The organism is Cellulomonas sp. P4_H12, from assembly GCF_056400905.1.
On sequence record NZ_JBFUKJ010000014.1, the window covers coordinates 1 to 57,671 of the forward strand.

At 71.5% G+C, this 57,671-nt stretch carries 44 protein-coding genes (1 of these 44 running past the window's edge); 24 read left to right on the forward strand and 20 right to left on the reverse strand.

Annotation, left to right across the window (positions count from 1 at the left end; genetic code table 11):
• Nucleotides 1-64: 64 nt before the first annotated feature.
• Nucleotides 65-1,552 (reverse strand): amino acid permease, encoded by a 1,488-nt coding sequence (locus tag AC1DQC_RS09555; protein WP_477051000.1) that lies wholly within the window; start codon nt 1,550-1,552, stop codon nt 65-67.
• Between the two features lie 116 nt (nt 1,553-1,668).
• Between AC1DQC_RS09555 and recC the strand changes: the two genes are divergently transcribed.
• From recC to AC1DQC_RS09575, 4 genes are all read left to right on the forward strand, one after another.
• Nucleotides 1,669-4,983: an exodeoxyribonuclease V subunit gamma gene (recC, locus tag AC1DQC_RS09560; protein WP_477051001.1), complete on the forward strand. Its 3,315-nt coding sequence runs from the start codon at nt 1,669-1,671 to the stop codon at nt 4,981-4,983.
• Between the two features lies 1 nt (nt 4,984).
• Nucleotides 4,985-8,266: a UvrD-helicase domain-containing protein gene (locus tag AC1DQC_RS09565; RefSeq protein ID WP_477051002.1), complete on the forward strand. Its 3,282-nt coding sequence runs from the start codon at nt 4,985-4,987 to the stop codon at nt 8,264-8,266.
• On the forward strand, nt 8,263-9,966 hold the full coding sequence (recD, locus tag AC1DQC_RS09570) for an exodeoxyribonuclease V subunit alpha (RefSeq protein WP_477051003.1): 1,704 nt from the start codon (nt 8,263-8,265) through the stop codon (nt 9,964-9,966). The genes AC1DQC_RS09565 and recD overlap by 4 nt, the downstream gene beginning before the upstream one ends.
• 211 nt (nt 9,967-10,177) lie before the next feature.
• Nucleotides 10,178-12,919 (forward strand): beta-glucosidase, encoded by a 2,742-nt coding sequence (locus tag AC1DQC_RS09575; RefSeq protein ID WP_477051004.1) that lies wholly within the window; start codon nt 10,178-10,180, stop codon nt 12,917-12,919.
• 125 nt (nt 12,920-13,044) lie between these two features.
• Here AC1DQC_RS09575 and AC1DQC_RS09580 read toward each other — a convergent pair whose 3' ends face one another.
• Nucleotides 13,045-14,472: a glycoside hydrolase family 18 protein gene (locus AC1DQC_RS09580; RefSeq protein WP_477051005.1), complete on the reverse strand. Its 1,428-nt coding sequence runs from the start codon at nt 14,470-14,472 to the stop codon at nt 13,045-13,047.
• A 215-nt stretch (nt 14,473-14,687) separates the two neighbouring features.
• Here AC1DQC_RS09580 and AC1DQC_RS09585 point away from each other — a divergent pair, with 215 nt between their 5' ends.
• From AC1DQC_RS09585 to AC1DQC_RS09635, 11 genes are all read left to right on the forward strand, one after another.
• Nucleotides 14,688-16,289 carry a phospholipase D family protein gene (locus tag AC1DQC_RS09585; protein ID WP_477051006.1) on the forward strand — a complete coding sequence of 534 codons (1,602 nt, stop codon included), beginning with the start codon at nt 14,688-14,690 and terminating at the stop codon, nt 16,287-16,289.
• A gap of 45 nt (nt 16,290-16,334) precedes the next feature.
• A complete protein-coding gene (locus AC1DQC_RS09590) occupies nt 16,335-16,799 on the forward strand; it encodes a phage tail protein (protein ID WP_477051007.1) in 465 nt (154 codons plus the stop codon).
• A 126-nt stretch (nt 16,800-16,925) separates the two neighbouring features.
• Entirely contained in the window at nt 16,926-18,020 is a 1,095-nt protein-coding gene (locus tag AC1DQC_RS09595; RefSeq protein ID WP_477051008.1) for a ScyD/ScyE family protein, read from the forward strand.
• A 52-nt stretch (nt 18,021-18,072) separates the two neighbouring features.
• Nucleotides 18,073-18,603: an RNA polymerase sigma factor gene (locus tag AC1DQC_RS09600; RefSeq protein WP_477051009.1), complete on the forward strand. Its 531-nt coding sequence runs from the start codon at nt 18,073-18,075 to the stop codon at nt 18,601-18,603.
• Nucleotides 18,600-19,448 carry a zf-HC2 domain-containing protein gene (locus tag AC1DQC_RS09605; RefSeq protein WP_477051010.1) on the forward strand — a complete coding sequence of 283 codons (849 nt, stop codon included), beginning with the start codon at nt 18,600-18,602 and terminating at the stop codon, nt 19,446-19,448. Before AC1DQC_RS09600 ends, AC1DQC_RS09605 begins: the two co-directional genes overlap by 4 nt.
• Nucleotides 19,445-20,332, forward strand: a complete 888-nt coding sequence (locus AC1DQC_RS09610) for an ATP-binding cassette domain-containing protein (RefSeq protein ID WP_477051011.1) — start codon at nt 19,445-19,447, stop codon at nt 20,330-20,332. Before AC1DQC_RS09605 ends, AC1DQC_RS09610 begins: the two co-directional genes overlap by 4 nt.
• On the forward strand, nt 20,323-21,288 hold the full coding sequence (locus AC1DQC_RS09615; RefSeq protein WP_477051012.1) for a hypothetical protein: 966 nt from the start codon (nt 20,323-20,325) through the stop codon (nt 21,286-21,288). Before AC1DQC_RS09610 ends, AC1DQC_RS09615 begins: the two co-directional genes overlap by 10 nt.
• Before the next feature lie 11 nt (nt 21,289-21,299).
• Complete coding sequence (locus AC1DQC_RS09620; RefSeq protein WP_477051013.1) at nt 21,300-21,905, forward strand: hypothetical protein; 606 nt, start codon at nt 21,300-21,302, stop codon at nt 21,903-21,905.
• 9 nt (nt 21,906-21,914) lie between these two features.
• The gene (locus tag AC1DQC_RS09625; protein ID WP_477051014.1) at nt 21,915-22,604 is read left to right on the forward strand and encodes an MSMEG_4193 family putative phosphomutase; all 690 of its coding nucleotides are present in this window, start codon (nt 21,915-21,917) and stop codon (nt 22,602-22,604) included.
• 10 nt (nt 22,605-22,614) lie between these two features.
• Complete coding sequence (locus tag AC1DQC_RS09630; protein WP_477051015.1) at nt 22,615-23,154, forward strand: DUF3090 domain-containing protein; 540 nt, start codon at nt 22,615-22,617, stop codon at nt 23,152-23,154.
• A complete protein-coding gene (locus AC1DQC_RS09635; RefSeq protein ID WP_477051016.1) occupies nt 23,151-23,912 on the forward strand; it encodes an SCO1664 family protein in 762 nt (253 codons plus the stop codon). Before AC1DQC_RS09630 ends, AC1DQC_RS09635 begins: the two co-directional genes overlap by 4 nt.
• Before the next feature lie 3 nt (nt 23,913-23,915).
• On the opposite strand, the gene AC1DQC_RS09640 is transcribed toward AC1DQC_RS09635, so the two are convergent.
• Genes AC1DQC_RS09640 through AC1DQC_RS09665 form a run of 6 tightly spaced genes read right to left on the reverse strand, consistent with a single transcriptional unit; the run spans nt 23,916 to nt 29,486 of the window.
• On the reverse strand, nt 23,916-25,904 hold the full coding sequence (locus tag AC1DQC_RS09640) for a hypothetical protein (RefSeq protein WP_477051017.1): 1,989 nt from the start codon (nt 25,902-25,904) through the stop codon (nt 23,916-23,918).
• Nucleotides 25,897-27,282, reverse strand: a complete 1,386-nt coding sequence (locus AC1DQC_RS09645) for a MoxR family ATPase (RefSeq protein WP_477051018.1) — start codon at nt 27,280-27,282, stop codon at nt 25,897-25,899. Before AC1DQC_RS09645 ends, AC1DQC_RS09640 begins: the two co-directional genes overlap by 8 nt.
• Nucleotides 27,283-27,327: 45 nt before the next feature.
• Nucleotides 27,328-28,473, reverse strand: a complete 1,146-nt coding sequence (locus tag AC1DQC_RS09650; protein ID WP_477051019.1) for a class I SAM-dependent methyltransferase — start codon at nt 28,471-28,473, stop codon at nt 27,328-27,330.
• Between the two features lie 10 nt (nt 28,474-28,483).
• Entirely contained in the window at nt 28,484-28,945 is a 462-nt protein-coding gene (locus AC1DQC_RS09655; RefSeq protein WP_477051020.1) for a GNAT family N-acetyltransferase, read from the reverse strand.
• Nucleotides 28,942-29,343 (reverse strand): nuclear transport factor 2 family protein, encoded by a 402-nt coding sequence (locus AC1DQC_RS09660; protein WP_477051021.1) that lies wholly within the window; start codon nt 29,341-29,343, stop codon nt 28,942-28,944. The genes AC1DQC_RS09655 and AC1DQC_RS09660 overlap by 4 nt, the downstream gene beginning before the upstream one ends.
• Entirely contained in the window at nt 29,340-29,486 is a 147-nt protein-coding gene (locus AC1DQC_RS09665; protein WP_477051022.1) for a hypothetical protein, read from the reverse strand. Before AC1DQC_RS09665 ends, AC1DQC_RS09660 begins: the two co-directional genes overlap by 4 nt.
• A 160-nt stretch (nt 29,487-29,646) precedes the next feature.
• Here AC1DQC_RS09665 and AC1DQC_RS09670 point away from each other — a divergent pair, with 160 nt between their 5' ends.
• From AC1DQC_RS09670 to AC1DQC_RS09680, 3 genes are all read left to right on the forward strand, one after another.
• Entirely contained in the window at nt 29,647-30,558 is a 912-nt protein-coding gene (locus AC1DQC_RS09670) for a DMT family transporter (RefSeq protein ID WP_477051023.1), read from the forward strand.
• On the forward strand, nt 30,555-30,905 hold the full coding sequence (locus tag AC1DQC_RS09675; RefSeq protein ID WP_477051024.1) for a group I truncated hemoglobin: 351 nt from the start codon (nt 30,555-30,557) through the stop codon (nt 30,903-30,905). Before AC1DQC_RS09670 ends, AC1DQC_RS09675 begins: the two co-directional genes overlap by 4 nt.
• A gap of 101 nt (nt 30,906-31,006) precedes the next feature.
• Nucleotides 31,007-31,696: a DUF998 domain-containing protein gene (locus AC1DQC_RS09680; protein ID WP_477051025.1), complete on the forward strand. Its 690-nt coding sequence runs from the start codon at nt 31,007-31,009 to the stop codon at nt 31,694-31,696.
• On the opposite strand, the gene AC1DQC_RS09685 is transcribed toward AC1DQC_RS09680, so the two are convergent.
• The 3 genes from AC1DQC_RS09685 to AC1DQC_RS09695 are packed head-to-tail and all read right to left on the reverse strand — an operon-like array spanning nt 31,671 to nt 38,094.
• Complete coding sequence (locus AC1DQC_RS09685; RefSeq protein WP_477051026.1) at nt 31,671-34,547, reverse strand: AfsR/SARP family transcriptional regulator; 2,877 nt, start codon at nt 34,545-34,547, stop codon at nt 31,671-31,673. The genes AC1DQC_RS09680 and AC1DQC_RS09685 overlap by 26 nt on opposite strands.
• Before the next feature lie 44 nt (nt 34,548-34,591).
• Nucleotides 34,592-34,996 (reverse strand): SRPBCC family protein, encoded by a 405-nt coding sequence (locus tag AC1DQC_RS09690; protein ID WP_477051027.1) that lies wholly within the window; start codon nt 34,994-34,996, stop codon nt 34,592-34,594.
• The gene (locus AC1DQC_RS09695) at nt 34,993-38,094 is read right to left on the reverse strand and encodes an ATP-binding protein (RefSeq protein WP_477051028.1); all 3,102 of its coding nucleotides are present in this window, start codon (nt 38,092-38,094) and stop codon (nt 34,993-34,995) included. The genes AC1DQC_RS09690 and AC1DQC_RS09695 overlap by 4 nt, the downstream gene beginning before the upstream one ends.
• Nucleotides 38,095-38,195: 101 nt before the next feature.
• Here AC1DQC_RS09695 and AC1DQC_RS09700 point away from each other — a divergent pair, with 101 nt between their 5' ends.
• From AC1DQC_RS09700 to AC1DQC_RS09710, 3 genes are all read left to right on the forward strand, one after another.
• Nucleotides 38,196-39,263, forward strand: coding sequence for a class I SAM-dependent methyltransferase (locus AC1DQC_RS09700; RefSeq protein ID WP_477051029.1), 1,068 nt, complete (start codon nt 38,196-38,198; stop codon nt 39,261-39,263).
• 40 nt (nt 39,264-39,303) lie between these two features.
• On the forward strand, nt 39,304-39,663 hold the full coding sequence (locus AC1DQC_RS09705; RefSeq protein ID WP_477051030.1) for a nuclear transport factor 2 family protein: 360 nt from the start codon (nt 39,304-39,306) through the stop codon (nt 39,661-39,663).
• Nucleotides 39,664-39,968: 305 nt separating this feature from the next.
• Nucleotides 39,969-40,418, forward strand: coding sequence for a group II truncated hemoglobin (locus AC1DQC_RS09710; RefSeq protein WP_477051031.1), 450 nt, complete (start codon nt 39,969-39,971; stop codon nt 40,416-40,418).
• Nucleotides 40,419-40,488: 70 nt separating this feature from the next.
• On the opposite strand, the gene AC1DQC_RS09715 is transcribed toward AC1DQC_RS09710, so the two are convergent.
• Complete coding sequence (locus AC1DQC_RS09715) at nt 40,489-41,532, reverse strand: hypothetical protein (protein ID WP_477051032.1); 1,044 nt, start codon at nt 41,530-41,532, stop codon at nt 40,489-40,491.
• A 332-nt stretch (nt 41,533-41,864) separates the two neighbouring features.
• A complete protein-coding gene (locus AC1DQC_RS09720; protein WP_477051033.1) occupies nt 41,865-42,083 on the reverse strand; it encodes a hypothetical protein in 219 nt (72 codons plus the stop codon).
• Between the two features lie 27 nt (nt 42,084-42,110).
• Here AC1DQC_RS09720 and AC1DQC_RS09725 point away from each other — a divergent pair, with 27 nt between their 5' ends.
• Nucleotides 42,111-42,650, forward strand: a complete 540-nt coding sequence (locus tag AC1DQC_RS09725) for a phosphatase PAP2 family protein (protein ID WP_477051034.1) — start codon at nt 42,111-42,113, stop codon at nt 42,648-42,650.
• A 231-nt stretch (nt 42,651-42,881) separates the two neighbouring features.
• On the forward strand, nt 42,882-43,439 hold the full coding sequence (locus AC1DQC_RS09730; protein ID WP_477051035.1) for a potassium channel family protein: 558 nt from the start codon (nt 42,882-42,884) through the stop codon (nt 43,437-43,439).
• Between the two features lie 142 nt (nt 43,440-43,581).
• Here the strand turns inward: AC1DQC_RS09730 and AC1DQC_RS09735 are convergent, their stop codons facing one another.
• Both AC1DQC_RS09735 and AC1DQC_RS09740 read right to left on the reverse strand, forming a co-directional pair.
• On the reverse strand, nt 43,582-44,511 hold the full coding sequence (locus AC1DQC_RS09735) for an FUSC family protein (protein ID WP_477051036.1): 930 nt from the start codon (nt 44,509-44,511) through the stop codon (nt 43,582-43,584).
• Nucleotides 44,512-45,105: 594 nt separating this feature from the next.
• On the reverse strand, nt 45,106-46,110 hold the full coding sequence (locus AC1DQC_RS09740; RefSeq protein WP_477051037.1) for a hypothetical protein: 1,005 nt from the start codon (nt 46,108-46,110) through the stop codon (nt 45,106-45,108).
• Nucleotides 46,111-46,776: 666 nt separating this feature from the next.
• Between AC1DQC_RS09740 and AC1DQC_RS09745 the strand changes: the two genes are divergently transcribed.
• Nucleotides 46,777-47,463: a hypothetical protein gene (locus AC1DQC_RS09745; protein ID WP_477051038.1), complete on the forward strand. Its 687-nt coding sequence runs from the start codon at nt 46,777-46,779 to the stop codon at nt 47,461-47,463.
• A gap of 99 nt (nt 47,464-47,562) precedes the next feature.
• On the opposite strand, the gene AC1DQC_RS09750 is transcribed toward AC1DQC_RS09745, so the two are convergent.
• The 5 genes from AC1DQC_RS09750 to AC1DQC_RS09770 all read right to left on the reverse strand — a co-directional run.
• Nucleotides 47,563-49,443: a hypothetical protein gene (locus tag AC1DQC_RS09750; protein ID WP_477051039.1), complete on the reverse strand. Its 1,881-nt coding sequence runs from the start codon at nt 49,441-49,443 to the stop codon at nt 47,563-47,565.
• A gap of 285 nt (nt 49,444-49,728) precedes the next feature.
• Nucleotides 49,729-50,472, reverse strand: coding sequence for a hypothetical protein (locus AC1DQC_RS09755; protein ID WP_477051040.1), 744 nt, complete (start codon nt 50,470-50,472; stop codon nt 49,729-49,731).
• A 224-nt stretch (nt 50,473-50,696) separates the two neighbouring features.
• Nucleotides 50,697-55,745 carry an AAA domain-containing protein gene (locus AC1DQC_RS09760; RefSeq protein ID WP_477051041.1) on the reverse strand — a complete coding sequence of 1,683 codons (5,049 nt, stop codon included), beginning with the start codon at nt 55,743-55,745 and terminating at the stop codon, nt 50,697-50,699.
• A 296-nt stretch (nt 55,746-56,041) separates the two neighbouring features.
• Nucleotides 56,042-56,230: a hypothetical protein gene (locus AC1DQC_RS09765; RefSeq protein ID WP_477051042.1), complete on the reverse strand. Its 189-nt coding sequence runs from the start codon at nt 56,228-56,230 to the stop codon at nt 56,042-56,044.
• A gap of 145 nt (nt 56,231-56,375) precedes the next feature.
• Nucleotides 56,376-57,671 carry the 3' portion of a DUF4268 domain-containing protein gene (locus tag AC1DQC_RS09770; protein ID WP_477051043.1) on the reverse strand. It continues 1,227 nt past the right edge of the window, so the window shows 1,296 of its 2,523 coding nt (coding positions 1,228-2,523); the start codon falls outside the window, past its right edge; its stop codon occupies nt 56,376-56,378.

Below are 57,671 nucleotides of genomic sequence, written 5' to 3' on the forward strand. Positions count from 1 at the left end.
CCGCAGCCGAGCTCGCGCGCCGGGGCCAGGGCCGCGCGGCGGTGGCGTTGTGCGGCGGAGGAGGTCAGGGCGAAGCGTTGCTCCTCTGGAGCTGAGGCGGCTGCCCGGCGGCCAGCCGGGACCGGCGCATCGAGTAGCCGAAGTACACGACGAAGCCCAGCACCAGCCACACGACGAACCGCAGCCACGTCTCGACCGACAGGTTGAGCATCAGGTACAGGCAGACGGCCGCGGACACGATCGGCAGCACCGGCATCCACGGCACGCGGAACGAGCGGGGCAGGTCGGGACGCTTGCGGCGCAGCACCAGCACGCCCACGCTGACCAGCACGAAGGCGCTCAGGGTGCCGATGTTGACCATCTCCTCGAGCACGCCGACGGGGGTCAAACCGGCGACGAGCGCGACCACGACCGTGACGACGGCGGTAATCACCCACGGCGTGCGGAACGTCGGGTGCACCGTGGCCAGGACCGGCGGCAGGAGGTGGTCGCGGCTCATCGCGAAGATCACGCGGCTGCCGCCGATCATCAGCGTGAGCACGACGGTGGTGAGGCCCGCCACCGCGCCCGCGGAGATGACGGTCGCCATCCAGTCCTCGCCGTGCGCGGTGAAGGCGTTGGCCAGGGCGGCCTCGGGGTCGAGCTTGTCGTAGCTGACCATGCCCGTCACCACGATCGAGACGGCGCAGTAGAGGATCGTGCAGATGATCAGGGAGCCGAGGATCCCGATGGGCAGGTCGCGCTGCGGGTTCCGCGTCTCCTCGGCCGTCGTCGCGACGACGTCGAACCCGATGAACGCGAAGAACACGAGCGCCGCGCCGGCCGCGACGCCGCCCCAGCCGAACGCGGCCGGCTCGAGACCCGCGAGCGCCTGCAGCAGCGGCTGACTGAGGCCGCTGGTCGTCTCGGTGGCCTGCGAGGGCGGGATGAAGGGCCGGTAGTTCTCCGTCGAGATGAACTGGATGCCGGCGATGATGACGAACAGGACGACGAACAGCTTGAGGGCGACGAGCACGAGGTTGACCCGCAGCGACTCCTTGATCCCGAGCGTGATGAGCACCCCGAGCAGGAGGACGAGGATGATCRCCGGCAGGTCGACGACGCCGCCGTACCCGATCTCGTCGGGGATGGCGAAGCCCAGGTTCTCGAGCAGCACGCCGAGGTAGGCGCTCCACCCCTGCGCGACGACGCTGGCGCCCAGGAACATCTCGAGGATGAGGTCCCACCCGATGATCCACGCGAAGATCTCGCCCAGGCTCGAGTAGCTGAAGGTGTACGCCGACCCCGAGACGGGGACCGTCGAGGCGAACTCGGCGTAGCACATCGCCGCGAGCCCGCAGCAGATGGCCGCGATGACGAACGACAGGACGATCCCCGGACCGGCGACCTCGTGCGCCGCCCGCCCGGTGAGCGTGAAGATGCCCGCGCCGATGACCACACCGACGCCGAACACGACGAGGTCGAGCGCGCTCAGCGAGCGCTTGAGCTTGAACTCCGGCTCCTCGGAGTCCGCCATGGACTGCTCGACGGACTTGGTGCGCAACAGGCTCATCGACCGACTCCCCTCAGTCGCCCCCTCGGATGGTCAGCCAGTCTGTCGGAACCCGTCCGGTCCCGCGCGCCCACAGGGCCGCCGCCGACCGCAGGACCCGTGGCTAGAGTGCGCGTGTGAGCTCGGACGCTTCGACGACGACGGGCTCGGGCCTGCGCGTCCACGTCGCCGAGCGCACCGACGTCCTCGTCGACTCGCTCGCAGACGTGCTCGCCACGACCCCGGCCGACCCGTTCGCGCCGGACATCGTCGCGGTGCCGACGCGCGGCGTCGAGCGGTGGGTGGCCCAGCGCCTGTCGCACCGGCTGGGCGCCGGCGCCGGGGCGGACGGCATCTGCGCCAACGTGCTGTTCCCGTCGCCCCGCCGGCTGGTCGGCGACGTCCTTGCCGGCACGCTCGGCCTCGACGGCGACGACGACCCGTGGGGCCGCGACCGGCTGGCGTGGCACGTCCTGGCGACCATCGACGCACACCTCGGCGCGGACTGGCTCCGCACGGTGAGCCGCTACCTGGGCGCGGACGAGACGGACGACGTGCGGCGCAGCCGCCGGTTCCGGCTCGCGCAGCGGGTGGCGCGCCTGTTCGCCGGCTACGACGCGCAGCGGCCGGCGCTGCTGCGGGCGTGGGCGGCGGGTCGCGACGAGGACGGCGCCGGGGCGCCGCTGCCCGACGACCTGCGCTGGCAAGCGCACCTGTGGCGCGCCGTGCGCGAGGCCGTCGGCGTGCMGGCGCCCGCGGAGCGCCTGGCGGAGGCCGTGGCGCGGCTGGCCGCCGACCCGTCGACGGTCGACCTGCCCGGCCGGCTGTCGGTGTTCGGGGCGACCGCGCTGCCCGAGGCGCACCTGCAGGTGCTGGACGCGCTCGCGGAGCACCGCGAGGTCCACCTGTGGCTGCCGCAGCCGTCGACGGTGCTCTGGGGTCGCCTGCAGGTGACCCCCGGTCCGCGCCGCCGGAGCCAGGCACCCACCCCGGCCGCGCACCCGATGCTCGCCTCGATGGCGAACGACGCCACCGAGCTCGCGACGCGGATCCTGCAGCTCGGTCCCGACGTGACGGTGCTCGCGTCCGCGCCGCGCCCCGCCACGGCGCTCGGCGCCCTGCAGGACCGGATCGCTGCGGACCGCGCCGACGGGCCGCGACACCACGCGGCGCCGACGGACAGGTCGGTCCAGGTGCACGCCTGCCACGGCCGGTCGCGGCAGGTCGAGGTGCTGCGCGAGGTCGTCGTCGGGCTGCTCGCCGACGACCCGACGCTCGAACCGCGCGACGTCATCGTCATGTGCCCGGACGTCGAGGCGTTCGCCCCGCTGGTCGAGGCCGCGTTCGGCCCGGCGGCGGGCGTCGACGACGGGGCCCCGGAGCACCCCGGCCGGACGCTGCGGGTCCGCATCGCCGACCGGGCACCGCGCAGCGCGAACCCGGTGCTCGCGGTCGTCGCGACCCTGCTGGAGCTCGCGGACTCGCGGGTGGGGGCGTCGGCCGTGGTCGACCTGGCGGGCCAGGCGCCGGTGCGCCGGCGCTTCGGCTTCGACGACGAGGAGCTCGACCGCGTCCGTGCGTGGGCGCTCGAGTCGGGCGTGCGGTGGGGCGAGGACGTGACGCGGCGCGAGCGCTACCAGCTGGGCGCGCTGCCGCAGGGCACGTGGGCCACCGCCCTGGACCGGCTGCTGCTCGGGGTCGCGATGGCCGAGGAGGACCAGCGCTTCGTCGGCACGGTCCTCCCGGTCGACGACGTCGGCTCGACCGACGTGGACCTGGTGGGGCGGCTCGCGGAGTTCGTCGACCGGCTCACGGCGACCCTCGCCGAGCTGGAGGGCGCGCGACCGGCGAGCGAGTGGTTCGACGCGCTCGACCGGGCGGTGCTGCTGCTCACGGACGTCGCGCCCGCCGACCGCTGGCAGCAGGCCGAGGCCGCGCGCGCGCTCGCGACGGCGCGTGCCGCGGCGAGCACCACGCTGCGGCTGGCGGACGTCGTCGCGCTGCTCGAGCCGCACCTCGCGGGCCGGCCCACGCGCTCGGGCTTCCGCACGGGCGCGCTCACCGTGTGCTCGCTGGCACCGATGCGGGCCGTGCCGCACCGGGTCGTGGCGCTGCTCGGCATGGACGACGGGGCGTTCCCGCGCGGGTCGGGCCACGACGGGGACGACGTCCTGGCCCGCGACCCGCTGGTCGGCGAGCGCGACGCCCGGCGGGAGGACCGCCAGCTGTTCCTCGACGCCGTGACCAGCGCCCAGCAGCACCTCGTCGTCGTGTACTCGGGGGCCGACGAGCGCACCGGCGCGGTCCGTCCGCCCGCCGTGCCCGTCGGCGAGCTGCTCGACGCGCTCGACGCCCGCGACCTCGTGGTGCACCACCCGCTGCAGACCGTCGACGAGCGCAACTTCGTGCCGGGACGGCTCGGCCGCAGCGAGCCGTTCAGCTTCGACGTGCTCGACCTCGCCGCGGCGCTCACCCGGCGCGCTCAGACCCCGCCCGCCGAGCCGACCCCGTTGGGGCCGCTCGATACCGACGAGCTGGACCTCGACGACCTCGCGTCGACCCTCGAGCACCCGGTCCGCGCGTTCGTGCGGCGCCGGCTGGGCGCGATCCTGCCGGGCGACGAGCCCCAGCTCGAGGACCGGCTGCCGCTCGAGCTGGACGGCCTCGAGCGCTGGGCCATCGGCGACCGGCTGCTGCAGGCGGTGCTCGACGGCGTGGACCTCGCGGACGCCGCCGCGGCCGAGCGCCGTCGCGGCCACATGCCGCCGTCGACGCTCGGGGGTGCCACGCTGCAGCAGGTCCGCGCGCAGGTCGAGCCTCTGCTGGCGGCGTCGGCGCCCTACCTGGTCGAGCCGGCCGAGAGCATCGACGTGACGATCCCGCTCCCCGACGGGCGCACGCTGACCGGCACGGTCAACGGCGTGCGCGGCGACGTCCTGGTCCGCACGGTGTTCTCCCGGCTGGGCGCCAAGCACCGCCTGCGCGCGTGGGTCCAGCTGCTCGCGCTCGCGACCGCCTTCCCCGACCGGACCTTCACCGCGGTGACGATCGGTCGCGGCCAGGTGAGCGCGTCGCGCACCGCCCGGCTCGCCGCGCCGGAGCGCCCGGCCGCGATCCTGCAGCGGCTGGTCGCCCTGCACGACCTGGCGATGTGCGGCCCGCTCCCCCTCCCGCTGGCCACGAGTCTCGCCTACGCCCACCCGCGCACCGGCGGTGGCGACGAGGCCGACGCGCTGGCCAGCGCCCGCAAGGAGCTGGGCACCGCGGACGACGCGGCGAACGGGCGCGGCGGCTTCGAGGCCGTCGACGACTACCACCTGCTCGCGTTCGGCGACCCGGTCACGTTCGACCGGTTGCTCGTCGAGCGGGCGACGGGCGCCGAGAGCACCCGCTTCGGCGCGCTGTCGATGGCGCTCTGGGCGGACCTCGTCGCGCACGAGGAGGTGGGCTGACGTGCCGTTCGACGTGTGCGGACCGCTGCCCGAGGGCACCGTGGTGCTCGAGGCCAGCGCGGGCACGGGCAAGACCACGACGATCGCGTCGCTGGCCGTCCGGTACGTCGCGGAGGGCGTCGCCCGCCTGCCCGAGCTGATGCTCGTGACGTTCGGCCGGCTGGCCACCTCCGAGCTGCGCGAACGCGTCCGCGAGCGCCTCGTCACCGTCGAACGGGCCCTGCGCGACCCGGACGACGACCTGGCCGACCCCGTGGTCGCGCTGCTCGCCCGGACCGACCGCGACGTGCGGGCCCGGCGCCTGGCCGAGGCGCTCGCGGAGTTCGACGCCGCCACCATCACCACGACGCACGGCTTCTGCCAGCAGATGCTCACGTCGCTGGGCACGCTGGGCGACGTCGAGCCCGACGCGCGCCTGGTCCCGGACATCGCGTCTCTCGAGGCCGAGGTGGTCGACGACCTCTACCTGCGCAAGTACGCGTCCAGCGAGAAGCCGACGCTGTCGGTGAAGGACGCCCGCACCATCGCGCACGAGGCGATCAGCGACGCCGCCGCGACGCTCGAACCGGCCGACGCTACCGACGCCCGGGCGCGCGACTCCTACGGCCTGGCCACGGCCGCCCGCCGCGAGCTGCTCCGGCGCAAGCGGGCGCTGCGTGTGCTCGACTACGACGACCTGCTCATCCTGCTGCGCGACGCGCTCACCGACCCGTCCACCGGCGCCGCCGCCGCGGAGCGCGTCCGCTCCCGGTACCGCATCGTCATGGTCGACGAGTTCCAGGACACCGACCCCGTGCAGTGGGACATCCTGCGCACCGCGTTCCACGGGCACCGCACGCTCGTGCTCATCGGCGACCCGAAGCAGGCGATCTACCGGTTCCGCGGCGCCGACGTCGCCACCTACCTGCGCGCCCGCGCCGACGCGTCCACGCAGACCCTGCACCGCAACTGGCGTGCCGACCCCGCCGTGCTCGAGGGCCTCGCGCCGATCCTGTCGGGCACGGCGCTCGGCGACCCCCGCATCGTCGTCCACCCGATCGAGCCGGCCCGGTCCGGGCGGCGGCTGCGCGGCGGCCCCGCGGTGCGGCTGCGGCAGGTGACGCGCGCGGCGCTGGGCGTCGCCGGCGACGCTTCCCCGCCCGTCGGGAAGGTGCGCCAGTTTGTGTACGCCGACGTCGCCGCGCAGGTGCTGCGGACCCTGCACGAGGAGGAGCTCGCCGACGAGGGCGGCTGGCGGCCCGTCGAGCCGGGCGACATCGCCGTCCTCACGCGCGTCAACCGCGACGCCGTCGCGGTGCAGCGCGCGCTCGCGTCGGCCGGCATCCCGGCCGTCATCTCGATGCTGTCCAGCGTGTTCGCGACGACGTCGGCGCGCGACTGGCTCGTCCTGCTCTCGGCGCTCGCGCGGCCGGGCGTCGGCGGGTTCGTCTCGGCCGCCGCGCTCACGCCGTTCGTCGGCTGGACCACCTCCGAGCTGGCCGAGGCGTCCGACGAGCKCCGCGACCAGCTCGCGGACCTGCTGCGCACGTGGTCGCGCGTGCTCGACGACCACGGCGTCGCCTCGCTGCTCGAGGCCACGGCCGCCGCGGGCCTGCGCGAACGCCTGGTCCGGCTGCCCGACGGCGAGCGCCGCCTGACCGACGTGCGGCACGTGGGCGAGGCGCTGCACGCCGCGGCCACCGACGACGGGCTCGGCGCCGCCGCGCTGCTCGAGTGGCTGCGCGCGCGGGTGGACGAGGCGGGCCAGGACTACGCCGAGGAGCGCAGCCGCCGCCTGGAGACCGACACCGCGGCGGTGCAGGTCATCACCGTGCACGCGAGCAAGGGCCTGCAGTTCCCCGTGGTCCTCGTGCCGTTCCTCTGGGACAAGTTCACGCCGCCGACGCCCGCGACCGTGGGTTACGACCGCGACGACGTGCGGCTGCTGCACGTGGGCGGCAAGGGCAGCCCGGGGTACGACGAGGCGCGCGCGGCCGGTGCGGCCGCCGACGACGGCGAGGGTCTGCGCCTCGCGTACGTGGCGCTCACGCGCGCGACCAGCCAGGTGGTCGCGTGGTGGGCGCCGTCGGCGAACTCGCCCCGCGGCGCGCTCACTCGGCTGCTGCTCAGCGCCCGCGACGCCGCGGGGCACCCCGCCGACCTGGTGAAGACCACGTCCGACGCCCGCACCACGGACGCGCTGCGTGCGCTCGCGACCGACGCGCTCGAGCTCGAGGTGGTGACATCGGCGTCGGCGACGGCCCCGTGGGCGCCGCCGACGAGCCCGCCCGCGGACCTGCGGGCCGCCCGGCTGGACCGGCGACCCGACGTGTCCTGGCGCCGGACGTCGTACTCGGCGCTGACCGCCGCCGCCCACGACGCCGGCCGCGTCGGGTCGGAGCCCGAGGACCCGGGCGTCGAGGACGAGCCGGAGGTCACGCCCGTGCCCGGTGACGAGCACGCCGACACCCGCGCGCTGCCCTCGCCGATGGCCGACCTCCCGTCCGGCACGGCGTTCGGCACGTTCGCCCACCGGGTGCTGGAGCTCGTCGACACGGCCGCGTCCGACCTGGCCGCCGAGGTCGAGACGCGCTGCGGGGAAGCGGGCACCGGTGCCCTCCTCGGCGTGGACCCGGCCGCGCTGACGTCCGCGCTGCTGCCCTCGCTCCGCACGCCCCTCGGTCCCCTGGCCGGCGACCTCTCGCTCGCTCAGATCGCCCCGCGGGATCGCCTCGCCGAGCTCGAGTTCGAGCTGCCCCTGGCGGGCGGCGACACCGGTCCCCGACGAGACGCGCGGACGGTCCGCGACATCGCCGGCCTGCTGCGCGCGCACCTGCCGGCGGACGACCCGTTCGCGCCCTACGCCGACCGCCTGGACGACGAGTCGCTGGCCACCGCCCGCCTGCGCGGCTACCTCACCGGCTCCATCGACGCCGTGCTCCGCGTGCCGGCGGACGGCGGCCACCGCTACCTCGTCGTCGACTACAAGACCAACCGCCTCGGCCCTTTCGACGAGCCGCTGTCGCTCTGGCACTACCGCCCCGCGTCGACGCGCGCGGCGATGATGGACGCCCACTACCCGCTGCAGCTGCTGCTCTACTCGGCGGCGCTGCACCGCTACCTGCGCTGGCGGCTGCCCGCCTACGACCCGGCCGAGCACCTCGGCGGCGGGCTCTACCTGTTCCTGCGCGGGATGGCCGGCCCCTCGACCCCGACGGACGACGGCGTCCCGTTCGGCGTGGTGTCCTGGCGCCCGCCGGCGGCGCTCGTCGTCGCCCTCTCCGACCTGCTGGCGGCCTCATGACCGTCGCCGACGACCCGCACGCCGCGACCGTCCCGTGGCGCGCGACCGGGCTGCTCGCCTCCGTCGACTCCCTGACGGCGGCCGACGTGCACGTCGCGCGGCGCCTCGGCGCGATCGGCGGCGAGACCGACGAGCGCGTCCTCCTCGCCGCCGCGCTCGCCGTGGAGGCTCTGCGGGGCGGGTCCGTGTGCGTCGTGCTGGACGATCTCGAGATCCCGCGACCCGACGGCTGGCACGACGCGGTCCGCCGCAGCCCGATCGTCGCCGACGGACCGGACGGCCCCGCCGACCGCCCGCTGCGCTGGGTCGACGGCCGCGTGTACCTCGACCGATACTGGCGCGACGAGCAGACGGTGCGCGCCGCGATGCTCGACCGCGTCAGCCGCCCGGCGCACGCGGATCCGGGCCTGCTCGAGACGGCCGTCGACCGCCTCTACCCGTCGACCGTCGACGACGCCCAGCGGGCGGCCCTCCGCACCGCCGCGACGTCCCACCTCACGGTGCTCACGGGCGGCCCGGGCACGGGCAAGACCACGGCGGTCGCCCGGATGGTGGCGGCGCTGCAGGCGGCCACCGGGTCGGGCCTGCGCGTCGCGCTCGCGGCGCCGACCGGCAAGGCGGCCGCGCGCCTGCAGGAGTCGGTCAACGCGGAGATCGCGCAGCTCGGCGCCTCGGACCGCGAGGCCGTCGGTTCCCTGCAGGCCACCACGGTCCACCGGCTGCTCGGCTGGCGTCCCGGCACCACCACGCGCTTCCGGCACGACCGCCTCCGCCGCCTGCCGCACGACGTTGTCATCGTCGACGAGTCCTCGATGGTGTCCCTGTCGCTGATGGCCCGCCTGGTCGAGGCGCTGCGCCCGACGGCCCGCCTCGTGCTCGTCGGCGACCCGGACCAGCTGGCCAGCGTCGAGGCGGGCGCGGTGCTGGGCGACCTCGTCGCGGCCCTCCCGCGGGGCGTCGTCCGGCTCACCCACACCTACCGCTACGGGCCGGCGCTCGCCGCCCTGGCCGAGGCGATCCGGCTCGGCGACGCCGACAGCACGCTCGCGCTCCTGCGCGCCGGCGGCGAGCATCTGTCCCTGGTCGAGCCGGCCGACGAACGCCTGTCCCCGCAGGACGTCGCCGACCTGCGGGAGGATCTCGAGACCAGCGGCCGCGCGCTGATCGAGGCGGCCCGCGCCGGGGACGCGCCCGCCGCCCTGCGCGCGCTGGGCACCCACCGGCTCCTGCTCGCCCACCGCGAGGGGCCGTTCGGCGTCGCGCACTGGGCCGCGACGGCCGAGTCGTGGATCGGCGCCGGCGCGGGCGCCTGGCCGCTCGGCCGTCCGCTGCTGGTCACGGAGAACGACCGCGCGAGCGGTCTGTTCAACGGCGACACCGGCGTGGTGGTCTCCGACGGGCTCGGCGGGGTCGCGGTCGCGTTCGGCGAGCCGGACCGACCGCGGCTGGTGCGCCCGTACCGGTTGCCCGCCGTCCAGCCCGTGCACGCGATGACCGTGCACCGCGGACAGGGCAGCCAGTTCGCGCGCGTCACGGTCCTCCTGCCGCCGGTGACCTCGCCGCTGCTCACCCGGGAGCTGCTGTACACGGCGGTCACGCGCGCTCGCGAGCACGTGCGCGTCATCGGCACGCAGGACGCGATCCGCGCCGCGGTCGAGCGACCGGTGCGCCGGGCCAGCGGCCTGCGCGAGCCGCGCTGAGGGCGGGGCTGGACCCGAACGAGGAATCGTGCCTGCTCAGGCCGAGATCCCCGTCGAAGAAGCCCGTCAACCGTGCCCTGGGTTTGTCAAAGCAACCTTTTCACCCGCTTGACGCCTTGTGACTGCAGTGCGCTACTGGTATTTCGGCGAGGGCAGCCCGCCGAGGCAACGACGCCATGGACTGTCCCGCGCCCGACCCAAGGGAGGGTCCATGCGTCACGCAGTCCAGAGCAGGTCGGCCCGCTTCTCGCTGGTCGCGGTGGTGTGCACCGCGGCCATGATCGTGCCCGCGGGAGGTGCGGCCGCGGCCGGTGATGATCCGGACGGTGAGGCCGCCGTCACCGAGCGCCTGCAGGAGGCGCGGTCGCTGCCGTCGCAGTGGTGGTGGGACGAGTCGGGCCCCGACACCCGCCGCGCACGCGCACTGCTGCGCCAGATGACCTTGGACGAGAAGGTCAACATGCTCCACGGAGAGCTGAACAACTTCTACGGGTTCTACAACGGCCCGATCGAACGCCTGGGGATCCCGGCGCTCACGATGGCGGATGGCCCTGCCGGCGTCCGCATCGCCAACCCCGACGTCAACGACCAGAAGGCCACCCAGCTGCCGGCCCCCATCGCCCTGGCCGCCACCTGGGACACCGCGCTGGCCCAGCAGTACGGCACGGTGGCAGGCGACGAGGCGTTCCGCACGGGCCACAACGTCCTGCTGGCCCCGGCCGTGGACATCGCTCGCGTCGCGCAGGCCGGCCGGGCGTTCGAGGCGTTCGGCGAGGACCCGTTGCTCTCGGGCACGCTCGGTGCCGCCGATATCCGCGGCATCCAGTCGAACGCGGTCGTCGCCGACATCAAGCACTACAACGTGTACTCGCAGGAGACCAACCGGCTCGACGGCGGCAACGCCGTGGTCGACGAGCGGGCTCTGCAGGAGATCTACACGCGTCCCTACGCGATCGGCGTCAAGGAGGGGCGCCCCGGCTCGGCGATGTGCGCGTTCAACAAGGTCAACGGCGTGTACGCGTGCGAGAGCGACGAGCTGATGAACAAGATCCTCAAGGAGCAGATCGGCTTCCAGGGCTGGGTCATGAGCGACTACGGCGCCACCCACAGCACCAACCAGGCGATCCTGGCCGGTCTGGACCAGGAGATGCCGGGGAACTTCACACCGCAGACCGGGCCGGGCGACTGCTTCTTCTGCGGTCCCCTCCTCGACGCCGTGCGCGCCGGGCAGGTGCCCGTCTCTCGGGTCGACGACGCCGTGTTGCGCATCCTCCGGCCGATGTTCGCGCTCGGGCTGTTCGACAACCCACCGGTCATCTCGGCGCTGCCCGAGGCCGCGCACGGCGAGTTCGCGCGGGAGGTCGCCGAGCGAGCGATGGTGCTGCTCAAGAACGACGGCGGCGCACTGCCCCTGCAGGGCTCGGTCGGGTCGATCGCCGTCATCGGCGCGGACGCCGACGCGGTCGTCGCCGGCGGCGGCAGCTCGCTGGTGAAGCCGACGTACACCGTCAGCCCCCTCGAGGGAATCCAGGCCCGCGTCGGCCCCGGGGTCCTGGTCCGCCACGTGGCGGGTACGGACCCGGTGACGTCGGCGTCGCTGATCCCCGGTCCGGACCCGATCCCGTCGGACTTCCTGACGGTCGGGACGGAGCATGGTCTTCGTGCGGAGTACTTTTCGACGCAGGACTTCACCGGTGCGCCGATCGCGGACCGGACAGAGCCGTACGCGGCCATCAACGGAGGCTTCTTCCTGTTCGAGGGCTTCAACTCCCAGTCGCCGCACTTCCCGCTGCAGACCAGGGACATGGGCGCCTCCATCCGGTGGTCGGGCACGCTGACGGCCCCGGTGGACGGGACCTATGGGCTGGCCGTCACCACGACGGGCACAGCGGTGGTGTTCCTGGACGGTGTGCCGGTGCTCACGACGACACCGTCGGCGGGGCCGACGACGACGTCCGTGCCCGTGGATCTCGCGGCCGGCGTCGGGCGCGACCTGCGGGTCGAGTACGTCAACAACGGTCCCGGCGGTACCGACGCCGGTGCGGTCTTCCAGCTCGGGTGGACGCCGCCCGAGGGCGTCGTCGCACCTCAGGCGCAGGCTGCAGCCGATCTGGCCCGGTCCTCGCAGGCGGCCGTGGTCGTCGTCCGGGACTACTCCACGGAGGGCGGCGACAAGCCGGACCTCGACCTACCCAACGGGCAGGTCGAGCTCATCCGCCAGGTCGCTGCGGCGAATCCGCGCACGATCGTGGTCCTGTCCACCGGTGGCGCCGTCCAGACCTCCGACTGGGAGCAGGGCGTGCCCGCGATCCTGCACTCGTGGTACGGGGGCCAGGAGCAGGGCAACGCCCTCGCCCGGATCCTCTTCGGCGACGTGAACCCGTCCGGCAAGCTGCCCATCACGATGCCCGTCGACGAGAAGAGCACTCCGGTCAGCTCGCCCGCACAGTTCCCGGGTGAAGGCCTGGACCAGCAGTTCTCCGAGGGCATCTATGTGGGCTACCGCGGCTATGAGGAGTTCGGCATCCAGCCGCAGTACTCGTTCGGGACCGGGCTGTCCTACACCACGTTCGACTACCGCAACCTGCGGACCGGCCTCGTCGCGGGCGCCGGTCCGGGTGGTGCGGGCACCGGGCTCCAGGTCAGGGTCGCCGTCCGCAACACCGGGGCCGTCGCCGGCACGGAGACGGTGCAGGTCTACGTCGGCAACCTGCCCACCCGGCAGGTGCAGAGCGCGAAGAAGGTGCTGGCCGGTTGGGCCACCGTCACCCTCCAGCCGGGCGAACGAAAGCAGGTCACCGTCGCCCTCAGCCCCGAGTCGGTCTCCTACTGGGACGTGGACCGCGACCGGTGGCGCACGCCCCGGGGCAACATCCCGGTCTACGTCGGCTCGTCGTCGACCGACATCCGACTCACCGGGACGCTGCGGATCGGCGGCAGCGCACTGCCCTGATCGATCTCCGTGGTTGGTGTCAGCCCACGGTCGGGCGTGTGCCCGACCGCGGGCGACCAACCATTCGCTCAGCCGGTAGGCGCCTTGGGCACGCTCGCCGGACAAGCCCGACGAACTGGGCAGGGCTACCCCAGCACCGGCGCCAGCGCGGCGATCAGGGCGTGGCTGTTCGAGTCCTGGCTGATCTCCCACGCCATGGCCCCGCGCAGGTGCAGCGCCTTGATGAGCTTGGTGCGCTCGGCGATGGATCGCGGGCTGGAGAAGGCGATCAACGTCGGGACGGTGGCCGGGCCGGTGGTGAGGTGCGGGTGCTCGGCCGCCGGGTTGGTCAGGTACGGCTCGCCGGCCAGCAGGTTCCAGCGCACCGTGTAGCCGGCGCCACCGGTGACGCCGGCGGCGTCCACGTAGCCGCCCTCGTCGACGAGCGCGTGGTAGCTCGGCTGCGGCGTGGCGTCGACCGTCAGCACGTTCGCGTCGGTGCCCGTGTTGTCGAAGGGCTGGTAGAGGCCGTTGTTCGCCGGGCCGGTGCGCAGGTACTGCTGGGCGTAGAACGGCACGCCGACGACGATCTTGCTGGCCGGCACCCCGTTGAGCAGGTACCAGGCGACCGTCCCGCTCGTGTTCCAGGTGAGGTCCTTGGCGTTGGCATCCCGCGGGTCGGGGGTGAACAGGGTGTTGGGCGCCGCCTTCGGGCCGCTGGGCACGTTGAAGTCGTAGGTCATCACGTTGTCCCAGTCGAAGTACCGCGAGATCTCCTTGAGCTCGAAGTACTTCGTGGAGCTCTTCGCGGCCGGGAGCGCCGCCGTGAGCAGGTAGTGCGTGCCCGTGGTGGCCCCGTACGCGTCGAGCTGCGCGCGGAACTCGGCCGCCAGCAGCGTGGCGTTGTGCCGGTCGGCCGGCGTCGGGTTGACGTTCCCGCCGGCCACCTGCGTCGGGTACTCCCAGTCGAGGTCGATGCCGTCGAACAGGCCGGCCGCGGCGCCCGCTCCCCCAGCGCCCGCGGGCCACCCGCCGCCCGGCAGGTTGCCCTTGATGAAGGTGTCGATGCACGACGCCACGAACGACTGCCGGAGCTCCGGCGTCGACGCGAGCGTCGAGAACCACGTCGACTTGGTCCAGCCGCCGAGCGAGATCTCGACCTTGAGGTGCGGGTTCGCCGCCTTGAGCTTGCGCAGCTGGTTGAAGCTGCCGAAGAGGTGCTGGTCGGGGTCCGCCGCGTCGTCCGCGACGCCGTCGACCGCGATGTCGGTCCCGTAGGGCTGCTGGTAGTCGGCCCACGGATCGAGGGTGTTGCAGCTCGCCGCCCCCGTCGTCTCGTCGTACCACGGGACGCCGAACGCGTACTGGATGACGTTGAGCTGCGTCGCCGGGATGTCCTTCACGTGGTAGCCCCGGCCGTAGACGTCCCAGTCGGCGAAGTAGGCGGTCACCACCTTCTTCGGCGCGTCGTTCGCCGGGGCCGACGACGCCTGCGCGGGCAGCGGCGCGAGGAGCGCAGCGCTCACACCGACGGCAAGGGCTGCGGACATGGACACCCGACGGGAACGGCGCATGGGGCTCTCCTCGACGCTGTGGAGGTCTGACCGAATTAGTAAGCACTCCTACCAAATGGCGATACCCCCACCCTATGGCCCGCTGTCCGATCCGCGTCAAGAGTCCGGGTCTGTCCGGTCACGTCCCGCGCATGCCGCGACCGTCCACCTGTGCCAGGTTGGGTCCCGTGCACCTCCACGGGCTCACGACGCGTCGACCGCGGTCGCCGTCCGGGGTGAGCCTGCCGGCGGTCGCCGCGGGACGCACCGAGCTCGGGTGGTTCCTCACCGAAGCGCAGCGCGGCAACGACGCGACGCGGCTCCGGCCGTGGACCGAGGGCAACGCGGTGCGCCCGCTCGTGCACGGCGCGCGCTACTTCGCGGTGCTCGCTGAGGACCTGGCCCAGGCCGGCGAGGGTGACCTGGTGCTCTTCAGCGACTGGCGCGGGGACCCCGACGAGCGGCTGACGGACCACGGACCGACGGTCACGGAGGCCCTGTCGGACGCCGTGCTGCGCGGCGCGCTGGTCAAGGGCCTGATGTGGCGCTCGCACCTGGACCGGCTGCGCTTCTCCAGCAAGGAGAACCGCAGCCTGTCCGAGCGGGTCAACGACGTGGGCGGCGAGGTGCTGCTGGACCAGCGCGTCCGCGCCGTCGGCAGCCACCACCAGAAGTTCGTCGTCATCCGTCACTCGGAGCGGCCCGCGCGAGACGTCGCCTTCCTCGGCGGCATCGACCTGGCGCACGGCCGGCGCGACGACGCCGACCACGGCGGCGATCCCCAGACCCAGCCGTTCTCCCACGAGTACGGGCCGCGCCCCCCGTGGCACGACGTGCACGTGCGGATCAGCGGCCCGGCGGTCCGCGACGTCGAGGACGTGTTCCGCGAGCGCTGGGAGGACCCGGCCCCGCTGTCCCGGCTTCCGTGGCAGGTGATCCCCGACGAGCTGCACGGCGAGGACCGTCGCCCGGGGCCGCTCCCGGCGCCGGCGCCCGACCCGCCCGAGGCGGGGACCTGCGCGGTGCAGGTCCTGCGTACCTACCCGCGGCGCCGCCCGGGCTACCCGTTCGCGCCCGACGGCGAGCGCAGTGCCGCCCGGGGCTACGCCAAGGCGCTGCGCCGGGCCCGCCGTCTCGTCTACGTCGAGGACCAGTACCTGTGGTCGGCCGACGTCGCGCGCGTGTTCGCCGCCGCGCTGCGCCGCGAGCCCACGCTGCACCTGATTGCCGTCGTCCCCCGCTACCCGGACCAGGACGGCCGGTTCAGCCAGCCGCCCGTCCGGCTCGGCCACGCGCGGGCGCTGCAGATCGTGCGCGCCGCGGGCGGTGACCGCGTCCAGGTCCTCGACGTCGAGAACCGGCACTGCACGCCCGTGTACGTGCACGCCAAGGTCTGCGTGGTCGACGACGTGTGGGCCACGGTGGGCAGCGACAACCTCAACCGCCGGTCCTGGACGCACGACTCCGAGCTCACGGCGGCGGTCCTCGACCGGCGCCGCGACGAGCGGGAGCCGCGTGACCCCGCGGGCCTGGGCGACGGGGCACGGGGCTTCGCGCGCGACCTGAGGCTCGAGCTGTGGCGCGAGCACCTGGACCGCGACGGCGACGACGGGCTGCTCGATCCGGACGAGGCGGTCGAGGCCGTCCGGTCGAGCGCGGCGGCGCTCGACGCCTGGTACGCGGGCGGCCGGTCCGGTCCCCGTCCACCGGGTCGGCTCCGGGTGCACGCGGTCGCGCCGCTGCCGCGCTGGCAGCGCCTGCTCGCCACGCCGCCGTACCACGCGATCGTCGACCCCGACGGTCGACCGGCGTGGCTGAAGGTCCGCGGACAGTACTGACCTGCGGATACGCTCGCTGCGTCCGTTCCGCGCTGGGAGGCTCACGTGCCGTACGTCGTCGACTTCACGCAGGTGTCCACCGTCGGGCTCGAGTCGTCGCCGGTCGCCGACGCGCTCGCCGGCCTGCGCGCCAACGAGGCCCGCTACTTCAAGAACAAGTTCGACCACGTGTTCACCGTCGAGCCGGCGGCCGAGGCGACCGAGACGGTCGACTGGGTGCACGGGATCCTCCAGGACGAGCGCGACCTCACGATCGCGAGCCGCCCGCTCGAGGCGACGGAGTTCGTCGTCGACGGCACCCGCATGGCCTACGTCTTCTACGAGTCGGGCCTGTCCATCAACGTCATGTACGGCCTGGCCGACGGGACGAAGCGCGCGGTCGGGTTCAAGCTGTCCGACGGCATGGACGTGCCCGAGGAGCTGGCGACGACCTTCAAGTTCGCGCGGCAGAAGTCGAAGCTGGCCGGCACGATCCGCGGCTCCTACTTCGTGATCAAGGGCGAGCACTGACGACGCACCGCTGAACAACGCGGTCGGCGTCCGCCAGATGCTGGCCAGCACCGGCGCACGCGCGTAAGGTCATTCGCGGTGTTTTGTGGTATTTGTCGCGCCCGTCCGTGCAGATGGAGGAGATCGATGAGGATTCCCGTTGCCATCGTCAGCGCCGCTGCTCTCCTGGTCCTCGGGCCAGCCGCCGCCGCCAGCGCGGCCCCGCCGCCGTCCGGACCCACGACGCTCGCCCAGGGTCTCGTCAGTCCGCTCCACGTGTCCGGTGGGCCGGGCAAGGACGTCACCGTCTCCCAGGAGTTCCAGTCCAAGCTCACCACGTTCGACAACTGGTCGAGTGCGACGGTCTACGAGGCCCCGGGCTGGGACGTCGCGGGCAGCGACTACCGAGGGAGCACGCTGTACTTCCTGGAGAGCCAGGGAGCGGGTCCGGAGGACCCCCGGCCACTGGCCGGGTCGCTCAAGTCGATCCACGGGCGCGGGACGGTCAGCACCGTCACCGATCAGATCGGCGCCTACGAGACCACGAACAACGCGGACGCCGGCGCGCACTACGGGCTCTCCGACGCGGACGTCGCGGCCCACCCCCAGTGCGTCGCGCAGCTCGCAGCACTCCAGTTCCCCACCAGCTACACGGGGGAGGTCGACTCGCACCCCTACGCGCTGACGGTCGCCGGCAATGTCGCGTACGTCGCCGACGCAGGCATGAACGCCGTGCTCGCCGTGAATCTCACCACCGGCGCGATCCGGACCGTGGCGGTCCTGCCGCCGCGCCCGGCAGTCATCTCCCCCGAGGCCGGCACCGCCCTCGGCATCGGCGCCTGCGTCGGCCTGACCTACGTCTTCGAACCGGTGCCGACGGACGTCGAGGTGGGACCGGACGGTTGGCTGTACGTGTCGTCGCTCCCAGGAGGGCCGGAGGACGCCTCCCTCGGCGCTCGCGGTGCCGTGTTCCGGGTGGCCCCCGCGACCGGGCAGACGCAGGTCTTCGTCGACAACCTCGTGACACCGACCGGCCTCGCGTTCGACGGTCGCGGCAACCTGTACGTCGCGTCGTTGTTCGGGCCCGGCATCCTCAAGGTTGCCGCCGGGTCGCACACCGCGAGCCTCTTCCTCGGCGCGGTCATGGCGGCCGACGTGGACGTCAGCGGGTCGACTCTCTATGCGACGACGAACGCCCTCGACGAGGACACCGGGGGGACGCTCATCTCGCTCAAGCTGTAGCGACGCGACCGGCCGGCAGAACAGTCCGGAGGGCCGGCGGATACAAGTGGCTGTGGACGACGACCGCGAACGCACCGACCGCGACCTGCTGGTCGCGATGGCCGAGCGCGACCGAGCGGCGCTGCGGGACCTGTACGACCGGCACGCGCCCTGGCTCCGGCTGCGCCTCAGCCGGCGCTGCGCGGACAGCGGTCTCGTCGAGGAGGTCGTGCAGGACGTCTTCGTCGCCGTCTGGCGCAAGCCCGGCGCGTACACCGGCAGCGGCGTCGTCGAGGCCTGGCTGTGGGGCATCGCCATCCGCCGGCTGCTCGCGTCGCTGCGTCCCCGCCGCCCGTTCCCGAGCGCGTTCCTGCCCGACGTCAGCCAGCCGTCCGCCGAGGACGTGCTGCTGCTCGGCGTCCAGCACGGGGACGTCGGGACGGCACTGAACCGGCTCTCCCCCGAGCTGCGTGCCGTCATGACCGCCGTCGTCCTCGACGGCCTGTCCAGCAGCGAGGCCGCCCGCCTGCTCGGCATCCCGGCGGGGACCGTCCGCACCCGCATGCTCCGCGCGCGCACCCAGCTCCGGGAGGCACTCTCATGACCTGGCACATCGCCGCCGCCCAGCTCGCTGCCTACATCGACGACGACCTGGACTACGCCCGCAGCGCGTCCGTGGAGGCGCACCTCACGGTGTGCGAGACGTGCCAGAGCGCGCTGCGCCTGGCCACGTCCCAGGTTCCGGCGCTCGCCGGTCGGCACGCGGACTCGTGGGAGCGGTTGACCGACCGGGTCGACGAACCCCGGCTCGGCTGGCTGGAGCGGACGCTCGTGCGCTGCGGCGTCGGCGAGGGAACGGCTCGGGTGATCACGGCGTCGGAGCCCACGGGCCGGGCGTGGATCGCGGCGTTCGCGGTCCTCGTCGTCGCGACCGTGTTCTCGATGGTCGCGTCCGAGGCGATCGGCGTCGCGACGTTCGTCCTGCTGGTCCCGGCGCTGCCGATCCCCGCGGTGGCGCTCGCCTACGGCGCCTGGGGCGAGCCCGCGTACGAGCTCGCGGTCGTCGCGCCGTACTCGTCGGCCCGACGCCTCCTGCTGCGCACGCTGACCGCGCTGGTCGTCTCGCTCCCCGTCGCGGCGCTGCTCTCCCTGGCCGTCCCCGAGGTCCAGCCGGTGCTCTGGCTGCTCCCCGCCCTGGCGCTCACCCTGCTGACCCTGGCCGCGCTCACCTTCGTCCGGCCGCTGTACGCCGCGGCGGGCGTGGCGGTGGCGTGGCTGCTGGTGAACCTGGCGGCGCTGCCGGGCGCCCGGGGCAGCGTGGACCGCCTGCTCGACCTGCTCCCCCAGGCACAGGCCGGCGGCCAGATCGCCCTGGCGACGCTCTGCGCCGTCGCCGCCACCCTGATCGTCGCCCGTCGCGCCCGCTTCGAGAGGATCACCCCGGCATGACCCCGACCATCGCCGTCAGCGGCGTCAGCAAGCACTTCCGCCGTGTCCCCGCCCTCGACTCGGTCTCGTTCGAGGCCGGCCCGGGGATTACCGGCATCCTCGGTCCCAACGGCGCCGGCAAGACGACGCTGCTACGGATCCTCGCCACCGCCCTCGCGCCCGACTCGGGCTCGGTCCGGCTGCTCGGGCACGACGCCGCAACCGCGGACGGACGGCTGGCTATCCGCCGCGCCCTCGGGTACCTGCCCCAGGAGCCCGGCCACTACCGGACGTTCACCGCGTACGACTTCGTCGACTACATCGCGGTGCTCAAGGAGATCGGCCCCGTCGCGGAGCGGCGTCGCGAGGTCCGCCGCGTGCTCGCCGCCGTCGGCCTGGAGGACCAGATGCAGAAGCGGATGGGCGCCCTCTCCGGCGGGATGCGCCGCCGTGTGGCGTTCGCCCAGACCCTGCTGGGGAGCCCGGAGCTCCTCGTCCTCGACGAGCCGACGGTCGGGCTCGACCCGGTCCAGCGCCTGCGGTTCCGCGAGGTGGTCAGCGACGCGGCGCGCGACCGGTGCGTCGTGCTGTCGACGCACCTCACGGAGGACATCCAGGCGGTCTGCTCGCGCGTGGTCGTCGTCGACCGCGGCCGGGTCCGCTTCCAGGGCGCACCCGCCGCACTGGCCGCGCACGCCGCGGGCCGGGTGTGGATCTCGGACGGCCCGGAGCCGCGCGCCCTGCTGTCCTGGGTGACCGCCGACGGCCAGTACCGGCACATCGGCACACCGCCCACCGGCGCGACGCTCGGCACACCCACCCTCGAGGACGGCTACCTGGTGCTCACCGGCCAGGTGCCGGGCGAGGGTCCGATCGAGGAGGTCGAGGTGCTGACATGGCGCTGACCACGCAGGCCGACGCGCCGGCCGACCGGCTGGTCGGGCGATCCACGCTCACTGCCCTGGCCCGCATCGAGGCGCGACGGCTGGTCCGGCACCCGGTGCTCCTCGCGGGCGTCGTGGCCACGCTGGTCCAGGAGACCTCCCTGTTGTGGGACATCCCGACCAACAGGTGGGCCGACGACGCGTACTCCAGCATGGCCACCTGGACGTTCCTCATCGCCGCGACGTTCATCGTCGCCACGCTCGCGGCGACGCGGGACCGTGAGGACACGACGGCGGAGACGTTCCGCGCCGTGGCGCCCAGCCAGCGCGACCGGACCGTGGCCCTGCTGCTCGCCGGCCTGGTCCCGGTGGCGCTCGCCGCGGCCCTCTCGCTGTACGTCGCGGTGCTCGTCATCCGGGCCGGCGGCATCCCCGTCGGCGAAGCCCGAGGCACGGGTCTGTTCCGGCTGAGTGCGGCCGAGATCGCCAGCCCCGTCGCGCAGACCGCCGCAGCCTTCGCGGCGGGCGTCGCGACCGCTCGGGTGACCCGCTCGCGCGCGGTCGGCGTCGTGGTGGGCGTCGTCGGCTCGTTCTTCCTCGTCGACGGGTTCTGGCTGTGGTCGTGGTTCCCGGCGGCGTTCCTCACGCCGGTCTCCCTCGCCCCCCGGGCCGCCCACGCCCTCGGGTCGTTCCCGTCCCGCGAGGTCCTGCAGCAGTCGCCGCTGCTCGACCTGCCCGACTCGTACGACCCGCAGTTCTACGCGGTCCAGATGGAGGTGGCGCGCGTCGGCTGGCACGGAGTCTTCTTGGTCGGCGTGACCCTGTTGTTCGCCGGGCTTGCGCTCGCGCGGTCGTCGGGGACGCGGTGGCACCCGCTTCGCCTCGTCCTCGCGGGCGCCGTCGTGGCGGCCCTGGGCTTCGCGATGCAGATCTGGGCGACCCATCAGGCGTTCGCCTGGTTCCAGGTCGTCGGCTGAGGTGAGCTGAGGTGAGCGCTGCCCTGTCCGCGGCGGTGCGCCGGCCGGGCTGGACCTTCGCGCTGGTGCTCGACGCGGTCGCGGCGGTCGGCGGCTTCGCCACGGTGCGCTGGGGGCCGAGCGGGGCGGTCGAGCTCGCCCTCTCGGCGGCCGCCGTCCTGATCGCCGCGGGGACCGCGTCCCTGTGCGACGACGGCCTGGTCGACCTGACCTGCACGTCGCCGCTCACCGTGCGGCGCCGGACGGTCGCGCGACTGGCCCTCGGCCTGGTGGCCGCTGGCGTAGCCGCGAGCGCCGCCGTGGCAGGCCTCGCGGGAACGGTGCCCCGAAACCTGCTCGAGGGTCCCCTCGCGACGATGGCCCTCCTCGTGGCGYTCGGCATCGCCGCCGGGGTGGTCGCCGCCAGGGTCCGGCCCGACGTCCCCGCCGCCATCCCCGCGACTCTGCTCGTCGTCGCCCTGCTGCTCGGCGCCCGGCGGCTCACGCTCGACGTGCTCGAGGACTCCGGTGCCCGCACCGCCTGCGCGGTCCTCGTGGCCGGGGTGGCTGTGCTGGTCATGACGCGGGACCGCGCTGCGCCCCGCCGCCTGCCGTCCCGTCGAGGTCCGAGTGCCTAGGCTCCTGGCATGGCCACCGTCATCCTCGTCCGGCACGGCCGCAGCACGGCGAACGTCGCGGGGATCCTGACCGGTCGGGCCGCCGGGGTCGATCTCGATGCCGTCGGCCGCAGCCAGGCCGCGAAGGCGGCGGAACGGCTCGCCGTCGTGCCGCTGGTCGCGGTCGTCTCGAGCCCGCTGGCTCGGTGCCGGCAGACGGCGCGGATCATCGCCGAGCCGCACTCCCTGGCCGTTGAGCTCGAGTCCGGCATCGTCGAGTGCGACTACGGCGAGTGGCAGGGGCGCGCCCTTCGCGACCTCTCCAAGGAGCCGCTGTGGTCGGTGGTGCAGAGCCGGCCGTCCGAGGTCACCTTCCCGGGCGGCGAGTCGATGAGCGCCATGCAGACCCGGTCCGTGGCGGCGGTCCGCCGGCACGACGCCGCGCTGGAGGCGGAGCACGGCGCGGGCGCGGTGTGGGTGGCGGTCACGCACGGCGACATCATCAAGTCCGTGCTCGCGGACGCCCTCGGCATGCACCTCGACCTCTTCCAGCGCCTCAACGTCAATCCGGGATCGGCCTCGATCGTCCGGTACGGCACCGCGCGTCCCGATGTGGTGGCCACCAACACGGACTCCGGCGACCTGTCCTGGCTGCGGGCCGCGGTCCCGGTCGGTGACGCGCCGGTGGGCGGCGGGGCGGGTCCGGGCGCCGCCTCGTAAAATGGGTGACATGCCCTCCGTCGTCCACCAGTTCGACTGGCCCGACCGCGTCGTCGTCGGCACCGTCGGCAGCCCCGGCTCCCGCACGTTCTACCTGCAGGTGCGCGACGGCGCCCGCAGCGCGAGCGTGGCGCTGGAGAAGGAGCAGTCCGCGGTGCTCGCCGAGACGATCGACGAGATCCTCGACGCGCTCATGGCCGACGGCGCGAACAGGTTCAACGTCCCCGCCGCCACGGCGGCCGAGCTGGTCGACAACGACCCCCTCGACCAGCCCGTCGAGGAGCAGTTCCGCGCGGGCTCCCTGCGCCTGGCCTGGGACCCCACCACCGCCCAGGTCGTGGTCGAGGCGTTCCCGCTGGACGACACCGACGAGGACGACGAGACCGAGACGGAGCCCAGCGAGATGCTCCTGGTCCGGATGCCGGTCGGGACCGCGCGGGCGTTCGTCCAGCGCACCCGGCAGGTCGTCCGGTCCGGTCGGCCCCTGTGCCCGCTGTGCGGCAGCCCGATGGACGACGACGGCCACGTGTGCGCCGCGCCCTCCTTGTGACCGATCTCCCCGACGGCGAGCTCGAGCTCCTCGGACGCATCACGGTCGCGTCGAACGCGACCTTCCTCGGCGCGATCGGCGACGTCCAGGTCGTCTACAAGCCCGTCGCCGGGGAGCGCCCGCTGTGGGACTTTCCCGACGGAACCCTGGCCAACCGCGAGGCCGCCGCGTACCTGGTCTCGGAGGTGTTCGGGTGGGACGTCGTGCCGACCACGTTCCTGCGCGACGGGCCACTCGGCCCCGGCATGGTGCAGCTCTGGCAGGAGCCCGACGCGTCGCAGGACCCGGTCGACGTCGTCCCGGCGCGGGCCGTGCCGCCCGACGGCTGGCGCGCGGTCTTCGAGGGCATCGACGACGACGACCAGCCGCTGACCCTGATCCACGAGGACTCGGCGGCGCTGCGCCGGATGGCCGTGTTCGACGTCGTGGTGAACAACGCCGACCGCAAGGGCGGCCACGTGCTGCCGATGCCGGACGGGCACCGCTACGGGGTCGACCACGGCGTCACGTTCCACGTCGAGCACAAGCTGCGGACGGTGCTCTGGGGCTGGCGAGGCGATCCGCTGGACGACGTCGAGATCGCCGGCATCGACACGGTGCGCTCGTCGCTCCACGGCGAGCTCGGTCAGCGCCTGGCCCCGCTGCTCACCGAGCCGGAACTGGTCGCGCTGGCCAAGCGCTGCGACCGGCTGCTGCGCCACGGCGTCTTCCCCGGGCCGCACGGTCAGATGCCAGCGTTCCCCTGGCCGTTCTTCTGAGCCCTACCAGTCGTCGTCGCGACCCCAGCCGCCGAAGGCTCCGTTGCGGCGCGAGCTGAGGTACGACCCGATGACTGCCGCGCCGAGGTCGTCGGTCTCGGGCGTGACGACCGTGCCGCCGACGCGCCGGGCCATGGCGTCGACGAACCGCGCGAGACCGGGGTCGTCGCCGAGCCGGAAGATCGTCGTGCGCGCGCCCAGGCGCGTCGAGCCGTCGAGCTCGCGCACCGCCAGGGCGATCGTCATCGGGGCCGGCGGGTAGTCGAAGAAGACCTCGCCGCTCGACTCCAGGTGGGAGGTCGGCTCGCCGTCGGTGACGATGAGGAGCACCGGCTGCGCGTTCGGGTGCTTGCGGAAGTGCCGGTTGGCCAGCAGGAGCGCGTGGTGCAGGTTCGTACCCTTCTCCCACTTCTCGTCGAGCCCGACCAGCTGCTCGATCTCCATCACCGCGGCTGTGCGCCCGAACCCGATGAGCTGCAGGTCGTCGCCGCGGAACCGGCTGGTGACCAGCGTGTGCAGGGCGAGCGCCGTGCGCTTCATCGGCACCCAGCGCCCCTCCATCGCCATGGAGAACGAGGTGTCGACCAGCAGCGCCACGCACGCCTGCGTCCGCGCCTCGGTCTCCTGCACCTCGACGTCGTCGACCTGGATCGTCGTGCCCCCGGACCGGACCAGCGCGTTGGTGATCGTGCGGCTCACGTCCCAGGGCTCGGTGTCGCCGTACGCCCACTGCCGGGTCGACCCCGACGGCTCGCCGGCGGCGCCGGACCGTCGGACCTCGTGCCCGCCGGTGCGGCCGGACATCGTGTCGGCAACCGCCTTGAGGACGGACTTCCCGAGCTGGCGCATGGCCTTGGGCGTCAGCGCGAGCTGGCCGTCCGAGCCGCGCCGGATCGTGCCGGACTCGCGCAGCGCCCGCTCCAGCCGCTGCAGGGTGCGGGCGTCGACGGCCGCGTCCTGCCCGAGCTGGCGCGCCAGCTTCTCCAGGTCGAGGTCGTCCAGCTCGGAGCCCTGGTAGGACTGTGCGAGCTGGTCGGCGAGGGCGTCGAGGTCCGCGAGGTCCTGGAACAGGCCGGTGCCATCGCCGAGCCCGAGCCCGTTGTCCCCGTCGAGGCGCTCCGAGCTCCCCCAGTCCTCGCCGGGGCGCAGCGCGCGCAGGCTGTCGTCCATCCGGCCGAGCTCGTTGATGAGGTCCGGCGAGCCGAACGCCTGCTGGGCCAGCGCGTCGAGCTCGTCGCGCTGCTCCTGCGTCATCGAGTTGCGCATGCGCTGCGCGGCCGCGGCCCGCTGGGCGAGGGCGTCGAGGAGCTCGTCGAGGTTCTGCGGCTGCTCGGGGAAGTAGTCGCCGTGCTTGGCCATGAAGTCGTCGAACTGCTCCTGGGTGTCCTCGCCGCGCTTGCGGCTGTCGAGGAGCCCATTGAGATCCTGGAGCATCTCGTTCAGGGCCGCGCGGTCCTCGTCGCTGGCGTTCTCCAGCGCCTGCTTCATCCCGGCGAAGCGCTGGTCGAGCGCCTCGCGGCCCAGCAGGTCCTTGATCTTCTCGAACTCCTGCCGCGCCTCGGCGCTGCGCCAGTCGTACCCGTTGAGCTCGTTGACGGCGGCCGCCGGCGAGGACGGGAGGTTGTCGAGCTGCATCTGCGCCAGCGCCCGGTCGCCCTCGTCCATGTCGACGTCGCGCGCCAGCTGCTTGCGCTCGGCCAGCACGGCCCGGTCGAGCAGCTCCTTGACCTCCTGCAGCGTGCCGTCGAGGTTGTTCTCGCGCTTGAGCGCATTGCGTCGCTCGGCGACCCGCCGCGCCAGCTCGTCCAAGCCGGCCTGGTCGCGACCGCCGCGCCGCAGGAACTCGCGCATCGCCCGCTCGGGCGAGTAGCCCGCCATGACGTCCTGGCCGATCGCGTCCAGCGCCTCCGCGAGGTCCACCGGCGGCGCGAGCGGATCGGGCCCGTCCGTGTAGGTGGTGTACCTCGCGAGGCGCCGGTTGGGTCTAGCCATAGATCGTCTCGCCGCCCCCGGACTCCTTGCTGATCCGGCGGGCCAGGTAGAGCCCCTCCAGCGCGAGCTCGATGGCGGCCGCCCGCTCGCCGTCGTTCGCCGCGCCGAGCCGCTCGGTGATCTCGTCGTAGAGCTCCGACTCCCCCAGCGAGGGCAGGCCGGACAGCACGTCGCGGGCCGTGACCTGCTCGCCCGTGGTCACCATGGCACCGCCCTGGATCGCGTCCACCAGCAGGCCGAAGTCGATGCCGCGGAAGTGCGCGCGAACCGTCTCCGCCGTCGCGGTGCGAAGCAGGTGGTCGAGGATCTCGTCCTCGCGCCCCTCCTCCCCCGACTCGAACTCGATCTTCCCCGCGAGCACGTCGACCGCCGTCTCGAGGTCGACCGGCCGGGCCACGGCGTGCTCCTCGCCCTGCCGCGCGGCCCGGTGCAGCGCCGAGGCGGCGACCGTCTCCGCGCCCGCGATGGCGAACCGCGCGCTGACCCCGCTGCGCTGGTCCACCGCGCTCGACTCGCGCAGCGCCCGCGTGAATCGCGCCAGGATCTCGATGAGGTGGTCGGGCACGTCGGCGTGGAGCAGCGCCTCCTGCCGGATGACCGCGACCTCGTCGTGGAGCTCGGTCGGGTAGTGCGTCCGGATCTCGGCCCCGAACCGGTCCTTGAGCGGCGTGATGATCCGCCCGCGGTTGGTGTAGTCCTCGGGGTTCGCGGTCGCCACCACGAGCACGTCGAGCGGCAGGCGCAGCACGTAGCCGCGGATCTGGATGTCCCGCTCCTCCATCACGTTGAGCATCGCGACCTGGATGCGCTCGGCGAGGTCGGGCAGCTCGTTGATGGCGACGATCCCCCGGTGCCCGCGCGGGACCAGGCCGAAGTGGATCGTCTCGGGGTCGCCGAGCGCGCGCCCCTCCGCGACCTTCATCGGGTCCACGTCGCCGATGAGGTCCGCCACGCTCGTGTCCGGCGTCGCGAGCTTCTCGACGTACCGCTCGTCGCGGTGTCGCCAGGTGATCGGCAGGTCGTCGCCGTGGGCGATCGCCTTGCGCTTGCTCGCCGCCGTGATCGGCTCGTACGGGTGCTCCCCGATCTCCGACCCCTCGATCACGGGCGACCACTCGTCGAGCAGGCCCTGCAGCGTGCGCAGCAGCCGCGTCTTGCCCTGCCCGCGCTCGCCGAGCAGCACGATGTCGTGCCCGGCGATGAGCGCGCGCTCGAGCTGCGGGACGACCGTGTCGTCGAACCCGTGGATGCCGGGCCAGGGATTGCGGCCCTCTCTGAGGGCTTCGAGGAGGTTGGCGCGGATCTCTTCCCGCACCGACGTGTGGACGTGGCCGGAGGCGCGCAGCTCGCCGACCGTGGACGCTGTGGGACGCATCATCCCGTCGAGCGTACGTCCGGTTTCTGCTGATGCATCCCGGGCGTGCTATGCCCTGCGCGAAGAGACCGTGACCGTGAACTTCGGGTCGCGGCCGGCCTGGCGGGTCGGCCCGACGACGCGCTCCAGAGTCGGTCGGTAGCGTAGGTGCGAGTTCCAGACCGCCCACAGCTCGCCGCCCGGCTTGAGGACGCGCGCGGCCTCGGCGAACAGCGTCCGCGCCACCCCGTCATGCACCGCGGCGCCGACGTGGAAGGGCGGGTTGAGCAGGACCAGGTCGACGCTCGCGTCCTGTGTTGATGTCGCGCCGTCCGCGCGCACGACGTGGACGCGACCCTCCAGACCGTTCGCCCTCACCGTGGCACGCGCCGAGGCGACTGCGGCGGCGGACTCGTCGGTCGCCGTCACGGTCAGCTCGTCGTTCGCTCGTGCCAGGAGGACCGCCAGCACGCCCGTTCCGCACCCGAGGTCGACGGCGCTCGTCGCGTCGGGCGGCATCGCGTCGAGGTGCTCGAGCAACGCGCGCGTGCCGATGTCGATCCCGGTTCCGGCGAACGCGCCGCCGTGCGCGCAGACCGTGATGCCGAGGTCCGAGTGCACCTGGCTCTTGGGCCAGCGCCTTGCTGTGTCGGCCTGTGGCTCTCGAGCGACCAGCACCCGCGACTTCTGCCGGGCCAGGTGCGCCTGCACGGCTGCGAAGTGGCGCCCGAGGACGTCGTTCATCGCGGTCGTCATGTGCTTGACCCGCCCGCCCGCGACGACGACCACTCCTTGTTCGGCGTGGTCCGCGATCAGTCCGGCGATCTCGTCGAGCGCGTCGAGGGACCGCGGCAGCTGGAGCAGCACCACCCGAGCGTTCGCCACGAGCTCCGGCGTCAGCTCGTGCGACGTGAAGCCGCCGATCCCGAGCCGCTCGGCGTTCGCGTGCAGCGCCTGCTCGCCGAGGAGGCGGTCTTGGTGCGTGCGAACCCCGGAGAGCCCGTGCCGCGTGATCGCGCCCAGCGTCAGCGCGCCGTGGTGGTCGCCGATCACGACGACGCCCGAGCCGTCCGCGCCGTCCAGCGCGGGCGCGGCCTCGTCGAGGATCAGCCGGTCGCTCGCGTCGACCGCGTGCAGGTTCGGCGCCTCGAGGTCGGGGTAGCGCCGGAGGTCCGCAAGGACGTCGGTCTCGTCATTCCCGGCCGCCGTGTCCACGACCCCGAGGCTAACGGTGCAGGTCGAGCCTCACGATGACCTCGTCGTTCACGTCCCGCTCCCCCGTCGGCACGAACCCGAGCCGCGCGTAGAACCCGGCCGGGCCGCCCGGCCCGTCGACGTAGCTGGTGAGCAGCTCGGTGGCGCCCTCGGCGCGGACGAGGGCCGCCACCTCCTCGACCGCCCGGGCACCGTGGCCCCGGCCCTGCTGCGACTCGTCGATCAGCAGCTTCCACAGGAACCAGGGGCCGATGATCACCGGCGGCCGGGGCTCGACGTCCCAGCTGAGCATGACGAACCCGACGGGGCGGCCGTCCGCGTACACCGCGCGGTACCACGGCCGGGCCTCGGGGTAGTCGGCCGCGTCCGCGAGCGCGCCCCGGACGGTGCCGACGAACCGCTCCTGGTCCGCCGACACCCGGATCGCGCAGACGGCCGCCTCGTTCTCGGCGTCCACGGGCACCAACGTCACGACGCGAGCCTAGTGACGGGCGCCTCGGCGACCATGGTGATCTCCGTGATCAGCCCGTCGGCGAGCGTGAGCACGTCGATCACCCGGATCGACACGCGCTCGCCGGTCGGCGGCAGCACGCCGACGGGCGTCGTCAGCGGTCCGACGTGCCGGCCCTCCAGCCGGAAGGCGACGGCGACCTTCGAGCCGGCGTCGCACACCTCGAGGATCTCCCGGTGCACGTCGTCGAGCGCGCCCTGCAGCGACGCCGCGGCGTGCACCAGGTCGCCGATGGTGAGCAGCGCGCCGTTGACCCGGACCGGGTCGGCGTAGAGCTCGCGGAACGCGTCCGCCGCCCGCGCGGGGTCGGCGTGCGGTCGGGACCACAGCTCGAGCAACGCCGCCGGCTCGACGCTCATGAGCGGACCGCCGGGACACGCAGTGCCCGCAGGACGGTGCGGACGGCCGCCGCGAGGCGCGAGGTCCGCCAGTCGACGGCGGGCAGGTCGTGCTGCGGGGTGTCGTGCGTGGCAGCCCACAGCGGGAACTCGTGCGCATACATGTCGGACTCCTCTCCGTGCGCCGCGTCTCGGCGCTGCCCACACGCTCGCGCCGGACGCCTGCAGGAACGTTGCGGCCGGATCCGGTATCTGCAGGTTTTCTGCAGGCCTCCGTCAAAGGGGGCCTTGCACGCTCGGGCCACCGACCGAAGGGGCCCGACCATGACCGCCGCACCGCTCATCGACACCCGACGACCGACCCGACCGCAGGTGCCCGGCTGGCTCGCGCCGGCGGCTCTCGCGCTGGTCGCGGTGCTCTGGGGCGTGACGTTCACCGTGGCGGACGGCGCCGCGACCACCCTGCCGGGCGCCGATCTCGTGGTCTGGCGCTTCGGCCTCGCCACCGTGCTCCTCACGCTGGCCACCCGCGCGGCGCCGGCCCTGCCGCCCCCGTTGCGCGGACGCGGGATCGTCCTCGGAGCGCTGCTCGGAGCGGGCTTCCTCCTGCAGGCCTGGGCCCTGACCTTCACCGACGCCCTGACGTCCGGCTTCCTGACGAGCCTGCTCGTCGTCGTTGCGCCGTTGGCGGCCTGGCTGCTCTTCCGCGAGCGGCTCGGCCGGGCCACCTGGGCCGGCGTCGGGCTCGCGACGGCCGGTGTCGTCGTGCTGAGCCTGCGCATGACGGGGCTCGGCCCCGGCGAGCTGCTGACCCTGGCGTCCGCCGCCGCCTGGGGCGTGCACGTGGTGCTGCTCTCGCGGTGGTCGCTGCCGGGTCACGCCCTGCGGCTGGCGCGCGTCCAGACGGCGACGGTCGCGGGCCTCGCCCTGCTCGTCGTGACCCTGCGGTCGTCCCTCACTGGAGGGCCACCTGTCCCCGCGATGCCGCCCGACATGGCGTCGTGGACCAGCGTGCTGTTCCTCGCCGTCCTGGCCACAGCCGCCGCGATGGTCCTGCTCAGCTGGGCGCAGTCCCGGCTCAGCGGCACCCGCGCCGCGGTGATCCTCACCCTCGAGCCGGCGATGGCGGGGGTGACCGCAGTCCTGACCGGAGCCGCGGTCACGGGGCGGATCGTGCTCGGGGCGGCGCTGCTGCTGGGCGCCATGTACGTGGTCGAGCTCGGGGGTCGGCGATGAGCGACCTCGTGGAGCGGCTGGGCGGCGCCGGAGCCGTGCATGCCGCCGTGAACGACCTGTACCGGCGGATCCTCACCGACCCGGCGCTGGCGCCCTACTTCGACGGCGTCGACCTGGACCGGCAACGCGGCCACATGACCGACGTCCTGGTCGTCGTGCTCGGCGGCCACCCGCGACCGGCCCGGCTGACGGGCGTGCACGCGCACCTGCACCTCACCGACGACGTCTTCGACCGGACGGCCGGACACCTGCTCGACACGCTCGCCTCCCTGGGGGTCGACCCCGCGGCCATCGACGACGTCATCGCCCAGGTCGCGGCGCTCCGGCCGCAGGTCCTCGGCGCGTGACCCCCGTGCAAGGTTCCTGCAGGGAATCGGCAACCGGCACCGCACAGCATCGACACCACCAAGCGGCACACAGCGCCGCCCCCACCGAAAGAGGAGTCATCGTGACTGTCGTCACCCCCCAGTTGGTCGCCACCCCGACGGAGGGCGCCACCGGCACGCGCCTGGTCCGCGTGGCCACGGTCAGCGCCGTGGCAGCCGGCGCGGCGATCGTCGTCGCCGGCCTGCTCGACCCCGGCTACAGCGCGCGGAGCGAGGCCATCAGCGCGCTCGCGTCGCAGCAGTCCCACTCGGCCGCGCTCATGATCGGTGGCTTCGTCCTCATGGCGACCACCCTGCTGGCGTCCGGCGCGTTCCTGTTCTCGCGGCTGCGGGGCAAGGGAGCGCGGACGGCGTCCGTGCTCATCCTCGTCTCGGGCCTGCTCACGCTGGTCGCCGGGTTCAACCGGCAGGACTGCTCGAACCTGCAGGCGGCCTGCCTGGCGCGCGAGGAGGCCGAGACGGTGTCCTCGCAGCACGTCATCCACAACCTGGTGTCGATCCCGATCTTCCTGTTCCTGATCGTCGCCACGTTCTTCCTCGCGGCGGGTCTGCGCCGGTGGGGTCGGGACGCGCGTCTCGCCCGCGCCACCCTGCTCGCGGGGTTCGCCGGGCTCGCACTGGCCGTCTGGTTCGGCTCCGGGTCGTACGGCTCCAACGGCGGGCTCGTCGAGTGCGCCCTGGTCCTCGTGACCTTCGGCTGGCCGGCCCTCGTGGCCAACCGCGTGCTCAGCCGTGATGCGGTGGCGAGCTGAGCGCGTGCCCGTCCGGGACCAGCTCCGCGACGCGGGCGAACGCGTCGACGGAGTCCAGGGCGCGGCCCGCGTCGTAGGTCGCCGTCAGGCCGTCGTCGGCGATCTGTTCGGTGATCTCGCGCAGGTACCCGGCCGTGTCCAGCGGGTCCATGAGCTCCGGCGCGTACCCGATGTCCCGGCCCTGACGGTGGGCGATCCCCGCCAGCTCCGCCGCGGAGTGCACGTCTCCGCGGCGGAGCAGCACGTAGGCGGCGCTCACCACGCCGACCACCCAGGACGTCAGGTCGCGGTCGGCGACGGAGTTGCCGATGACGCGGGCCACCGCGGCCCGCGTCGGCTCGGAGACGTCGCCGGCCGCGATCCCGGCCTTCGCCACGACCCACTCGCACGCCACCACGCACCACGAGTACCCGCAGTCCTCGGCGATGGCGACGCCCTCGGCCGCACGCGCCCGGGCCTCGTCCAGGTCACCGGCGCGCAGGTGCGCGGTGCTCAGCGCCAGCAACGCGTCGGCGGCCCGCTGCGGCGACTCGACCTCGCGGGCCAGCTCCAGGGCCGTCCGGGCGTCCTGGAGCGCCTGCTCGACCTGGCCGAGGTTGGCCCCGAAGAACGCGAGGGTGGACAGCGCGTAGCTCTTCGCCTGGTCGTCCTGCGTGCCGGCCGCCAGCTCGGCGGCCGTGCTCAGCTCGCCCACCAGCGTCGCGTAGTCGCCGGCCAGGTAGCGGAGCAGCACGATGCCGATGGACCTGCCGATGAGGAGGTGGTCGGGGACGTCGTGCGGAGCGCTCGGGGCCTCGCCGAGCGCGCGGAGGCCCTCCACCACGTGCCCGCGCCGGTACCAGAACCAGAGCATGCCCACGGCGATGCGCAGGTGGGCGTGATCCGGGTCGTCGGCGCTCCAGGACAGCGCCGCGCGGATGGTCTCCTTGTCCTGCTCGAGCCGGTGCATCCACTGCCGGCTCCGCGGGCCGCGCAGCTCCGCATCGGTCTGGTCGGCGAGGGTCGCGGCCCAGGCGACGATCTGCCGACGAACCGCGCGCGTGCGCTCGTCGGACCGCTGCAGCGCCGCGTACTGCCGCAGGGTCTCGAGGATCCGATAGCGCCGCGGTGAGCCGTCGAGGGCCGTGACCAGCGACTTGTCGATGAGCGAGAGCAGCGTCGACAGCACGCTCCGGCCGCCCGCCACCGCGGTGGCCCCTTCCAGGTCGAACGACCCCTCGAACACGGACAGCACCTCGAAGAGCGCCTTCTCGTCACGCGTCAGTGCGTCGTACGACCACGCGACCGCCGCCTCCATGCTGGCGTGACGCAGGTTGACACGCCCGCCGCTGAGCAGCGCGAACCGGTCGCCCAGCTGGTCGGCGAGCTGGTCGACCGACAGCGCCCGGCACTGCGCCGCGGCCAGCTCGATGGCCAGCGGCAGGTCGTCCAGACCCCGGCACACCCGCGCCAGCGCGGAGCGCTCGTGGGCGTCCGGCCGCCAGCCGGGCACCACGGCGGTCGCGCGCTCTACGAAGAGCTGCTCGGCATCCGCGCTCGCCAGCGCCCGCAGCTCGAGCACGAGCTCCCCGGGGACGCCGAGCGTCTGCCGGCTGGTGGCGAGCACGCGGACGCCCGGGCACCGCTCGAGCAGCACCGTGACCAGCCGGGCGACGTCGAGCGCGATCTGCTCGCAGTTGTCCAGCACCAGCACCAGGCGCCGCTCGGCCAGGACGTCCGCCAGCCCGCCCGCGTCGTGCGCACCGCTGATCGCCAGCGCGGTCACCACGGTCTCCAGCAGCAGCGAGCCGTCCTCCAGGCCGGCCAGGTCGACGAACCAGGGACCGTCCGCGTCGCCCCGTGCCCGCGCCGCCTCGAGCACGAGCCGGGTCTTGCCGATGCCGCCGGGTCCGACGACCGTGACGAGCCTGCTGGTGTTGAGAGCCTGCGCGACCTGCGCGAGCTCGTCGCCGCGCCCGATCAGGGCGGTGACCGGCTCGGGCAGCGTCCGGTTGCGAGGCGACCGCGCGGGCCGCGCGACGGCCTCCCCCGGTGGGTCGAGCGACGGATCGTGCTGGAGGACCTGCGCGTGCAGCGTGCGGAGCGCGCGGCCGGGCTCGACGCCGAGCTCGTCGTCGAGCCGGCGGCGCACCCGCTCGTAGGCCGCGAGCGCCTCGGCCTGCCGCCCGTCGCGGTAGAGCGCCAGGATCAGCAGGGCGTGCAGGCTCTCCCGGAACGGGTGCAGCTCGACGAGCGCGCTCGCCTCGGTGGCGGCCGTGGGCGCATCCCCCAGGCTGAGCAGCGCGGACAGCCGCGCCTCCCGCGCCAGGAGCACCAGCTCCGCCAGGCGCGCGGCCTCGGCGACCGCCGCGTCGCCGAGCGACTCGACGACGTCCGCCAGCGGTGGGCCCGACACCAGCGCGAGGGCCTCGTCGAGTCCCGCCAGTGCGGATCGCGCATCGGTCGACATGCCGGCTCGCGCGTCCGCGACGAGACGGGCTAACCGGCGGGCGTCCACCGCGTCGTCGGCGACCTCCAGCACGTAGCCCGGCGCCCTGCGCACGATGCTCGGGCGCGGACCCTCCACGACCCCGAGGTCCTCGCCCAGGCTGCGCCGCAGCCGCGAGACGTAGACCTGCAGCGTGGACGACGCCGACTCCGGGGCGTCGTCGCCCCACAGCTCGCCGACCAGGCGGTCCGTCGAGACGACGTGGCCCGACGACATCGCCAGCACCGCGAACACCGCGCGCTGCTTGGGCGAGCCGAGCGCGACCTCCTGGCCGCCGACCGTCGCGCCCACCGGGCCGAGGATCCGGACGAGGGTCGCCGGCGCAGGCTGTGGTGCGGCCCTGCCCTGCGACGGCGCGCCCATGAGCCGGAGCCTGACCGACGCCGTCCGACCGGTCAAGGCCTGGCTCAGGCCGCGCCCGACCCCGCCAGCTCGGCGAGCCGGTCGATCGACGCCCGGATGAGGTCCCGCTGGACCGGGAGCCTGACCGACTCCCGTTCGGGGATGTCGACGTGGACGTCGATGTCGGTCTCCTCGCCGTCGGCCCGGAGCGCCCAGCGAAAGACCAGGTCCGAGACCAGGCAGGAGATCGTCACCCGACCCGGACCGGCCGTGGACTCGAGACGCTGGTCCATCGGGAAGTCCGGATAGTTCTCGGGCCACATCGTGTAGACGTCGTCGGGGCCGGTGCGCACGGTCTCCACGCCCGCCCACCACCGCGGGAAGCAGGATGGGTCGTGCAGGAGCTTCCACACCTCCTCGACGGGAGCGGTCGCGTGGGCGGTCAGCTCGAAGGACGGCACGGCGCTCACACCGCCTGTCCGCTCACGGCCGCGAGGCGCAGTCGGACGTCGTCGATCCGGGCGAGCTCACGGTGGGGCTCGACGAGGCCCACGACCGGCGGCCTGCCCAGGTCCACCATGTTGGAGAGGTAGCCGTCGGCGTCGGCCGGCCCGACCCGGTCCTGCAGCCGGTGCCACGACTCGGCGGCCTCGTCGAGACGGCGTCGAGCCTGGGCGTCGTCCCCGCGCGCGACCGCGATCAGGGCCTGGACGAAGGCGATGCGTGGCACCAGCGACCACGGCTGGTCGGCGGGACGGACCGGTTCGGTGACCGCCGAGCGCAACTGGTCGGCGGCCTCGGCGGGACGGCCGTCGAGGGCCAGTGCCTCGGCGCGGCGCAGCTGGGCGCTGGGTCGGCTGATGGGTGCCCCGGCGGCCAGCGCCCGACCGAGGAGCTCGGCCGACTCCGCGTAGCGACCGCCCGCCAGCGCGACCAGCCCGGCGTCGTGCGCAGCCGTGGCGCTGAGGGCCGGGTCGTCGAGCCGGTCGGCGATGTCCTGCTGTCGTCGCACCGTCTCCGCTGCCTCGTCGTGTCGGCCCAGCCGGGCCAAGATGTGCGCGCGCGCCGCCAGGCTGCCGAGGAGGACCGACGCCACGCTGCCCGTCGCCTCGACGGCCTGGTCGGCGAGGCGGAGCGCTCCTTCGTCGTCGCCCAGGCAGGTGAGCGCGCACGCCGCGTTCGTGAGGAGGGCGAAGGCCCGGTCCGGCGACCGTGCGGTTCCCGCGCGCGGGGCGGCGAGCATGGCCGTGTCCACGGCGGCCGCGAACCGCCCGGCCCTGATGTGGCCGAGCATCCCGATCTCCGCGACGTCGGAGGCCCGGAGCGGGTCGTCGACGATCGGTGAGAGTGCTTCGGCGTCGGTGAGCAGCCGCGCGAAGTCGGCGCCCGTCCCGGCGACCGCGTCCCCCCAGGCCAGTCCGACGAGGATGTCGGCCTGCAACCGGGGGTCGGCGTCGGACCCGAGCAGGTCGAGGGCCGCCCGGTACGCCCGTCGTGACGCCTCCGGGTTGCACACCACGGAACGGAACTGGCGTCCGCGGCGACACCACGCGTCGGGCAGGGCGTCCGCGGGCAGGAGCTCCAGCGCCTTGTCCCAGGCCGCCTCCGCGTCCGCCTGTCGGCCCGCCCACGCGCGGACCTCTTCGAGCTCCAACCAGAGCGCGCCGTCCTCGGGCGTCAGCGCGAGCGCCCGCGTGAGGAACTCCGCGGCCTCGTCGAGGGCTCCGACACCGCGCGCGTCCGCCGCGGAGGCCGCCCACTCGCGGGCCGCGTCGGGCTCGCGGCCGGCCAGGGCCAGGTGCCGGGCGACGTCCGCGTGCCGGGTCGGGTCGACGACGCCGGCGATCTGGTCGTGCAGCCGGGCGGTGTTCCGGAGGTCGGCGTAGACGGCGTCCCGCAGCAGCTCGTGACGGAAGCCCAGCCGGGTGCCTCGTCGCATCAGGAGCCCCTCGGCGGCGGCAGCGTCCTCGGCCGCCGACATGTCCTGGGCCGTCTGCGTCGGGTCCAGGCGGTCGAGCTCGTCGGACGTCAGCGGCCTGCCGGCCACCGCGAGCAGCCGCACGAGCTGGGCAGCGTCGGGCGACAGCCGACCCAGCGACGCCCGCACCCCGATCCGGAGGCTGGCCGGCGGACCGTCCTCCCCCGCGGCCAGGGCGCGCACCGACTCGACCGCGAGCAGCGGGTTGCCCTCCGCGGCCGCGACGACGCGGTCCAGCGCGTCGCCGTCCAGCTGGTGCAGCGAGCTGACGAGCGCGGCCACCGCGCGGTCCTCGATCGGACCCAGGGCGAGCGACTCGACCGGGACGCCGCGGGAGGCCAGGTCGGCGACCATGGCATCGATCTCCGGGGTCGGCGTCCCGTCCCGCGCCGTCAGCACCAGCAGCAGCGGCAGGCGGGAGAGGCGGCGCCCGACGTGGCCGGTGAGCTTCATGCTGATCCGGTCGACGCGGTGCGCGTCGTCCAGCGCCACCATCGTGGGCCGGTCGGCGCACGACCACTCCACCAGGCGCAGCACGGACTCGAAGACCCGCAGCCGTTCGAGCTCGGGTGCGGTCACCGACGGCGGCAGCTCCGGGTGGCCCAGCCGGGTTCCCAGATCGCCCGACAGCCGGTTCAGCTCCGCCGGCCAGGTCGCCGCGGGCGGGACAGGCTGAGCCGTCGCCACCAGTCCCTGGCAGATCTCGAGCCACGCGCCGAACGGGGGCTGCACCTGCGCGCCCCCGCCGCTGGCGATGCCCGTCCGGCCCCCGGACGTCTCGACGCGATGGGCGAGGTCGGCCAGGAGGCTCGACTTGCCGATGCCGGCACCGCCGGTGAGCACGACGACCCGACCAGCGCCGCGGGAGGCCGCCCGCCACGCTGCGCCGAGCCGGGCCACCTCGTCGCCCCGGCCGAACAGTCGCGGTCGCGGCGCCTCGTGGACGTCGGCGCGGACGGCCGCGTGCATCGCGCGGGTCGCGGGCGACGGGCTCACTCCCAGCTCCGAGCGGAGCCGCTCCCCGAAATCCCGCGAGGCCACGACCGCACCGGCGTGGTCGCCCGCCACGACCAGCCGCCGAATCAGCTCTCGGTGCGCGCTCTCGTCGTACGGGGCCAGCCGGCAGCGGTCGACGGAGAGACGCACCGCCCCCGCCAGGTCGCCGTCGCGCTCCGCCAGGTCGGCGGAGACGCCGAGCCGGGCCACGACGGCCCGGCGGTGGAGGTCGCGGGCGTCGGAGAGCCAGTCGTCGTCCAGCCCGGGCAGCAGCTCGCCGTCGACGTCCGCGTCGCCATCGTCGCGTGCATCCACCCACGTTCCTGGTGGCAGACCCACACTCGACCGGTCCGCCTCCAGGGCCGCCTGACCCCACGCCTGGTGGACCGCCCAGACCGCGGTCCGCAGGTTCGCCCGGGAGCTCTCGGGTGCGGTGCCCGGCCACAGCCGGGCCGCGACCTCGGCCCGTCCCTGTCGGCCCGGATGCAGCGCCAACCAGCCCACGAGAGCCCGCGCACGCTCGCTCGTCGGCATCCCGAGCGGGACGTCGTCCCAGGTGGCGGCCATTCGGCCGACGATCCAGAGCCGAAGCACCCTTCGATCGTAGACCGGGCCAGAACGCCTTTGACGAAGCCTTGACGATGCTTCGACGCAGGCCCAGCGAGCCTGCCGGGACCCGACGAAAGGACGAGACCATGACGCAGACTCTGTTCAATCCAGCCCCCCAGGCTCGCGCGGTCGACCCGGACCGCCTCGATGCCTTCCTCGGGCAGGTGATCGGCGACCTGGGCGCCACGATCAGCGCCGCGCTCGTCGTGATCGGCGACCGGCTCGGGCTCTACCGCGGCCTGCGCGGCGGCGTGCCCGTGTCGACCGAAGAGCTCGCGGAGCGGACCGGCACGGCCGCGGCCTACGTGGCCCCGTGGCTCGCCAACCAGGCCGCGGGTGGCTACGTGCTCTACGACCCGGGCTCCGGGACCTGGACGATGACGCCCGAGCAGGAGGCCGCGCTCGCTGACCCCGACAGCCCGGCGTTCTTCCCCGGGAGCATGCAGCTCGCCCTCGGGGTCCTGCGCGACGTCGCCGAGATCGAAGAGCGGTTCCGCACCGGCGCCGGCTTCGGCTGGCACGAGCACGACGACGACCTCTTCTCCGGCACCGAACGGTTCTTCCGTCCGGGCTACGTCGCCAACCTGGTGTCGTCCTGGCTGCCGGCTCTCGACGGAGTCGTGGACCGGCTCGTTGCCGGTGCGGACGTCGTCGACGTCGGGTGCGGCCACGGCGCCTCGACGATCCTCATGGCCGAGGCCTACCCGCGCTCACGGTTCCTGGGCCTCGACTACCACGAGGCGTCGATCACCACGGCCCGCCTGCGAGCGCAGGACGCCGGCGTCGCCGACCGGGCCCGGTTCGAGGTTGCCGACGCGGCCGACGTGCCGGTCGGCAGCGCGGCGCTCGTCACGATGTTCGACTGCTTGCACGACATGGGCGATCCCGTCGCAGCGGCACGCGCCGCGCTGCACAGCCTGTCCGACGACGGTGTCCTCATGGTTGTCGAACCCTTCGCCGGGGACCGGATCGAGGCAACCTGCACGCCCTGGGCCGGGTCTTCTACGGCGCCTCGACCCTCGTGTGCACGCCGTCCTCGCTCGCCCAACCCGGCCAGCTGGCGCTCGGGGCGCAGGCCGGTCCCGCGCGACTCACCTCCGTGCTCCACGACGCCGGCTTCACCCGCGTCCGGATCACCACCGCCTCACCCGTGAACCTCGTCATCGAAGCCCGACCCTGAAAGGAACCACTGCCATGACCAGCACCGCCACCACCACCCCGCTCGCCGCCCTGACCCGTGCGATCGAGAACCGGGACGCCGACGCCATCGCCGTCCGGTACTCACAGGGCGCCACCCTGACCCTGCTCGACCGCGACAACCCGCCGGCCAGCCCTCGGGTCATGAGCGGCCGCGAAGAGATCCGGACCTACTTCGCCGACATCTGCGGCCGCAACATCGACCACGAGGTCCGCGACGCCGTCGCCGACGAGCACGGCCTCGCCTTCACCCAGCACTGCCGGTACCCCGACGGCAACCGCGTCATCTGCTCCGCCGTCGGCGTTCTCGAGGACGGCCTGATCGTCCGACAGACGGTCGTGCAGACCTGGGACTGAACCGCCACGGCACGCCGGTCCCGTCCGCTGGCTGCAGCGGCTGGGACCGGCGTGCTCGGCAGGACTACGACGCCTCGTCCGGCACTTCCGACGGAAGGTGAGCCGATCCAGCCGCGCGCTGTTCGTCGGGGCGCTGCTCGACAAGTCGGAAGTACCGTGCGATCGGCAACAGCTTGGGCCTCTCGGTCGGCGGTCGGTCGATTCATGACATCCACCTCCCCGGACCCGGGGGCCCACGCATCGCACGGCCACTCCTGCCGGCTGGCTCCCGTTCCACGGAACCTCTCCCGTGGCAGAGTTGCCGGATGCCGACATTGTTCGAGGCTGCGGGCGGGAACGAGGGGCTGCACCGGCTCGCCGAGGCCTGGCACGCTCGCGTCCTGGCCGACGACGTGGTCGCCCACGCGTTCAGCCACGGCTTCCACCCGCAGCACACCGAACGCTTGACCGCCTACTGGGCCGAGGCGCTCGGTGGTCCGGCCGAGTACTCGGAGCGCTATGGCGACGAGTCATCGGTCGTGCGGATGCACAGCGGGAACGGCGACCACCAGGAGATGGACCGCCGCGCGATCGCCTGCTTCGAGGGTGCGCTGCAGGACGTCGGGCTGACCGCCGACCCTCGCCTCGCCCGCGCGCTCCGGGACTACTTCGCCTGGGCGACGAGCACGACCATGGCCCGCTACCCGTCGTCGGCAGACGACGTTCCCGACGGGTTGACGATCCCGCGGTGGACCTGGGACGGGCCAGTCGAGTGAGCGGAGTGGCGCTCAGGTTCGCTCCCGTTGCTTGGTGCCCCTCGACGCGGTCGAGGGGCACCAAGCCGATTCAGGACGTGTACGGGATGCGCTCCCAGGACAGCACGCTCTGCGCACCGGGGCGGTTGACGGTCATGCGCAACCAGTCCTTGTTGTTGCTCGACCCGTCGACGGTGATCCGTTCGAGGTTGTCGGCCGACCCCACGACGCCATACGTCGTCAACCACGGCGAGCCGGCCGCGAGGGGGAAGTCGCTGTTGTAGACGTGACTGTCGCCGTTGACCAGGTAGACCTGGCCGTCGAAGGCCGAAGACTCGTCCACCAACGCCTGGACGAGCGGGGCGAACGCCGAGATGTCCGTGGCGAAGTTCGGCGTGTAGGTGGGATCGAACATGTCCGCCTGCAGGAGAACCATCACCGCTCGGTCGTGCCGGTGACGTGCCTGGGCGAACGTGTCGCGGACGACCGCGATCCCGTTGGCCATCCGTGCCTCCTCCTCGGCGAGCTGTGGGGCTGTCGCCGTGGTGTTGCCGATGCCCGTCCACGGCTGACGGTCGTCGTTGCTGCCGACGACGTGGATGGCCGCGAAGTCGATGCCGGCGCGACGGAGCTGGACGTTCTCCGGGAAGCCCGCGGAGGCCTGCGAGGCGACCGTGGTCGGGTGCTGTCCGAGGGTGGTACCTGGGCGGTCGAAGAACACCGAGCGGTCGTACGCCAACCGATCCAGGGGGTTGTAGGCGCCGTTGTTCGCCCGGTGGCAGTCCGTCCACTCGTTGTCGCCCGGGGTGTAGACCAACGGGTTCTCGAACCGATCGAACTGCGCGCGAATCATCGTGTAGTAGGCGTCGTCGCAGCGGCTGGAGCCGTTCTTGATGTCGCCGACATGGAACGTCAGGGCCGGCTGGGCGGCGTTGATCTGGTCGATCCACGCCGGGAACGACGCGATCTGAGCATCGCCGTACGGGATGTCACCGATCACCGCGAACGAGTAGTGCCCTTCTTTCGTCTGCCCCGGAGGCGGGCTCGACGCCTGAGCCGCCGAGGAGCCGATGAGTGCCACCGCGGCGGATGCGGCGAGGACGATGACGGTGGAGAAGGCACGACGCGAAGGCACGGAGTTACTCCTGGGCTCGATCGGTTCGTTGGACGTGTCGGTGGTGCGCGGTCGGCGATCCGCCGCACAGCTCCGCTCGCGGTGTCGAGCTGGTGGCGGCAGTGGCCGCGGCCACACCGGTGACGCGGAGTCTGGAACGAGACATGCCACAGCCCTCCCTCGAGACCACTTCCCCGACACCGTGAGGCGACTTCCCGACGCTAGGCACGGCGGGCCGCCGTCGAGTGACCGGTGGGCGAACTCTGATCGAACTTCCACCGGCATGGCACAGGACCGGACCCGCCGACGTCGTGGCCGCTCGCTCGAGCTCGTTCGACGACGTCCGCCGTCGGTCAGACGGAGACTGCGGGAAGTGGGCGCCGGGCGACGGCACGCGCGGACTCTGCCGTCATGCCCAGCATCCGCAGCAGCATCTCCGCGAGCGCGTCCGCATCCGACTCGTCGAGCTCGCTGGCGGGCTCGAGTGCCGTCTGGAGGAAGGCGAGGATGCACCCGGCTGTCGCGATGACCCCGAGCCTGGCGTCCTCGACGGTGAACAGGCCGTCGGTCACACCACGCCGGATGTCGCGCAGCGCCCGATGGGCGAGCCCCTAGTCCTCGGCCGCGCCTACGAGGCGGTGGCCGGGCTGTCGACGCCCCTGCTCGACGAGCCGATGCGGATCGTGGCCCAGGCGGCCAACCACTCCAAACCCTGGATTGCCACGGCGGCGCTCCTCGCGACCGTCGGCGGACGCAGGGGGCGCAACGCAGCACTGGCGGGTGTGGCGGCCATCGCTGTGACGTCCTTCGTCGTGAACCAGCCGATGAAGCGCGCCGGGGCCCGACGCCGACCGGACCGGCCCGCCATGGGCGTGCCGGCACCGCGGTGGGTGCCGATGCCGACGTCGACATCCTTCCCGTCCGGGCACTCCGCGTCCGCCGCCGCGTTCGCCGCCGCCGTCGGGCAGATCGTGCCCGAGCTGCGGATCCCGTTGCGCGTCGCCGCGGCTGTGGTCGCCCTGTCGCGCGTCTACACCGGCGTCCACTACCCGGGTGACGTTCTGGTCGGGGCGGCAACCGGCGCGGTCGTCGGCCGTTCCGCTGGGCGCCTCGTCCGGAGAATGATGTCGCCTACCTGAGGGCCACCCACCGCCCCGGGCCCGTACCCGTTCGTCGCCGGCGACGCTGGTGAAGGGATGCGGATCCGCCCGGTCAGGCGGTCGCCGGCTGAGACCCGGGGCTTCGTCTGGTGGTGGCCAGAGAACGCCGCCAAGTCTCCTCATCCACCCTCGAGACGCGAGGGCGCAGCTTCGGGGTCGTGATGGGTGCGACACTGGCGAACAGTTCCTCCTGAGCATGAAGGAGACGGCATGCCCGACGCGGTGGAGGCCCGGACGCCGACACCCGCGCAACGGCAGCACCCCTACGCGACCGCGGTGGTCCGCAGCCTGAGCATCGCCGCCGCCGTCACCGTGGCCTACTTCGCGCTACCTCTCCACCTGCTCGCGGACCTTCCGTTCGCCGTCATCGTCGTCGGTGGCGTCCTGATTCTCAGCGCAGTCTCGGTGCTCCAGGTGCGCTCGATCATCCGCGCAACCCACCCGGCGGCCAAAGCCGTTGAGGCACTGACCCTGACCGTTCCGCTGTTCCTGCTCCTCTTCGCCTCGACCTACTTCCTGATGTCGCAAGCCGACGCCGGCAACTTCAACATCGGTGGGCTCACCCGCTCGGACACCCTGTATTTCACGGTCACGGTCTTCACGACAGTGGGCTTTGGCGACATCCTGGCCACCAGCCACAGCGCTCGAGCGGTGGTCACGGTCCAGATGATCCTCGACCTGATCCTCATCGGCACCGTGATCAAGGCATTCGTCGAAGCCGTCAAGATCTCCCGAAACAGCTCGACCAAACCACCTACGGATGCCTGACAGCTGGGACCGCGACCGACAACGTGGCCGGAACGCGGAGCTCGTCGGTGCCCGTTCTGCGGTCACCCCTCCTCGCACCAGAACTCCCGTAAGAGCAGTCGGCGGATGAGCCAGCTCTCGGTGGTCTCTTCCGCGCGGTCCATCAGCGAGCCGGAGCCGTGCTTGCCAGCTCTGGTTGTGGGTATCGCCTGGCGAGCATGCCCGCGACGGGATGCAGCACGGCCAGACCGATGATCAACAGGGCGATGCCCGCGAGGATCTGGAACCCGCGTTCCTCAGCCTCGAACCCGACGTCCCCGGGCGAGGCCAGGAACAGCACCAGCGAGAACGTGTACAGCCCGTACATCAGCCAGTACGTCGCCCGCTGCATCACCGCGAGAAGGAACGCGACGACGGCAAGCGTCGCCTGGGCCCACGGGGGCAGGCCGACGGCGGCTACGACCACGGCGGCAGCCGCGCCGACAGCCGTGCCGAGCGCCTTCTCGCGAATACGCTCGCGGTGTCCCATGAGCAGGTACATGACAAGGACGAGGATCGGCTCCGGCACCCAGTACGGCTCGGTCCACGACAGAGCCACCCCGAGCGCCGCGGCCCCACCCAGGGCCGCGCCGAAGCAGAGCGCGATCACGGCGGTGACCGGCAGCGAGTACCGGTCGCCCTCGACCACCGCCGGCGCACCGAAACGGCGCATGATCACGACGCCGTACACGGTGCCGATCGCGACGATCGCTCCGAACGTGACGGCGGTCGTCGCGGTGTGCACGGGCGTCACGAAGGTGGCGGCGTAGGGCACCACCAGCAGCGGGGCGAACCAACCGAACCGGTACCCGGCACCGGCAAGGACGCCGGCCGCCGCCAGCAGCGCAACCCACCACCAGTCGTATGCCGTGTACGCGCCCAGACCGGCCGCGACCCCGACCAAGGGCGTCACGTAAACCATCCGGCGTGTGCCCGCGAGCTTGGCCCCCACCGCGCCCCACACCACGCCGGTGAACAACGCCGAGACGCCCAACTCGCCCACCAACGCGCCAACGAGTACGGCAGGAAGAACAACCCCGACCAGCAGCGCCAACAAGATGGAGCACCCGACGACTACCAGACGGGACGTGCGCCGCAGGCTCCTCGAGATCGCCCGGCTGCCTGTCGCCGGGGCCGACATCCTCGACATCGCTCATGCCACACACCCCATCGGAAGAGTCTGGCGTCTATCGCGCGACTCTACGCGCCGCCCTCGGAAGGACGCCGGAACCAGACCCTGGGAAACGTAGGGAGGAAGAAGGCAGGTCAGCTAGCCACCGCGCAGGTCAGCGACATGGATCTCGTGGGGGTGGCGGGAATCGAAAGCGATCCGGCATGAGTTGACACGGGTCTCCGAACGGCTGACCTGCAACTCCGCGCGGCGCGCTCCGCTCCCTTCAGCCAATCTGAAGCTGTTTCGTTGACGTGGTCAACGGGAGGTCGATCGATCTGGATCGCCAGCCGGGCCCGGTTCTCGCACTAAATCTCGTGGAGGCCTCATGTCGCATCGCCGCCCGCGACCCGCTGTTACCGCACCATGCAGCAGACCCCCCATGGCTCGAGCACTACAACACTCGACGKCRCCACAGCGCMCTCGGAGGACTCCCACCGRTCAGCCGACTGTCACCCACATGACGGCCGAGTAGCCCTAACTGCCCTTCGGCTCGGCTGTCCACGTCACCGCACGGTACCCGGCGATGCCGACCCATCCCCCGAGTAGACCGACCAAAACCCACATGACTTGCACGATCGTCTGCCCATTAGTTCGGGCGGTCTGATCGACGACAACGAGAGGGACGTAGTCACCGACGCCAAATTCGGTGACGAGAAATCCGGGGATGCCACTCGACCCGGATGACCCTTCAAGCGTTACGCCCCCATAGGCGATCGCGATAAGACGGAGCGCGGCGACGGGTACAACGGCGTCGTCGATGGCATCCAGATCGTCAGACGTTATGAAGGGTTGGTTCAACTCGAACAAAGTAATTGCCCCGCGACCGACGAGATGGGGAAGCGAGAGGTCCACGGACGCACTCACTTCCGTACCGATTCTTAAGGCCGTGAAACGCCCTATCGCCGGAACCTCGCAAATGGCTCGCATCCTCCAAGAGTTAGCGTCAATTGTGGGTCGGACACCTGCAGTTGTGCCGTCCGCGAGAGTCCATTGTGCACACCATTTGCCACCCCACGGCGAGAGCTCAGACGAGGTGTCCAATAGGTCCTTGAGTTCCTGCGACACCGCGCCATCGTGGTTGGCGKGAGCGGCCTCACTTGGCGGCAGCACAAGTACCACCGTGACCGCCGAATTCAGTTCACCCGCATCGGCCTCATAGTCGAGGGATTGACGGAGTGTCGAAGAGTAGGGGTCGCTCGCCCGAGCGAGTCCCAGCCCGACGGAGAAACCTTCACGATTGACGTAGACCCGCGTCGTCCACTCCAACCCCGCAGAGGCGCTGGCAAGCGCCGCGCCGTCGGCCGGCGTCATGAACACACCCACAGGTATTCCTGGCGAATCAAATGACGGGAGCGATTCTTGCTGCGCAGCGGTGATCATCGCGGCAATTATCACCGCGCCACCGAGCGCAAGGACGGCAGACAATGCGGCGACACCCCAGAACAGCCGCCCTTGCCAGGGCCTTGTCGCATTGACCACGTGATCCCCGTTCTGCCCGGCGCCCGCGTCGACGGATCGGCCCCTGGCACAGGCTAGTGGTTCGCTTCTGAAGCTGGTTGCCAGTTGCCGACGACGGCTGAAGCGACCCCTCGAGTAGTTGGTCGGTTCGCCGACCACGAGTGCGCCGCCGCAGCCGCGGCTGTTAGCCAGCCGATCTCGAGCGCCGGCTACCGCTCGTGGATCAAGAGGCCTTGTGGCTCGCCCCGGGGTTCAGGGGAGGCTCGCAACTGAGGCTCTGAGTCCGTCGCGGCTCGCCTGGCAACCCCCAGGCTCCTAGGTGTCAACTCCCGGGCCGACGCATCCGGCCCAGGTTCGTCGGCCGCCGACGTCGTCTCGGTTCCTTCATCCGAGCCGATTGGGGCTGTGAGATACGAGTCGAGGAGCGCCGTCCCCCATAACGCGGCTGCAAGGATCAATGAGACTCGGGTGGAATCCGGGGTCGGCACACCATCGCGGCGCCGCGGCCCCCAGAATCATGCTTGGGCGTAACAACCGGAACGCCAGCAGTTTGGCGCGCGCATGGGAGATCGCAACTTGTCAAGATTCAACCGCGACAGGACCGCTGCAGCGAGGAAACGGCGTCGTCCGTCGAGCGAGGTTCGGTGGGGCGCCCTCGCCCTGGGGTTCATCGTCCTGGTTACCGGGGTGGTGGCTGTCTTCTCCGGGCAGAGTGATGCGGGCGCGGCAGCTTTGGTTACGTTGGGCGTGCTGACCCTCGCAGTCGGACTCCTGGGCGATGAACTCGACTCGATCCGGTGGGGCGACCTCGAACTTAGGCTCCGGGACAAGGCCGACGCTGCTGCACGTAAGGGGGACCTTGAGACGGCACGAGTTCTGACGGCCGCAGCGGACACGCTGGGCCAGCGGGTTTCCGCTGTGGCGGACAGTTACAAGCAGTGGAGGTTGGATCTTCCTCCAGGCGATGCTCGTACTGAGAAGCTCGAGGAGATCATTTCGAAAGCCGGCGAGGACGCGCACGCCCAGGACGTCGACGCCGAGCGCGTGCTGAACCTGCTGTGGACCGGCTCGGAAGGCGCTCGAGTGTGGGCTTTGGGAGTTTTGGAGGTTCGTCCGGAGCTCGCGACAGTTCGTGCAGTCCTCGAAGCCGTAGAGCGGCCGGATCAGATGTTTGACCAATACCACGCATTGGTACTGGCCGAGGAGTACGTGCGCTTGCCAAGTTCGGGCAAGTGGCAGTGCGAGCGCGTGCGTCGGGCCGTGAAGTCGCAGCTGGACCGGGGCGCCTTCGGCTCCGATCTGGACTGTCTCGAATCCGCAGCCCGCTTGCTAGATGGCTGGACGCCAGCCCGCGCCGGTGCGACGGGCGTCTAGGAGAACACGGGACCCCTCACGCCGATGCGCGTCAGCCGAATACAGAGCCCGACCAAAACGGCGTGGTCTTTATGCGACCGCGCCAACTAGGCCATGCGGTCACGGACGGTTGAGCGAATGGTCGACGACCATCTCGACACGGTCCGGATAGATATTCATGACGTGGCGCCACCGAGCGCCGTCGTCGTCGTGCGCGCCGACCCACCTGATCGTCTCGTCGATCGCGCCGCTCACGATGCGGATCGAAGCGTCGACATCTGATAGCGCGTGCGATGAGTATGCATTGACGTGGACCGCGACGACCTCCAAGCCGGCGACGTGCAGGATCTCAGGATCACCGCCTCCGCGCAGGACATCCCTCTCGAGCACGACGTGACCCGAGGCCGTGAAAGCAGCGAGATTCGAATGGCACACTGCGTGGGCCCCAGGCAAGCGCGCGTGCAGGTCGAGGTCGACCGCCGGGTCGTCCCACGCCAGTTCCACCCTGACATCACCGTCCCTTGTCCAGCTCGACGCGTAGTCGCTGGCGTTCGGCCGCTCTGAAGGAGTCGGTTCATCCGGGATGTGAGCTGCGATTACGGCTCGGAATTCCTCGAGTTGGTCGGAGTTCCCCGGGCGCAGGTGCCGGACCACGGTTGCCCGCGAACGCGCGCCGGGCTCGAGACGGTCCAGCACCTTCTTACTCACCGGTCCGTATGCCGCTAATACGACGTGCGCCTGCGGAAGTCCCCCCGTGTAGTCAGCGAGCGCGTCTGCCGGGTTCCGCAGAACCGAGCGCCGGTACTGCTTCACCTCTACAGCCAGAGTCGATGACCCAGGTTCGTCGATTGGCTCTCGAACCAGACGGAAGTCCGGCTGTACACCGCCGGTACGGCCGTGCCCAATTGGTGTTCCATAAGCGGTTCGCAACTCAGTCCACACGGCAATCGGGCCGTCGACCGAGTCGAAGGTGGCGAGCTCGACGCCCCCGAAGTCGAAGGAGAGGCGGCCTGACGTGACTTTGAAGTCGAGTCGTCGCTGGCCGATCGCATCGACGATGCGAGTGAAGATCCAAGCCGAGTACACCTCGTGCCGTTTGCCCCAAATCGGAAGGGAAAGCAATGACGTGAGTTCGTTGACGTTCTCGCGGATCAGGCGTCCGACCGTTGGCAGTTCTTCGAGTGCGGCGTCCATTTCCCTCGTAACCTCGGCGACTGCGGTGGCGAGCCTGACGGTTGCGCCCCCCAGTGCCAAGGCCGTTGCACCGCGGTCGGCCAGCCAGGTTAGTTCCTCACCGATGGCGTAGTCCCAGAAGTCGCTGACGAGGCTGGCGAGATTCCCAAGACCGTCCGGACCCTGGAATCCGTCGGAGTAGTCGGAGCGAGCCGGCCATTGTGCCGACGCCTCAGCGAGAAACTGTTCGCGCATCTGCCAAGCCCTGGCGATACGCGAGTCAAGTTGGTCGATCCCGCTCACCGGGGCCGCTTGAGCAGGCGGCCACGCCATGGATCGATTTCGACCGACCGGCCGATCTACGTCGGGGGAAAGTATGAGCAGCCCTTGCGCGATCGCGCTGCGCAGCCCCCAGGCCGCGCCAGCCTTCCATCTCGGGTACCTCCGGGCGACGAGGACACGACGACTTGTCTCTTCCCAATCGCGAAAGACTTCGATGTCAAACTCGAACGGCCGCACGTCGCGATCGAAGTTGAACCTGACACGCAGGTTCGGGCCCGACGCTCGCGTGGCTTGGATCGCCTCGTACAGGCGCAACAGATCTGACAGCATGACGACGACGGGCTCGAGGACCTCGAAGAGGTTCTCGATCAGTTCCTGGGCCGACAAGGCGTCAATTGCAACCCGGAAGTCCTTGGACTCATCGAAGGCGAAGCGGGAGCGCAGTTCGTCAACGAGGTCGGCGTCATAGTCCTGCGGACGAAGCACCCCAGCTGCGACCAAGCTGTCCCAGCACTCCTGCGCCGACTGGACAACGTTCCCGCTCATCAACTTCTCCTATCGGGTCCTGCCGCGAACCTCCGCCTATCAGGACGCACTATCGCAGCAGCTGCCCGTTTGCTGTCATCCGGGCGTTGCGTGGCGTTCGCGACTTCCGATGCCTCAGCTCCGATGCCCCTCCGCATCGAGTTCGATCACTAAATGCGCAGAGTGTGGAAGTCGTAGAGGGCGGCCGAGGATGGGAGGTTGGTTCGCCGATTAATTGCCTGCTATCTGAAGCCCCAGACCGACACGTGAAGCTGCGGCCGGACATGCGTCGAATCAGATTCGGGTTTAGATGTCGCCGTTGTCAGACCAAGTGCCGTGAGTCTCGGCGCGGCTCGTCTGCTCCACGGCTGACCATCCCACGGTCACGAACGGCTTACGAGCGCTGCCGATGAACTTGTCGATGCGTCGACCGTTGACGAGGAGCGGCAGGTGAATGTGCCACTCATTCCATGATGCGTCCGCCTTCACCCAAATGTGGAACCGCTCGACCTGCCCTGTGCCGAGCTGTAGGGCTGGAACAGGGCCGGGCTCTTCGTTCGGCGCCCAAATGAAGTCGACGACAGGCGGGTCGAACGCATCGAGATCCACGTCGAGGCGACGAGGATCTACTTCCGCCCCGCCGGCCGCCGCGAACAAGACTCCCACTTTGGCTCGCCGATCGGTTCGGGTGTTCCTTATCAGCACGTCCTCGATGACGATCGAGACGTCAGACCTCGCCTGGATCGTGACTTGCATCATGGATAGGCCGAGGTCAAAGCCACCATTGCGATGTGCCCACTGCCACGCGTCAAAGGAGATGGCGGGCCGGGGCTCCGTCGGTAGGCCATCGGGGAATGCGTACGCGAAGCTCAGCCAGGGTGGGTAGTTTGCCCAGATGAGTCGCTGATCTCGTTCGACGTGCACGTAGACGGGGTCGAATCCCCAGAGCGCTTCGGACAGCTTGTTGGCGTACTCCGTGAGTGGCTTCACGAGAGCAGTAACGACGATTCCAACCAACGTCCCCGCGATAACGCCCCACAGCCATGTCACGGAGACGCAGTCTGCCAGACGGGACCGGGCTGACTCTGGCCGGCCCGTCAGGAGGCACGGAGATACCTGAACGCGTGCCCGTCCCAATCGGCCCTCAGCCCCGAATCCGAGCTGGTACGCGCCGCTCGGCGCACCCTTCGTTCGTGACCACTCGTTCGCCCGATCCATAACCTCGGCGCGCTCTATCTCGCGCCGCGTCCAGCGGAGACTCGCACCTCACGCGGTCACCTCCAGTGACTCGGGAACCAGTCGTCTGCGTTAACACGAGTGATGAAGACTGGCTCGCGTGGTTCCTTGTCTGTCAGCGCCGTCACCACACCCCAGTCGTCCACCCACAGCACGCCGCCGTGCGGCTTGACGCGCTTGATCCTCGCCTTGACCTGGTCGGCCTTCGTGACACCGATGACTTGGGCTAGTTCAGGGCCACCCTCCTTCGCCGTCACGTCGCCGGCGGCAGCCATCCGGTACTTACGCCCGCGGAGCAGGGGCTGCTCCAAATCGGGTGCAGCCTGCCTGGGGCGACGATCCGTGTCTGGCGCAGGCTGAGCTTCCTGGGTAGAGGACGCAGGTGCAGCGCGCTCCGAACCAACCGCTGGGCGCACATCGGCGGTCTGGGGCCGATGGCTCTCGAGGTAGAGTGAGACCAGCTCTGGTGCAATTCGACCGCGCTCGCCGACATGGATGCCTGCCCGTCTGGCCCACGCCCGAACCTCCGCGGGCTGTGGACCCGAATCTGACGGAGCTGACCGGGCAGGGTCATGAATCACAGTGGCGCGTGCATTCGGCCTGGATACGGCTCGCACGCTCGGCGGCGGTACCGCTCCGGACACGGTCACGGCTGTTGTCGGTTGGAGCCCGTCGAGGGCCGGCCGCAGGGGCGATGACTTCCCGGCGCCCACGCCGTCGTTTACGACAGCAGCGTCATCCGATCCAGCTGGGGCACTCGCGGCAGCCAGATCGCGCGCACGGATCGTGGCACGCTCCTCCTCCGCCTTCGCCCGCGCCGCTGAGCGTTCAGCAGCCTGGCGCGCACGCTCCTTCTGACGGTCCAGTCGCTCCCACAATGAGGCCATTGCGACGTCTGGATCGCGATAGTAGGCGGAAGCACGCACCCGCCAGAACGACCATCCCAGTCGTTCGAGCACCCGTTGGCGGCGGACGTCGTTATCCCACTGCTCGGGACCGTGGAACTGATCGCCGTCGCACTCGACGGCCAAACGCTCACCCTGGGCGACTTTGACCACCATGTCGATGCGATACGCCCCTACGCGGTACTGCGGAACGACCTCGTAGCCTCGATCAAGGATCTGTTGGAGGACATCTCGCTCGAACTTTGATTCCGTGAGTTCGAACAGATCGGTGACGTCGGCCTTGCGTTTATCGGCGTCGCGCACGTACTCGATCAGGGCTTTGCGTTCGTCGTCCGCGTGGAGCGTCGCCGGATCGACCGTGTGGAACACCCAGAGTTGGTCCTGCGCACGGGAAGCAGCGACATTCACCCGCTGCTTGTCCGGTGTCCTTGTCGCGGCGAACGAGTTGCTGTCGGCGACGACGCTGATGAACACCACGTGGCGTTCGTCCCCCTGGAAGTTCGCAGCGTTGCCGACGCGAAGGTGACGGCGCTGGAACTCGACGAGCCCCAATCGCTCCAGCAGCATCGCCTCGATGATCTGCGACTGGGGTCCGCTCTGGAGAGCGACCACGCCGAAGGTGAGTCCGTCATAGGCCGGGTCCGCTGCACATTCGACAACCTTGTCGACGAGCTTCTCGGCTTCACGGGGGTTGACCCGATGCGATCCCGACGACACCGCAGCTCCGTCGGTAACATGAACGGCATGGAGCGGTTGCCCGATCTGCGGCCGTGATGTCTCACGCAGGGGCAGGATCCGGCCGCTGTAGTAGCGGTTGGAGAACCCGATGATCTCGGGGACGCAGCGGAAGTGCTCGCGAAGCAAGATTACCGACGGGAATGCGCGCTCGGCGATCGCGTACAACGACTCGTCGAGAGTCAGAAGCTCCTTGTGGTCCACATCGGGGATGTGCGCCGACTGAAGCTTGCTGATCCGCTCGCGATCCACGCCGACCGCGGCCGGCGAAGTCTGCTTGTCGTCGCCAACGACGACGGCCTTCCGCCCTAGTGCGAGTACCCCGGCGGACAGCAGGTCACATTGGGACGACTCGTCGACGATCACGACGTCGAAGAGTTCGGATCGAGTCGGGTCAAAGTTGTCGACAACCCGGTGGATCGGCATGATCCACACCGGGATGGCGCCCATGGCGACCGGGAGCTCCTTGCGGGCCTGCGCCTCCCACTTCGGGGCGTACTTGCCCGTACCTTTACCGCGCCGACCGAGAGCATTGAGCCACGCTGAGAGCGCCCGCCGCTGCTGGTCCTTGAGGTTCAGCTTGAGGGCTAGCCGTGCAGATCGATTCGCCAGGTCGAGAACAAGTCGCCTGAGTTCGGCCGCCTCGGCGTGGGCTCGAGCCATCAGCTGGCTGACCTCTCCGGCAGCGTGAAGGTCGTCGAGCCACGTGTTGGCTGTGCGCCAGGTCCAAAGGAGCTCGGCCTCAGCGGGGTCTCCGGCCGCCGACGCTGCCCCCCGCGACACCAGGATCTGCCGACTCCACAGAGGGGCGACGGCCGAGAGTCGATCAGACAAAGTAGCGCGACGAAGCACACGTGGACGCACTTCGGCCAACCGCTCCGACTCTTCGATCGTCTGCCGCCATGCGGTCCAGTCCCGCCGAGCGAGGGCACTCACGAGAAGGCCCCACAACGGCGATGCGCTCGAAGCGCGCGACCGCTCTTCGAGGGCGACTCGAAGCTCCTCGAGGTCCCCCGCGATGCGCCGCTCTTCAAAGCGCGCCGCGGCCCCTTCCAAGATGGCGGCGGCCGACCCGAGCGACGCGACTGACCCCGCGGGCACTCCGATCGACACGTAGCGCCCTAGGTCGGCGTTCATCGCCGGCGCCTCGTGCAGATACCACGCCTCGAGCTGCTCGATCCGGCTGACAATCTCTTGCGCCCCAGCGAGGAAGCCGGGCCCCTCATCAGGGGCAGGTGTTCCGGACTCGTTGCTGATCTGAACCAACCGCGTTCGTAGACCTCGTTCGACCACTCGGAGCTTGATCGACCACTGAGCCAATCTGACCTCGTCGACGGTGCGTAGAGCTAGACCGTCGACACGCACAGCGTCGTGCAGTTCTCGGAGGTCACGGCTACCGAGCTTGGGGATCCCCTTGCCAGCGGCAAAACGTGACGCCATCTCTTCGAGCACCGCGGTCTGCTCGCGGTGGTCCCCGGTGGGGACAACGACCTCGTGCCCTCCAAGGAATCGCCGGATCTCCATGGCCTGCCCGAGCTCGCCTCGGAGCGCCTCGCGGTGAGCACGCCAGTGGTGGCTGAACTCCGGGGAGCGAACCAGCTCGCGCCCGACACGCTCCTCCCATGCGCCCGAGAGTTCCTGAAGTCGCGCCGCCCCGTGGCGGGCACGGGCAGCAGCCGACGCACACTCCTCCACTCGGAGGGCGTCGAGCGCCTCGACTCGCAATCCCAGATGCTCCAAGTCGGCCATGGCACTACGCAGTTGATCGAGACGATCGACCTTCGCCGCAAGCTCGGATCCGCTTGGTACGTCCGTGGACTTCGGGAAGTCGAGCACGGCCCCGGATGCATCGGAGGCTTCGATGTCGGTCGCCAACCCGAAAAACTCGATGAGCTCGCCGTGGGATAGCGGCAACTGTGCGTCTGCGCGCAAAGCGTCAGGGACGAGATTGAGTTGCTGATGACGTGCTAGCCAGATCGCGACATCAGGGGCACGTGCGGATCCGGCCGGAAGAACGAACTCCCGCTCTTCTCCCCGCAAAGCCTCCACGAGTGCAAGGTCTGTGCGCCTTTGATCCTCACGGAGGGCGTCGACCTGCAGACCAAGATCGCGAATCTTGCGTTGCTCGCGCTCGACATCGAGACCCGCCGCCGAGTCCATCACCGATTGCACCGAAGCTCGCAGCTGGTCCATCGCTGCGGGCGTTGAACCTAGAACGGCGACCGAGAGATCGCGGAGCTCGACAGGGATCTTGTCCCGGAGTACCGCGAGCGCCTGCTCGTTCTGCGCTGTGACCAGAACTCGCTTTCCCTGCGCCACGAGATGCGAGACGAGATTCACGATCGTGTGGCTCTTGCCAGTCCCCGGCGGCCCCTGGACCGTCACGCCGCGCGAGGTCGACAGTTGCCGAGCGATTCGTTCCTGCTCCACGTTCGTTGGCAACGGCATCAGGATCCGGTCGGCCGTTCCATCGTTCTCGGGCGATGACTGTCCCAGCGCCGACAGGGCACCGCTCACCCTCTGCTCGTCCGCGACGATCGCGGCCAGCGCTTCAGGAAGAAACCCGGTGTCCATCAGCACCTGAGACAGCTCCGTATAGAAGCGCTCGTGTCGCACTGGCCGCGGGCGTAGGAAGAGAACCCACCCGTCGTTCAGGACGGGGTGCGGACCGGGCGGCAGAACATCGACGCCCTCCTCCGCGCGCGCATTGAGCCCGAGGGGAGCGAGAAACTGTTGACGGACTTCCAGCATCTCTGGCGTGGACCAAGGGTCCGGCGGCGCCTCACGTAGCCGCGTCCGGAGACCGACGAGCTCGTCGACACCCGGCAGCCCGAGCCCCTCGATCGCGTCCAGCTCGAGTTCGATCCCTCGTTCAGGAGCGACCGAGATCGAACCGTCGGTCTCGTCAATGTCCACAGTGACCGGCACCGTGAGGATGGGCGCCCGGATTCGCGCACTCCCGGGTGACCAAGAGAGCAACGCGCGTCCCCAGACGATCTCGTGGGTGGCTTCGTCGCGCTCCGCACGCAGATGTAGCTGGTACAGCTTCTCGTAGAGGGAACGAGCGGTCCGGGCTGCTCGGGCGCGAACCGACCACGGCTCCCACGACACTCTGGTCCACTGGTCTAGCACCTGCTCGGCCAGAGCTCGATCCTCGTTGAGCGCGTCGTCGCGATCCTCGGAATCCGGGTCAACGAGACGTGGCGAACCGAATGCATCGGCAACGGATGGGATGTCGACGAGCTCAGCTATGCGAGCCGGCGGCGTCGGCGGATCCAAGTCGGCGACACGGCGCACGGTCAACCACTCGGCGCGGGTGTCGCTTGGCCCCAGCAGGACACCGTGGTGGTTGGGGACGTCCCCGGGCCAGATGCTGATGTCGTACTGGCTGACGTCGCGGACTGTCGCTGGGCCAACGTCGCGAGCCAGCGCGGCGAGGAACTCCAAGAGCCGGGACGTCTGATCCAGGACCGCGTCCCGAACAGATCCTCCCCCGCCGTCGTGACGCACCGCGAACCTCCGACCCGTGACAGTTACTCGCCCATCGTCGCACTGACCTCAGGCGAGGACGTCCAATTCAGATCGTCGCTGAGCCACGAATCGCATTGCAATGTGCCCTAGCGGCTAACCCGCTGCGCGTTCCCGAGCCAATCGGTGCGGCCTCATGCACCCCCGCCGATCGACGCGACTAGTCAGACGACGAGTCTGGGACGAAGAGGCAAAACGGCGAGCCACAAGCAAGCTCACCACGGGCCGTGGGCGATGCAGTCGCTGCATCGGCTGGTTGCGGCAAGCGGTCGTCCCAGTGCGTCAGAGATCGCGATTGTGTCGCCGTTGCCGATCCGTTGCCAGGCGCCCTGCTCGTCGACGAGCCCCCACGCGTCGTAGTCGGCGTCGTCGCCCTTGTGCGGGCAGCCGTCGAAATGCGCCATCCCCCGAGGCGAGACTCGAAGCGCCGCAGTCCGCTCAGCACGCCTCTGCCGGTCCGCCAGACCATGAGCACACACCGCGCGATCCAGATCGCAAAGTTCGCACCATGTCATGGGGCGAGCATAGAGATCGCGATCGGCGGGCAGATCAGACGAGCGGTCGGACTTCCTGCACCCACTTCGGGAAGACTGCGGCAAATGTCTCGGCGGTGCTGACGAGCCACTGTGCGAGATCGGGTGCGAGGGCCTCGTCGCGCCAGTCGCCGTCGCGGCGCAGGATCGCCTGGCTGGACTTGTTCTCCGGGACGTCGCGCCATTCGAGGCTCACGCCGAGGGCGTCCTCGATCTCCTGGCGGCGTGTGTGGAGGTGGGCGAACAGGGCCTTGTCATTGCGGATGTAGAACGAGCAATAGACGGCCGGCTCCCGGCTGGCGAGGGATAGGACGACGGCGCAGCCGGGTTGGCCGACGTTGACGTCGACAGCGTCTTGCGTCGAGGCCTTAGGCCACGACGTGATCAGGGTTCCTGTGGACTCGCCGAGGTCACGGACGGTCTGGAAGAACGCGTGCCGTTGGGCCAGCAGCGGCCTGGTGCCCGCAGCGCGCCAGGCAGGCGGCTCGTCGCCGACCTCGAGTCCGGCGAGCTCGGCGAGTTCACGGGCGTCGATGAACTGCTCTGCGGCGGCGTGCCCGTCGTCGTCGAACGTCAGACCCTCGGACTCCAGGTAGGCACGCGGGTCCTCGGAGCGCTCGGGATCGAGCCAGCGGAACCCGGAGGAAATCGTCCCGCCGGTCTGGAGCACCCGCCAGGCACCTTGCATGAGGTGTGTGGTGATGATCGCTGCAACGGGCTGGGGATAGGAGCTCGCGACGAGTGCGACCTCGCCGTAAGACGTCCAGCGCCCCGCCGGAATCTCCGCGACGATGGAGGCGACCATACGCCGCGTCTCGGACGGCTCCGCGTCGCCTGTGCCGGCTAGCGCCTCGTTCGGTCCTGGCCACAGCCTGATGATCTTCTCGGCCAGGGCTGCGCCACGTGCGTTGATCTCAGCCACGCTCCACGTCGCGTTCCCGGCGATCTCCTGGTTCATGAGGAGCCCCGACCCGGCCAGCATGGCCCGCTTGGCGGCGAACGGGCGGTTGCTCAGCTCGCTGTTGTAGCCGGTGAGCGTCAGGTTGCCGACGGTGTGCACGATCCGCTCGTGCTCGGCCGCCACGTCGGCGTGGTCGGGAAGCCCGGACGCGAACTCCTTCCGAACGGCGTCGGTCAGGGTCTGTGGCAGCACGTGCTCGATCGTGAGCGACTTGGGGTCAACGACCTCCTTGGACCCGTAAGACTCCTCGATCCAGTGCAGGATTAGCTTCTTCTGCGCGGCGCGGCCCTGCCAGTAGAAGGGCACCACTCCGACGGCCTCGCGGACCTGCTTGTCAGTGCCGAAGTACTT

Coding starts and splice junctions, on each gene's coding strand:
- recD (WP_477051003.1), top strand. CDS start 8,263: ATGACCGTCGCCGACGACCCGCACGCCGCGACCGTCCCGTGGCGCGCG.
- AC1DQC_RS09575 (WP_477051004.1), top strand. CDS start 10,178: ATGCGTCACGCAGTCCAGAGCAGGTCGGCCCGCTTCTCGCTGGTCGCG.
- AC1DQC_RS09580 (WP_477051005.1), bottom strand. CDS start 14,472: ATGCGCCGTTCCCGTCGGGTGTCCATGTCCGCAGCCCTTGCCGTCGGT.
- AC1DQC_RS09595 (WP_477051008.1), top strand. CDS start 16,926: ATGAGGATTCCCGTTGCCATCGTCAGCGCCGCTGCTCTCCTGGTCCTC.
- AC1DQC_RS09605 (WP_477051010.1), top strand. CDS start 18,600: ATGACCTGGCACATCGCCGCCGCCCAGCTCGCTGCCTACATCGACGAC.
- AC1DQC_RS09610 (WP_477051011.1), top strand. CDS start 19,445: ATGACCCCGACCATCGCCGTCAGCGGCGTCAGCAAGCACTTCCGCCGT.
- AC1DQC_RS09615 (WP_477051012.1), top strand. CDS start 20,323: ATGGCGCTGACCACGCAGGCCGACGCGCCGGCCGACCGGCTGGTCGGG.
- AC1DQC_RS09625 (WP_477051014.1), top strand. CDS start 21,915: ATGGCCACCGTCATCCTCGTCCGGCACGGCCGCAGCACGGCGAACGTC.
- AC1DQC_RS09630 (WP_477051015.1), top strand. CDS start 22,615: ATGCCCTCCGTCGTCCACCAGTTCGACTGGCCCGACCGCGTCGTCGTC.
- AC1DQC_RS09640 (WP_477051017.1), bottom strand. CDS start 25,904: ATGGCTAGACCCAACCGGCGCCTCGCGAGGTACACCACCTACACGGAC.
- AC1DQC_RS09645 (WP_477051018.1), bottom strand. CDS start 27,282: ATGATGCGTCCCACAGCGTCCACGGTCGGCGAGCTGCGCGCCTCCGGC.
- AC1DQC_RS09660 (WP_477051021.1), bottom strand. CDS start 29,343: ATGAGCGTCGAGCCGGCGGCGTTGCTCGAGCTGTGGTCCCGACCGCAC.
- AC1DQC_RS09665 (WP_477051022.1), bottom strand. CDS start 29,486: ATGTATGCGCACGAGTTCCCGCTGTGGGCTGCCACGCACGACACCCCG.
- AC1DQC_RS09670 (WP_477051023.1), top strand. CDS start 29,647: ATGACCGCCGCACCGCTCATCGACACCCGACGACCGACCCGACCGCAG.
- AC1DQC_RS09675 (WP_477051024.1), top strand. CDS start 30,555: ATGAGCGACCTCGTGGAGCGGCTGGGCGGCGCCGGAGCCGTGCATGCC.
- AC1DQC_RS09685 (WP_477051026.1), bottom strand. CDS start 34,547: ATGGGCGCGCCGTCGCAGGGCAGGGCCGCACCACAGCCTGCGCCGGCG.
- AC1DQC_RS09700 (WP_477051029.1), top strand. CDS start 38,196: ATGACGCAGACTCTGTTCAATCCAGCCCCCCAGGCTCGCGCGGTCGAC.
- AC1DQC_RS09705 (WP_477051030.1), top strand. CDS start 39,304: ATGACCAGCACCGCCACCACCACCCCGCTCGCCGCCCTGACCCGTGCG.
- AC1DQC_RS09710 (WP_477051031.1), top strand. CDS start 39,969: ATGCCGACATTGTTCGAGGCTGCGGGCGGGAACGAGGGGCTGCACCGG.
- AC1DQC_RS09725 (WP_477051034.1), top strand. CDS start 42,111: ATGGGCGAGCCCCTAGTCCTCGGCCGCGCCTACGAGGCGGTGGCCGGG.
- AC1DQC_RS09730 (WP_477051035.1), top strand. CDS start 42,882: ATGCCCGACGCGGTGGAGGCCCGGACGCCGACACCCGCGCAACGGCAG.
- AC1DQC_RS09750 (WP_477051039.1), bottom strand. CDS start 49,443: ATGAGCGGGAACGTTGTCCAGTCGGCGCAGGAGTGCTGGGACAGCTTG.
- AC1DQC_RS09765 (WP_477051042.1), bottom strand. CDS start 56,230: ATGGCGCATTTCGACGGCTGCCCGCACAAGGGCGACGACGCCGACTAC.